Source organism: Streptomyces sp. NPDC016469 (assembly GCF_040632905.1).
Lineage (GTDB): Bacteria > Actinomycetota > Actinomycetes > Streptomycetales > Streptomycetaceae > Streptomyces.
On the sequence record NZ_JBEYCQ010000009.1, the window covers coordinates 110,847 to 167,475 of the forward strand.

General features: G+C 72.0%; 51 protein-coding genes and 2 tRNA genes (2 of these 53 only partly in view). 21 read left to right on the top strand and 32 right to left on the bottom strand.

Going from position 1 to position 56,629, the window contains the following annotated elements:
• Window positions 1-36: the 3' end of an LLM class flavin-dependent oxidoreductase gene (locus ABZ565_RS12770; protein WP_361024397.1), read on the top strand. 1,077 nt of this gene lie to the left of the window's left edge; 36 of the gene's 1,113 nt are visible here — the last part of the coding sequence; its start codon lies beyond the left edge, outside the window; its stop codon occupies window positions 34-36.
• Between the two features lie 3 nt (window positions 37-39).
• Here the strand turns inward: ABZ565_RS12770 and ABZ565_RS12775 are convergent, their stop codons facing one another.
• Window positions 40-1,812 (bottom strand): EAL domain-containing protein, encoded by a 1,773-nt coding sequence (locus tag ABZ565_RS12775; RefSeq protein ID WP_361024400.1) that lies wholly within the window; start codon window positions 1,810-1,812, stop codon window positions 40-42.
• Between the two features lie 529 nt (window positions 1,813-2,341).
• Between ABZ565_RS12775 and ABZ565_RS12780 the strand changes: the two genes are divergently transcribed.
• On the top strand, window positions 2,342-3,556 hold the full coding sequence (locus ABZ565_RS12780) for a M6 family metalloprotease domain-containing protein (RefSeq protein ID WP_361024403.1): 1,215 nt from the start codon (window positions 2,342-2,344) through the stop codon (window positions 3,554-3,556).
• A gap of 60 nt (window positions 3,557-3,616) precedes the next feature.
• Here ABZ565_RS12780 and ABZ565_RS12785 read toward each other — a convergent pair.
• From ABZ565_RS12785 to ABZ565_RS12815, 7 genes are all read right to left on the bottom strand, one after another.
• A tRNA-Lys gene (locus tag ABZ565_RS12785) sits at window positions 3,617-3,690 on the bottom strand.
• Complete coding sequence (locus ABZ565_RS12790; protein WP_361024406.1) at window positions 3,681-4,376, bottom strand: bifunctional DNA primase/polymerase; 696 nt, start codon at window positions 4,374-4,376, stop codon at window positions 3,681-3,683. The genes ABZ565_RS12785 and ABZ565_RS12790 overlap by 10 nt, the downstream gene beginning before the upstream one ends.
• Before the next feature lie 125 nt (window positions 4,377-4,501).
• Window positions 4,502-4,840, bottom strand: coding sequence for a hypothetical protein (locus ABZ565_RS12795; protein WP_361024409.1), 339 nt, complete (start codon window positions 4,838-4,840; stop codon window positions 4,502-4,504).
• Between the two features lie 116 nt (window positions 4,841-4,956).
• Window positions 4,957-6,291: an AAA domain-containing protein gene (locus tag ABZ565_RS12800; RefSeq protein ID WP_361024412.1), complete on the bottom strand. Its 1,335-nt coding sequence runs from the start codon at window positions 6,289-6,291 to the stop codon at window positions 4,957-4,959.
• Entirely contained in the window at window positions 6,288-7,898 is a 1,611-nt protein-coding gene (locus ABZ565_RS12805; protein ID WP_361024415.1) for a hypothetical protein, read from the bottom strand. The genes ABZ565_RS12800 and ABZ565_RS12805 overlap by 4 nt, the downstream gene beginning before the upstream one ends.
• Window positions 7,889-9,031, bottom strand: a complete 1,143-nt coding sequence (locus ABZ565_RS12810; protein WP_361024753.1) for a hypothetical protein — start codon at window positions 9,029-9,031, stop codon at window positions 7,889-7,891. The genes ABZ565_RS12805 and ABZ565_RS12810 overlap by 10 nt, the downstream gene beginning before the upstream one ends.
• On the bottom strand, window positions 8,961-9,932 hold the full coding sequence (locus ABZ565_RS12815; RefSeq protein WP_361024756.1) for a phosphatase PAP2 family protein: 972 nt from the start codon (window positions 9,930-9,932) through the stop codon (window positions 8,961-8,963). The genes ABZ565_RS12810 and ABZ565_RS12815 overlap by 71 nt, the downstream gene beginning before the upstream one ends.
• A gap of 238 nt (window positions 9,933-10,170) precedes the next feature.
• On the opposite strand from ABZ565_RS12815, the gene ABZ565_RS12820 reads away from it, so the two are divergent.
• A complete protein-coding gene (locus ABZ565_RS12820) occupies window positions 10,171-10,767 on the top strand; it encodes a histidine phosphatase family protein (protein ID WP_361024418.1) in 597 nt (198 codons plus the stop codon).
• A gap of 94 nt (window positions 10,768-10,861) precedes the next feature.
• On the opposite strand, the gene ABZ565_RS12825 is transcribed toward ABZ565_RS12820, so the two are convergent.
• Window positions 10,862-12,241, bottom strand: a complete 1,380-nt coding sequence (locus ABZ565_RS12825) for a tetratricopeptide repeat protein (RefSeq protein ID WP_361024421.1) — start codon at window positions 12,239-12,241, stop codon at window positions 10,862-10,864.
• A 251-nt stretch (window positions 12,242-12,492) separates the two neighbouring features.
• Here ABZ565_RS12825 and ABZ565_RS12830 point away from each other — a divergent pair, with 251 nt between their 5' ends.
• Together ABZ565_RS12830 and ABZ565_RS12835 are read left to right on the top strand one after the other, a co-directional pair.
• The gene (locus ABZ565_RS12830) at window positions 12,493-12,882 is read left to right on the top strand and encodes a hypothetical protein (RefSeq protein WP_361024759.1); all 390 of its coding nucleotides are present in this window, start codon (window positions 12,493-12,495) and stop codon (window positions 12,880-12,882) included.
• A 78-nt stretch (window positions 12,883-12,960) separates the two neighbouring features.
• Window positions 12,961-13,869, top strand: a complete 909-nt coding sequence (locus tag ABZ565_RS12835; RefSeq protein ID WP_361024424.1) for a fused MFS/spermidine synthase — start codon at window positions 12,961-12,963, stop codon at window positions 13,867-13,869.
• A 17-nt stretch (window positions 13,870-13,886) separates the two neighbouring features.
• On the opposite strand, the gene ABZ565_RS12840 is transcribed toward ABZ565_RS12835, so the two are convergent.
• Complete coding sequence (locus tag ABZ565_RS12840) at window positions 13,887-14,426, bottom strand: hypothetical protein (RefSeq protein WP_361024427.1); 540 nt, start codon at window positions 14,424-14,426, stop codon at window positions 13,887-13,889.
• Window positions 14,427-14,494: 68 nt separating this feature from the next.
• Here ABZ565_RS12840 and ABZ565_RS12845 point away from each other — a divergent pair, with 68 nt between their 5' ends.
• From ABZ565_RS12845 to ABZ565_RS12855, 3 genes are all read left to right on the top strand, one after another.
• Window positions 14,495-15,199, top strand: a complete 705-nt coding sequence (locus ABZ565_RS12845; RefSeq protein ID WP_361024429.1) for a response regulator transcription factor — start codon at window positions 14,495-14,497, stop codon at window positions 15,197-15,199.
• Window positions 15,196-16,596 carry a HAMP domain-containing sensor histidine kinase gene (locus ABZ565_RS12850; protein WP_361024432.1) on the top strand — a complete coding sequence of 467 codons (1,401 nt, stop codon included), beginning with the start codon at window positions 15,196-15,198 and terminating at the stop codon, window positions 16,594-16,596. The genes ABZ565_RS12845 and ABZ565_RS12850 overlap by 4 nt, the downstream gene beginning before the upstream one ends.
• Before the next feature lie 128 nt (window positions 16,597-16,724).
• On the top strand, window positions 16,725-18,200 hold the full coding sequence (locus tag ABZ565_RS12855; protein WP_361024435.1) for a cellulose binding domain-containing protein: 1,476 nt from the start codon (window positions 16,725-16,727) through the stop codon (window positions 18,198-18,200).
• Window positions 18,201-18,333: 133 nt separating this feature from the next.
• Here the strand turns inward: ABZ565_RS12855 and ABZ565_RS12860 are convergent, their stop codons facing one another.
• Window positions 18,334-20,130 carry a 2-isopropylmalate synthase gene (locus ABZ565_RS12860; RefSeq protein WP_361024438.1) on the bottom strand — a complete coding sequence of 599 codons (1,797 nt, stop codon included), beginning with the start codon at window positions 20,128-20,130 and terminating at the stop codon, window positions 18,334-18,336.
• A 175-nt stretch (window positions 20,131-20,305) separates the two neighbouring features.
• Between ABZ565_RS12860 and ABZ565_RS12865 the strand changes: the two genes are divergently transcribed.
• The 8 genes from ABZ565_RS12865 to ABZ565_RS12900 all read left to right on the top strand — a co-directional run bounded on the left by ABZ565_RS12865 (window position 20,306) and on the right by ABZ565_RS12900 (window position 28,696).
• Entirely contained in the window at window positions 20,306-21,001 is a 696-nt protein-coding gene (locus ABZ565_RS12865) for an FCD domain-containing protein (protein WP_361024762.1), read from the top strand.
• A gap of 536 nt (window positions 21,002-21,537) precedes the next feature.
• Window positions 21,538-22,863 (top strand): extracellular solute-binding protein, encoded by a 1,326-nt coding sequence (locus tag ABZ565_RS12870; protein WP_361024441.1) that lies wholly within the window; start codon window positions 21,538-21,540, stop codon window positions 22,861-22,863.
• Between the two features lie 164 nt (window positions 22,864-23,027).
• Window positions 23,028-24,026, top strand: coding sequence for a sugar ABC transporter permease (locus ABZ565_RS12875; protein WP_361024444.1), 999 nt, complete (start codon window positions 23,028-23,030; stop codon window positions 24,024-24,026).
• Window positions 24,027-24,042: 16 nt separating this feature from the next.
• Window positions 24,043-24,963, top strand: a complete 921-nt coding sequence (locus ABZ565_RS12880) for a carbohydrate ABC transporter permease (protein ID WP_361024447.1) — start codon at window positions 24,043-24,045, stop codon at window positions 24,961-24,963.
• A 123-nt stretch (window positions 24,964-25,086) separates the two neighbouring features.
• Window positions 25,087-26,553: a GH1 family beta-glucosidase gene (locus ABZ565_RS12885; protein ID WP_361024450.1), complete on the top strand. Its 1,467-nt coding sequence runs from the start codon at window positions 25,087-25,089 to the stop codon at window positions 26,551-26,553.
• A 243-nt stretch (window positions 26,554-26,796) separates the two neighbouring features.
• Window positions 26,797-27,828: a LacI family DNA-binding transcriptional regulator gene (locus ABZ565_RS12890; RefSeq protein ID WP_361024453.1), complete on the top strand. Its 1,032-nt coding sequence runs from the start codon at window positions 26,797-26,799 to the stop codon at window positions 27,826-27,828.
• A 56-nt stretch (window positions 27,829-27,884) separates the two neighbouring features.
• The gene (locus ABZ565_RS12895; RefSeq protein ID WP_361024456.1) at window positions 27,885-28,463 is read left to right on the top strand and encodes a hypothetical protein; all 579 of its coding nucleotides are present in this window, start codon (window positions 27,885-27,887) and stop codon (window positions 28,461-28,463) included.
• A gap of 26 nt (window positions 28,464-28,489) precedes the next feature.
• The gene (locus ABZ565_RS12900) at window positions 28,490-28,696 is read left to right on the top strand and encodes a DUF397 domain-containing protein (protein WP_361024459.1); all 207 of its coding nucleotides are present in this window, start codon (window positions 28,490-28,492) and stop codon (window positions 28,694-28,696) included.
• Here ABZ565_RS12900 and ABZ565_RS12905 read toward each other — a convergent pair.
• Window positions 28,657-29,088 (bottom strand): MarR family transcriptional regulator, encoded by a 432-nt coding sequence (locus tag ABZ565_RS12905; RefSeq protein WP_361024462.1) that lies wholly within the window; start codon window positions 29,086-29,088, stop codon window positions 28,657-28,659. The two genes, ABZ565_RS12900 and ABZ565_RS12905, sit on opposite strands and share 40 nt — an antisense overlap.
• Before the next feature lie 136 nt (window positions 29,089-29,224).
• On the opposite strand from ABZ565_RS12905, the gene ABZ565_RS12910 reads away from it, so the two are divergent.
• Window positions 29,225-30,091 (top strand): MBL fold metallo-hydrolase, encoded by an 867-nt coding sequence (locus ABZ565_RS12910; protein WP_361024465.1) that lies wholly within the window; start codon window positions 29,225-29,227, stop codon window positions 30,089-30,091.
• A 55-nt stretch (window positions 30,092-30,146) separates the two neighbouring features.
• Here the strand turns inward: ABZ565_RS12910 and ABZ565_RS12915 are convergent.
• From ABZ565_RS12915 to ABZ565_RS12925, 3 genes are all read right to left on the bottom strand, one after another.
• Window positions 30,147-30,219: transfer RNA gene (locus tag ABZ565_RS12915), tRNA-His, on the bottom strand.
• A gap of 115 nt (window positions 30,220-30,334) precedes the next feature.
• Window positions 30,335-30,937, bottom strand: a complete 603-nt coding sequence (gene orn / locus ABZ565_RS12920; protein WP_143616102.1) for an oligoribonuclease — start codon at window positions 30,935-30,937, stop codon at window positions 30,335-30,337.
• 10 nt (window positions 30,938-30,947) lie between these two features.
• Window positions 30,948-32,150: a helix-turn-helix domain-containing protein gene (locus ABZ565_RS12925; RefSeq protein ID WP_361024469.1), complete on the bottom strand. Its 1,203-nt coding sequence runs from the start codon at window positions 32,148-32,150 to the stop codon at window positions 30,948-30,950.
• A 910-nt stretch (window positions 32,151-33,060) separates the two neighbouring features.
• Here ABZ565_RS12925 and ABZ565_RS12930 point away from each other — a divergent pair.
• Entirely contained in the window at window positions 33,061-33,582 is a 522-nt protein-coding gene (locus ABZ565_RS12930) for a universal stress protein (RefSeq protein WP_361024472.1), read from the top strand.
• A gap of 144 nt (window positions 33,583-33,726) precedes the next feature.
• Here the strand turns inward: ABZ565_RS12930 and glmS are convergent, their stop codons facing one another.
• Window positions 33,727-35,556: a glutamine--fructose-6-phosphate transaminase (isomerizing) gene (gene glmS / locus ABZ565_RS12935; protein ID WP_361024475.1), complete on the bottom strand. Its 1,830-nt coding sequence runs from the start codon at window positions 35,554-35,556 to the stop codon at window positions 33,727-33,729.
• A 58-nt stretch (window positions 35,557-35,614) separates the two neighbouring features.
• Window positions 35,615-35,890 carry a hypothetical protein gene (locus ABZ565_RS12940; protein ID WP_018105728.1) on the bottom strand — a complete coding sequence of 92 codons (276 nt, stop codon included), beginning with the start codon at window positions 35,888-35,890 and terminating at the stop codon, window positions 35,615-35,617.
• A 323-nt stretch (window positions 35,891-36,213) separates the two neighbouring features.
• Here ABZ565_RS12940 and ABZ565_RS12945 point away from each other — a divergent pair, with 323 nt between their 5' ends.
• Complete coding sequence (locus ABZ565_RS12945) at window positions 36,214-37,875, top strand: beta-N-acetylhexosaminidase (RefSeq protein WP_361024478.1); 1,662 nt, start codon at window positions 36,214-36,216, stop codon at window positions 37,873-37,875.
• 55 nt (window positions 37,876-37,930) lie between these two features.
• Here ABZ565_RS12945 and ABZ565_RS12950 read toward each other — a convergent pair whose 3' ends face one another.
• From ABZ565_RS12950 to ABZ565_RS12970, 5 genes are all read right to left on the bottom strand, one after another.
• Complete coding sequence (locus tag ABZ565_RS12950; RefSeq protein ID WP_361024481.1) at window positions 37,931-38,962, bottom strand: ABC transporter substrate-binding protein; 1,032 nt, start codon at window positions 38,960-38,962, stop codon at window positions 37,931-37,933.
• 120 nt (window positions 38,963-39,082) lie between these two features.
• A complete protein-coding gene (locus ABZ565_RS12955; RefSeq protein ID WP_361024484.1) occupies window positions 39,083-40,249 on the bottom strand; it encodes an acyl-CoA dehydrogenase family protein in 1,167 nt (388 codons plus the stop codon).
• A gap of 23 nt (window positions 40,250-40,272) precedes the next feature.
• Window positions 40,273-41,226: a hydroxymethylglutaryl-CoA lyase gene (locus ABZ565_RS12960; protein WP_361024487.1), complete on the bottom strand. Its 954-nt coding sequence runs from the start codon at window positions 41,224-41,226 to the stop codon at window positions 40,273-40,275.
• Window positions 41,223-43,319: an acetyl/propionyl/methylcrotonyl-CoA carboxylase subunit alpha gene (locus ABZ565_RS12965; protein WP_361024490.1), complete on the bottom strand. Its 2,097-nt coding sequence runs from the start codon at window positions 43,317-43,319 to the stop codon at window positions 41,223-41,225. The genes ABZ565_RS12960 and ABZ565_RS12965 overlap by 4 nt, the downstream gene beginning before the upstream one ends.
• A gap of 7 nt (window positions 43,320-43,326) precedes the next feature.
• Window positions 43,327-44,934: a carboxyl transferase domain-containing protein gene (locus ABZ565_RS12970; RefSeq protein WP_361024493.1), complete on the bottom strand. Its 1,608-nt coding sequence runs from the start codon at window positions 44,932-44,934 to the stop codon at window positions 43,327-43,329.
• Window positions 44,935-45,052: 118 nt separating this feature from the next.
• On the opposite strand from ABZ565_RS12970, the gene ABZ565_RS12975 reads away from it, so the two are divergent.
• Window positions 45,053-45,676 (top strand): TetR/AcrR family transcriptional regulator, encoded by a 624-nt coding sequence (locus ABZ565_RS12975; RefSeq protein ID WP_361024496.1) that lies wholly within the window; start codon window positions 45,053-45,055, stop codon window positions 45,674-45,676.
• Between the two features lie 63 nt (window positions 45,677-45,739).
• Window positions 45,740-46,519 (top strand): phosphatase, encoded by a 780-nt coding sequence (locus ABZ565_RS12980; protein ID WP_361024499.1) that lies wholly within the window; start codon window positions 45,740-45,742, stop codon window positions 46,517-46,519.
• Between the two features lie 4 nt (window positions 46,520-46,523).
• Here the strand turns inward: ABZ565_RS12980 and ABZ565_RS12985 are convergent, their stop codons facing one another.
• From ABZ565_RS12985 to eccCa, 10 genes are all read right to left on the bottom strand, one after another.
• Complete coding sequence (locus tag ABZ565_RS12985) at window positions 46,524-47,498, bottom strand: cation diffusion facilitator family transporter (protein WP_361024503.1); 975 nt, start codon at window positions 47,496-47,498, stop codon at window positions 46,524-46,526.
• Between the two features lie 57 nt (window positions 47,499-47,555).
• Window positions 47,556-48,467, bottom strand: a complete 912-nt coding sequence (locus ABZ565_RS12990; protein WP_361024506.1) for an acyl-CoA thioesterase II — start codon at window positions 48,465-48,467, stop codon at window positions 47,556-47,558.
• 19 nt (window positions 48,468-48,486) lie between these two features.
• Entirely contained in the window at window positions 48,487-49,644 is a 1,158-nt protein-coding gene (locus tag ABZ565_RS12995) for an acyl-CoA dehydrogenase family protein (RefSeq protein WP_361024509.1), read from the bottom strand.
• A 485-nt stretch (window positions 49,645-50,129) separates the two neighbouring features.
• Window positions 50,130-51,584: a hypothetical protein gene (locus ABZ565_RS13000; RefSeq protein WP_361024512.1), complete on the bottom strand. Its 1,455-nt coding sequence runs from the start codon at window positions 51,582-51,584 to the stop codon at window positions 50,130-50,132.
• Between the two features lie 41 nt (window positions 51,585-51,625).
• Window positions 51,626-52,372 carry an immunity 49 family protein gene (locus tag ABZ565_RS13005; RefSeq protein WP_361024515.1) on the bottom strand — a complete coding sequence of 249 codons (747 nt, stop codon included), beginning with the start codon at window positions 52,370-52,372 and terminating at the stop codon, window positions 51,626-51,628.
• Window positions 52,373-52,482: 110 nt separating this feature from the next.
• Window positions 52,483-55,068 carry a hypothetical protein gene (locus ABZ565_RS13010; protein WP_361024518.1) on the bottom strand — a complete coding sequence of 862 codons (2,586 nt, stop codon included), beginning with the start codon at window positions 55,066-55,068 and terminating at the stop codon, window positions 52,483-52,485.
• The gene (locus tag ABZ565_RS13015; RefSeq protein ID WP_361024521.1) at window positions 55,065-55,493 is read right to left on the bottom strand and encodes a DUF6507 family protein; all 429 of its coding nucleotides are present in this window, start codon (window positions 55,491-55,493) and stop codon (window positions 55,065-55,067) included. Before ABZ565_RS13015 ends, ABZ565_RS13010 begins: the two co-directional genes overlap by 4 nt.
• 28 nt (window positions 55,494-55,521) lie before the next feature.
• The gene (locus ABZ565_RS13020; RefSeq protein ID WP_361024524.1) at window positions 55,522-55,842 is read right to left on the bottom strand and encodes a pore-forming ESAT-6 family protein; all 321 of its coding nucleotides are present in this window, start codon (window positions 55,840-55,842) and stop codon (window positions 55,522-55,524) included.
• A 61-nt stretch (window positions 55,843-55,903) separates the two neighbouring features.
• Window positions 55,904-56,236: a hypothetical protein gene (locus tag ABZ565_RS13025; protein WP_073965103.1), complete on the bottom strand. Its 333-nt coding sequence runs from the start codon at window positions 56,234-56,236 to the stop codon at window positions 55,904-55,906.
• Window positions 56,237-56,398: 162 nt separating this feature from the next.
• On the bottom strand, window positions 56,399-56,629 hold the end of the coding sequence (gene eccCa / locus ABZ565_RS13030) for a type VII secretion protein EccCa (protein ID WP_361024528.1). Its footprint extends 3,780 nt past the window's final position; only the last 231 of its 4,011 coding nucleotides appear in the window; the start codon falls outside the window, past its right edge; the stop codon is at window positions 56,399-56,401.

Below are 56,629 nucleotides of genomic sequence, written 5' to 3' on the forward strand. Positions count from 1 at the left end.
CTGATCGCGGACGCGTACGGGATGCCCGAGGAGTAAGGGTCACGCCCCCGGGGCGCGGGTTCCGATCAGTTCGGCGATGCGCTCCGGGGCGACCGCCCGGGAGTAGAGCCAGCCCTGTCCGGTGTCGCAGCCGATCCGGCGCAGCCGCTCCGCCTGGCCCGCCGTCTCCACGCACTCCGCGGTGACGGTCAGGCCCAGCCGGTGCGCCAGCTCCACCATGGCCTCGACGATCGTCTCGTCGGCGGGGCTGGGATGCGTGCCGTCCTCGTACCGGAAGCCGCGCACGAACGCGCCGTCCAGCTTGAGCACGGACACCGGGAGGCGGCTCAGGTAGGCCAGGTTCGAGTAGCCGGTGCCGAAGTCGTCGATGGCGATGCGCACGCCCATGTCGCTGAGCGCCTGGAGGGCCCGCAGCGGGCGGCCCGCCGAGCCCATCACCGCGGACTCGGTCAGCTCCAGCTGGAGCAGCGCCGGGTCGAGCCCGGTCTCGGCCAGGATCTCGGCGACATCGGTGACCAGGTCGGAGTCCCAGACCTGGCGCACCGCGACATTGACGCTGATGAACAGCGGCGGCCGCTCCGGGTGGTCCAGTTGCCAGCGCCTGGCCTGCCGGCAGGCGGAGCGCAGCACCCAGCGGCCGAGCTGCACGATCGAGCCGTCCTCCTCGGCGATCGCGACGAACCGATTCGGCGAGAGCATGCCGAACTGCGGGTGGTTCCAGCGCACCAGCGCCTCGACCCCGCGCACGACCCCGTCGGCCAGCCCGACCAGCGGCTGGTACTCGATGGTGAACTCGCCGCGCTCCACGGCCGGGCGGAGCGTGGAGGACAGTGCCTGCCGGGTCATCCGGTGGGCGTTGCGCTCCGGGTCGAACAGGGTCCAGCGGGCCTTGCCGTCCGCCTTCGCCCAGTACAGCGTGGTGTCGGCGGCCTGCATGAGGCCGGTGGCGGAGGTGCCCGCGACGGGCCGCTCCACCACCCCGATCGACGCCGACACCGCGAGCCGCTGCCCGCCCAGGTCGAACGGCTGCTGGAGCGCGCCCAGCACCGTGCGCGCCAGGCCGGTCAGCTGCTCGGGGCCGGTGGACTCCTCGACCAGGACCGCGAACTCGTCGCCGCCGAGCCGGGCCACCAGCGGGGCGCCGGCCGGATACGCCCCCTCCTGCTCGGCGCAGTCCGTGAGCCGGGCGGCGACGGCCGCGAGGAGCCGGTCGCCGATGCGGTGCCCCAGGGTGTCGTTGACCGCCTTGAAGCCGTCCAGGTCCAGATAGCAGAGCCCGACCCGGGAGCCGGCGCCGTCCTCGTGGGGCGGGGTGCGGAGCGCCGCCGACAGCCGCTCGAAGAACAGCGCCCGGTTGGGCAGCCGGGTCACCGGGTCGTGCATCTGGAGGTGGCGCAGCCGGTTCTGGAGTTCGCGCCGGTCGCTGACGTCCGCGACGGAGAGCAGCACCTGACCGGGCGCGCCGTCGAGGTGCGCCTGCCGGCCGCCGGGCAGCGGTACGACGGTGATCTCGGCCCACAGCGAGCGCCCGTCGGGGTGCTTGAGGCGGCGGGTGCAGCGGAAGCGGGTGCGCCGGCCGTGCAGCACCTCGCGGTACGCCTGCCAGGCGCGGGCGTCCGCCGCGAGGTCGACCAGGTCGGCCGCCGACTGAGCGGTGAGCGCCGCCGCACCGGTGCCCGCCAGCGCGCCGAGCGCCTCGTTGGCGGTGACGATCAGGCCCTCGTGGTCGACCACGGCCATCGGCAGGGTCGCGGCGCGGAACGCGGCCCGGTAGTCGTGCGCCTCGGAGGCGGACGCGCCGGGCGGCCACACTTCGTGACTCTGTGTGATATCGGGTCGCTGTGCGAAGGGCGCCTCGGGGTCCGGCCCTCCGGAGGTTGCGCTCACCGTTCGCTCCGCCCTGCAGTTCTGTCCCGGACACCTCTGACCGGACTGGCCCGCCGCGTGGAGTGCCGTCGTCAGAGGCGGAAACCGCGCAGGAAAGCGAGGTGAAGCATAGAGGGCGGGCCCGGGGCCGATCCAGCGCCCCGGCCCTCGGGCGCCGCGCGTGCGACTCGCACGGCCCACGCGGACGCGGATCCGGTTTGTCCCCGAGTGATTGTTTCTGCGCACCTCTGTTCACTCCAGCTGCATGGGTGATCGATTGTGACTTTCTGTTAAGGGGGTGAGTGGAGGGGTGCCGACACGACTGGGGGAGTCCAACGTGACGAAACGGCCATAACCCCACAAGGTGGACGGGAGGGTTCCAGGGTCCGCGCCCCGTGCCGGAGTCGTCCGCGGCCCTAGGTGTCCGCTCGCCGAACCGGAGGTAGATGTGCCGCGTCAGCCCGGGCCCTCAGGGGTGGAGAGGCCGAGTCCGCGCGGGCTGGCCGCCGGGCTGGTCTCGCTGCTGGCGCTCGTCGCCACCTCCCTCGTCGCCGGGCCCGCAGGCGCCGCCACCGGCGACGCAGCCCCCTGCGCGCTCCCCCGCACCCCCGCGCACCACTCCCTCGGCGTCGACCGCTGGAACGGCGCCTACCCGCGCCCCGGCCACGCCCTGGACGCGGTGATGGTCTTCCTCTCGTTCCCGGACGCCAGGCCGGCCACCACCCCCGCCGAACTCACCTCGGACTACTTCCCGGCCACCACGCAGTTCTTCCAGCGGGCCTCGTACGGGAAGTTCACGCTGCGCCCGCACCCGCAGCGGGAGTGGATCCGGATGCCGAAGCCCTCGACCTGGTACGGCATACAGCGCGACTGGGCCGGCGACCGGCGCAGCGCCTATCTGCGCGACGCGATCCGGGTGGCCGACGAGCGGATCGACTTCTCGCGCTACGACATCGTCTACCTCGTCGCGGACCCGGACGCCCCCGGCGTCGACTCGGACGCCACCAAGGTCGTCAACTTCGACCGGCCGCTGCACGCCGACGGTACGGACATCAGGCGCGTCGTCACCGTCTTCGAGCAGCACCCGCCGGACCACAACGTCCTCGCCCACGAGACCGGACACGTCTTCGACCTGCCCGACCTCTACCACCGGCCCACCGACGGCAAGGGCGACTGGGACACCTACGTCGGCGACTGGGACGTCATGGGCAGCCAGTTCGGCCTGGCCCCGGACCTCTTCGGCTGGCACAAGTGGAAGCTCGGCTGGCTGGACGACCGCCAGGTGGTCTGCGTCCAGAGCGACCGCGTCGTCACCCTCGAACCGATGGCCGACGTGCCCGTGCCCGGCGCCTCGCTCGGCACCCGGCTCGCCGTGATCAGGACCGGCGAGGGCAGCGCGGTGGCCGTCGAGGCGCGCGGCTCCACCGGCAACGACCTCTCGACCTGCGCCGAGGGCGTCCTGCTCTACCGGGTGCGCAACGAGACCCCGTCCGGCGGCGGTCCGGTCGAGGTGCTCGACACGCATCCGGACAGCGACGCCTGCTGGGAGCGCTCGGTCTACCCACCGCTCGCGGACGCGCCGCTGCGCGTCGGCGAGACGTACTCCGTGCCCGACGCGCACGCCACGGTCGAGGTCGCCGACCGGACCCCCTCGGGCGCGTACGCGGTCCGCATCACCACGGGGGGCTGACCGGGCCGGCACGGGACAACGAAGAAGCCCCCCGCTTCCGCGAGGGGCTTCTTCCGTCTGTGCGCCGCCAGGGACTCGAACCCCGGACCCGCTGATTAAGAGTCAGCTGCTCTAACCAACTGAGCTAGCGGCGCCTGCTGACGTCGTAGACCTTAGCACCCGGATCGGTGAGAGGAAAAATCGAAATCCGGGGCGTCGGGGCGGGCGCCGACCGGGCCACCCGGACGCACGCCCACAGCAGTACGTCCGGCCCCGGCAGCCACGGGGTACGCGTGTCCGGGGCCACCAGCCAGCGGGGCCCCGCGTACTTCTCGTCGCAGGTCAGGGGCGGGACCGTCACCGCGTCCCCGGTGCCGTGGCAGAGCAGCGGGGGCACCTTCGTACCGCCGCCGTTCCGGCTCTGCGGGCCGCCGCCCCACTCCTCCCAGTCCAGCAGCGACGGCAGCCGCTGGGCCGTGCCCGGGGACGCGAAGAGCAGCATCCGGCCCCGGTGCGAGGCGACCGGACCCGAGCCCGGGCCGTCCGCCCACAGATGCTCCAGCATCCGGCGCCCGAACAGCGTGGGTACGTTCACCACGTCGAACGCCGTGCCGCACGGCAGGACCCCGGGCGCCGTCGGGCGCGACTCCCACTGGGCCAGGGCGCTGCGCGGGTACGCCGTCGCCCCGGCCAGCCACGCGGCGCCGGCCGCCGTGACCTGGGCCGTCTGGTTCCGCGCGGGCTCGCGCAGGGCCGAGAAGAGGTCGGCCTCGTGGTCGGCGGGGAGGCAGGGTCCGTCGCCGTGGTGCAGGGTCGTTTCGTCGGGCAGCCATGCGGTCATGTGCCCAGGTCTACCCGCAGTGATCAGCCGGATTCCGAGAGTTGCCGGAAACCGGGACAGGAGAACCGCGCGAGGAGTATGGTTCGCCCGGGCATATGCCGGTGGTGGTACCCGGGGGCCTGTACCTAAGGCTGCGGCGCGTTCAGCAGGGTGCGGCCGAACTCGACCATCTTCTTCGCGTAGTCCTCGGTCCACTCCGCGCGCCGCGCGATGTCCGCCGTCGTGAGCCGGTCGAACCGGCGCGGGTCGGCCAGCTGGGCCGCCGCTATCGCCTGGAACTCCACCGCGCGGTCGGTCGCGGCGCGGAAGGCCAGGGCCAGCTCCGTCGCCCGGCCCAGCAGCTCCTTCGGATCGTCCAGCGACTCCAGGTCGAAGAAGTGCTCCGGGTCCGCGACGGCCGCCGCCGGCTCGAAGAGCAGGGGTGCGGGGCGCAGCCGCCGCTGCTCTTGCTCGGGTTGTGCCATGTGGTCTTCCTCCTCGGACGGCCCGACGGCCACCCTTCATTGTCCCGTCCGCCGCAAGGGCGCAGAAGGTTTCGTCGCGAGGGCGTGCGCCGGCCCCGGCCGCGCCCCCGGCGCACTCAACAACTCCAGCGCACCCGGTGTTCCGCCAGATGCGCCAGCACCGCGTGGTTCGCCTCCCAGCCGTCCGGGAACTTCACCGTGACGCCCAGCTGGACCGGCTCCGTCGACGGATGTTCGTCCAGCAGGTCCGCGACGCCCTCCCGGCAGACCACGACGCACGCGTGCCGGTGCCGGGAAGCCAGGACGCACAGGCGGCCCGTCTCCAGGTGGAACGCGGTGGCGTCCGGCCGCCCCGACAGCGGGTGCAGCACCACCGTCACGTCGAACTCGCGGCCCTGGAGCCGGTTCGCCGTGTCCACCGCGACCCCCGTCACGCCCAGCTCCGCCAGCGCCGCCCGCACCGCCGCCGCCTGGTCCCGGTGGGCCGTGCCGACCGCCACCCGGTCCGCCGTCACCGGGGCCGGATCGGGCGACCGCTCACTCGTGGCCGCGCCGCCCCGGTCCAGCAGCCGGCGGACCACCAGGGCGACCGCCCGCACCGCTTCCGGGTCGGTGCGCGGGGTGTGCCGGGCCGGCAGTTCGAGGAGCCCCCAGCCGGACTCCGCCGCCTCGTCCAGCACCCGGTCCGCCGCCGAACCGTCCGACGCCACCCCGAAGGACAGCCGCCGGTCCCCGTGGTCCGTGCCGCTGCGGAACGGGGTGTACGGGTAGAACGCGTCCGACACCAGGGGCGCCGCCGACGCCGGGAGCCGCCAGGAGACCGGAAGCCGGTGTTGCGGCAGCTCCGGATTGTGCGCGAGCAGCGTGCTCACCGCGCTGGCCGAGGGGTCGTAGCTCAGCCCCGCCCACTGGTCCGCGCCGACGATCGAGAACGGGTCCAGTTGGCCCGGGTCGCCCACGAACAGCGCCCGCTCGAAGAGCCCCGCGACGGCGAGCAGTGCGTCCGAGCGCATCTGGTACGCCTCGTCGACGATCGCGTGCCCCCACGGCTCCACGTTCTTCACATGGGCCCACTTCGCCGCCGTCGAGATGACCACGTCGAGCCCGGCCAGATCCGCCGCCTTCGCCGACTTGCGCACATTCGCCAGGCCGTCGAGCACCTTGTCGTACGGATCGGAGTCGCTGCTGTGCAGCCGGCCCACCGGCAGCTCGGGGTCCTTCTCCGCGAGCCGCACCACCAGGTCGTCCACCTGGGCGTTCGTCTGGGCGACCACCATCAGAGGGCGCCCCGCCGCGGCCAACTCCAGCGCCGCGCGCACCACCAGCGTCGACTTGCCGGCGCCCGGCGGGGAGTCCACGACGACCCCCCGGGCCGTGCCGTTCAGCGTGTCGTCCAGGATCTTCGCGGTGGCCAGGCCCGCCGCCGCTCCCGGGTCGAATACGGCCGTCACAACAGGTCCTCCGGGGTCACGGGGTCGGGCAGCTCGGCCGCTTCGAGGCCGCCCGGCGGACCGCCGTGGGTCCACGGGGTCTCCTCCGCGTCCGGCAGCTGCGGCCCACCGCGCTGGTCGTGCTCGAACAAGGTCCAGGCGATCCGGTCGCCCGGCGCCGGGACCGACCCGGGGGCCGGCTCCTTGCCGCGCCCCATCCGGTCCGTGACCCGCAGCACCAGCGAGACAGCGCCGTCCTCCTCGTCCGCCGGGCCGTACCCCACGAACTCGGCGGTCTGCGGCTTGCCGTCCAGCGAGCGGTACACCTTCACGCCCGCGCCCAGCTGCGGCCGCTCATCGGTGCGGACCGTGACCAGCGGGCGCGGCGAGGGCCGCTTCGACTCGCTGTACGCCATCTCCACCGCGCTCACCTCACCGATGAACGCCTCCCCGGCGAGCCGCCGGCCCGCCAGGACGAGCGGGTCGTCCAGCGCCTCCTGCGCCTCCAGCTGCGCCTGGGCCGTCTCCCGGGCGGACAGCTTGCGGGCGGCCGTCACCGCGTCGTCCCGGCGCGGCTGGGGCGGCTCGCCGGAGCGCACCCGGTCGCGGTGGGCGGTGAACGACCAGCGGTCCCGGGTCCAGCGGTCCTCGGTCCTGGACCCCTCCGGCAGCTCCCGCACAAGGTCGAGGCCCCGCCACACCGCGTCCCAGGTCGGCAGCAGCACCCCGGCGAGCAGCGCCCGGATCTCGCGCTCGGCCCCGGACAGCCCGGCGAGCCGGGCGTCGGCCGCGAGCCCGTCCTCGGCCGCCGCGAGCGAGGCGCGCGCCCGGTCGTACTTCTCGATCGCGGGGGCCAGCAGCCGGTTGTCGAAATCGGGGTCGGTGGCCGGGCCGGCCGGCGGGCACAGCAGCTGCCCCGCCGCGTCCCGGGCCAGCTCGGCCCGGAGCGCGGCCTCCGCACCGGACTCGCCGGCCGGCGGGTCGATCCAGGCCAGCAGGGCCCCCAGATGCTGGTCCTCCGGATTCGACTGGCCGGTCGCCCAGTGCCGGTTCAGGAGATCGGTGCAGGCCAGCAGGAGCGAGGAGCCGGGGACCCGGGCCCGCTCCCCGTAATGCGTCAGCCAGCGGCCGAGCAGCGGGACCCGGGCGGGTGCCGGATACGGCGTGTCCGGGTCGTCCTCGGCGGTGCGCCGGAAGCGCATGGAGCGGCCGAGCAGCCGGACGAACTCGATGCCCGCCCGGCTCGGGACGACGATCTGCGCCGCGTCCACGCACAGCTCCGTCTCGACCTTGACCCGCTTCCCGGTCGCCGGATCCGTCTCGTTGCGCTCGGCGGGTTCGATGACGTCCGCGTACGCCTCGATGTGCGGCAGGACCGCCTCGGCCAGCTCGGCGAGGAACGCGAACCGCAGGTCCCGGTCGCGCGGCTGGGGGACGGCCAGCAGCCGGGGCGCCTCCCGGTCCGTGCCGACGAGCGCGCCGAGCGGGGCGCCCGCCTCGCCCGCCGTGGTCAGCGGCACCAGCACGAGCGGCCGGTCGGTCAGCCTGCGGTGGCGCACGGTGGCCGTCGGCGTGGCCCGGCCGCTCTCCACGGCCTCCAGCCGGGCCAGCGTGGTGATCAGCGACATACGGCCCGCCCCTCCAGTGCCTCGGCGCGCAGGGCCGCCGCGCGGCGCAGGGCGGCGACCGCCGGATCGGCCGGATCGCCCTCCTTGCCCGCGGCCGCCGCGAGCACCCCGGCGACCGTCGTCAGGCCGCCCAGCTCGCCCCGAACCCCGCGCCCCAGCGCCTCCACGGCACCTTCGGCGCGGGCCCGGGCCCGGCAGTGGAAGGCCAGCTCGCAGGCGGACAGGCACTCCGGCGCATAGGCCGCGGCGACCGACTCGACCGCCGACTCCAGGTCCTCGGGGGAGCGCTCCGGGTCGAACGAGGCGCCCTCGGGGAGGGCCGCCGCGATGTCCTCGACGCGGGTGAGCCGGGTCAGCTGGCGGTGGGTGACGGCGCGCTGCTTGCGTACGTCCACGACGGAGGCGGCCGGCAGGTTCGAGAAGTCCTTCGGGCACACCAGCAGCACCCGGTGCCCCACCCGGGCCCCGTCCGTGACGTCCGCGACCCGTTCGAGCGCCAGCACGTACACCGCGGACTGGCGGGCCGCCGCACCCACCTTCGCGGCGTCCGCCGAGCCGTCGATCATGGGGAACGACTTGATCTCGACCACCGTCCAGGTGCCGTCCGGATGCACCACGACCGCGTCCGGCTCCAGATAGGCGGGGGAGCCCGCCACCTCCAGGGCCAGCATCGGGTGGTCGAGCAGCGCCCAGCCGCCCGCCTCCGTCGCCTCCCGCAGCGCGAGCGCGGTCCTGGCCGCGCGGCCCTCGGGCCCGGCAGCCGTCAGATCGGGCGTCGCCACCTCGCGCGGCGGTTCACCGGAGCCGCCGAGCCGCTCGTGCAGCAGGCGCATCAGGTCCGTACCGCCGTCGGCCTTGACCCGGGCCTCGAAGGCGTTGCCCCGCATGAAGGCGAACTGGGACTGGCCGAACGGGGCCGGCGAGCCCAGCGCGGAGGCGAGCGCGCCCTTGTCGACCCCGGCCCCGTCGAGCAGGGCGCGGCGCTTGCAGCCCGGGTTGGCGGCGAGGGCCGCCAGCGCGCGGGCGTCCAGCGGGCGCGGGGCGACCGCCGGGCCTCTCAGCTCAGCGAGTCGCTGCCGCAGGGTCCCCGTCGGGGGTCCGTCCGGCCCGGTCGGCGCCGTCGGCCCGGGCAGGCGGGCCGGCCGCTGCTGCCGCGTCGGATGGTTCTGCGGAGGAGGTCCGCTGGCCGGGGATTCGCTCACCCGCCGAAGTCTCGCACCCGGCACTGACATCCGGGGACTCCGTCGTCGCGGAAGCCCGCGAGAAGCGGGGCAGGACCGCGGCCCCGACCCGGTCGGCGAGGCGCGTCACGGGCCGGGCCAGCAGCGCTCCGACGCCCATCACGGCGCAGCCGGCGACCGCGTCGAGCAGGTAGTGGTTGGCGGTGCCCATCACGACGAACGTGGTGATCAGCGGGTACGCGATGCCCGCGGCGCGCAGCGCCGGGTGCTTGGCGTGCCGCCACAGCAGGATGCCGCACCACAGCGCCCAGCCGACGTGCAGGCTGGGCATCGCCGCGTACTGGTTGGTCATCCCGCCCATGCCGCGCGGCGCGCTCGCCTCCGTACCCCACCAGCCGTACGAGCTGTACTGCGCCATCGTGTCCACGAACCCGTGCTTGGCGTCCAGCAGCCTCGGCGGGCACGTCGGCATCAGCGTGAAGCCGATCAGACCGAGCATCGTGGAGGTCATCAGCCAGGTGCGGGCCCTGCGGTACGCGGCCGAGTGGCGCCGGAACATCCAGATCAAGACGGCCGGGGTGACCACGTAGTGCAGGGAGGCGTACGCGAAGTCGGACGGGATGCCTATGGAGGGGTGCGCGGTGAAGAGGCGGTTGAGCGGATGCTCCGCGTTCAGGAACAGCGCCTTCTCCACGCGCAGGATGCTCAGGCCGTGGTCGACGGCCGTGGACACGTCACCGCGTACGAGGAGGCGGCCGCCGGAGTACGCCGCGTACACCAGGGCCAGGAGCGGCAGCTCGGTCCACCAGCGGGGCCGGTGACGCGGAGCGGGCGCGGTGGTGGCGTGCGGCATGCGGAACTTCTCCATCACGTGTTCATGCGGCCGACTGCGGGCGTTCAACCGTACGGTGCGCGTCGGGCGCGTGTCCCCCGGGGGTGTGGTCGCCACCCCTCAGCTGCGTTGATTCGTCTGTGCTCAGTGGGACGCCGTCGCGGCCCCCCGGGTTGCCTCATGGGCAGGTACGGGATGATGGGAACAAGGTCTCAGATTACGCATCCCAGGTCCCAGCTTTTTCAGGGAGAACCCTTTTATGGCACCGCGCATCCTGCTCGCCCGGCACGGGCAGACGGAATGGTCCCTCAACGGCAGGCACACCGGCAGGACGGACATCCCGCTGCTCGACGCCGGACGCGAGGGGGCCAAGCTGCTCGGCGAGCGGCTGCACCGGGGGCCGTGGACGGACCTCGACGGCCTGGAGGTGCGCACCAGCCCGCTCGTCCGGGCCGCCGAGACCTGCGAGCTCGCGGGCTTCGGCGACCGCGCGGAGCCGTGGGACGCGCTGATGGAGTGGGACTACGGGGCGTACGAGGGGATGACGCCGGCCGAGATCAAGGCGGGCCGTCCGGACTGGTTCATCTGGCGCGACGGGGTGCCGGAGGGCGAGAGCACCGCCGAGGTGTCGGCCCGGGCCGACGAGATCGTGGAGTGGGCGCGGTCCGCCGACCGGGACGTCCTGGTCTTCGCCCACGGCCACATCCTGCGGGCGCTCGGCGCGCGGTGGCTGGGCGAGGACATCGCCTTCGGCGCGCGCATCTGGCTGGCGCCGACGTCCCTGTCCGTCCTGGGCTGGGCGTACGGCGCCCCGGCGATCCAGAAATGGAACGACACGGGGCACCTGGAGCGGTGAGCGGTACCCCTGCGGGGTGCGGTGCGCGCTTGCGGCCCGTCCGGCGTTCGGGGACGGAAGCCCGCGCCCCGGTCCGGGGCGACCGGTTCCGTCCTCAGACGCCGGACGGGCTGGGTGTCACCGGGCGGGCGGGCACACTTTCGTAGCGGTCCAGGAAGTCGCGTACCGCGGGTGGCGCCCCCGTCCGGGGCCCCAGGGCCCCCACCGCGTCGGCCAGTATCGCCCGGATGCGGGAGGACTGGACGTGGTCCAGGAGGTCCAAGACCTCGTGGCCGGCCGACGCCGCCTCCTCGGGGCGGCCTCCGCGGGCCAGGTCCCAGGTGAGTTCGGCGCGGTACAGCGCGAGGTTGCGGGTGAAGTGGGGGTCCTGGAGCCGGACCGCCCGCTCCGCGTGGCCCGCGGCCCGGGACCAGTCGCCGAGCGCCGCCCAGCACTGGGCCTCCAGCATCTCCAGCTCCGCCTCGCGGAAGAAGCTCATCCACTCCGGGTCCGCCCCCGACGCCCCCCGCGCGAACGCGGAGTGCGCCCGGCCGAGCGCCCGCTCGCAGCCCGCGCGGTCCCCGAGCCCCGCCCGGCCCCCCGCCTCCCGCAGCGCGAGCAGCGCCCGCAGCCGGGGCGAGCCCAGCGGCTCGGCGGCCCGCTGCCCGGCCTCCGCCGCGCGCACCGCCTCACGCGGCCGCCCCGTGTCGCGGGCCAGGAACGACACATTGCAGAACGCGTGCGCCTCCAGCGCCGGGTCACCGGCGAGCCGCGCGGTGGCCAGCGCCTCCGCGTAGTGCGAGCGGGCGTCCTCGAAGCGGCCCGAGTCATGGGCCAGCCAGCCCACGGAGATGGCCAGCTCACCCGCGCCGGAGTGCAGCCGGTCCGCCGTGGAGCGCCGGTTCACGGTCCCCGCGTCGAGCAGCGCGTACGCCGTCCGCAGGGGCTGCGAGGCGCGCCGGTAGAGCCAGTCGCCGCCGTGCCGGTCGTCCAGCACCCGGATCTGCCGCACCGCCCGCTCGACGGCGCTCACCTCCGTATCGCCGACCCGGCGTTGCAGGGGCAGGGCGGCGGCCGGGCCGCCGAGGCCCAGCCCCAGGGAGACGGCCGCCACCGTGGTGGTGCCGCTCGTCATGAACACGCGACGCAGCACGTCGCTCTCCTCGTCGTCGCCGCCGGGCTCCGGCGGCGGGGCAGTCGGGGGCGGGGCGTCCACCGCGGACCCGGCCGCTCGCCCGCGTACGGAAGCGCGGGGCGAGAAGCCCAGGTCCTCCAGGGTCGTCCCGGGGAACATGTGCAGGAAGACCCGCTCGTACGCGTAGTTGGGACAGCGGATCTCGCCGGACTCCACGCGTCCGATGTACCGGGCGTCGCACGCGACCTGCTCGCCGATCTCGCGAGCGGACCTGCGTACCGCGGCAGCGAACTCCCCGGCGGAGCGCGGGCCGCGCAGCCGCCGGAAGGCGAGGTTGGGAACTGCCCGTGTCGACACCATGGCATGGCCCTCTCGGTGCGAGCCGGGCGTTGTTTCCGGTGTCCCGGCGGAGCAAGAACGTACCCGCTGTGACAGGTCGCACACGAAGCGTTTCCGGATGAACCGGGCATCTCGGCCGCGATCCGCCATGAACTGCCACCCTTTGCGGCGGTGTCGCACCGTAGCCCTTGACGCCTCCGGGGCGTTGGTCCTCACGGAGAGGGAGTACGGAGCGCGGCTCCGTCCCCGGCGATGAGAGGAGAGGTCCCTTGTTGCACACCGACCTGGCGAATGGCGGCACGGCGGCCGCCGACGAGCCCTGTGACCTGGTGACCGTGCCCGCCCGGCAGGGCCTGGAGGCCGTGGACATCCTGCGCCGGGGCGCGGCGCGGGACGTCGTGGGCCCGGTCATCCACGACGGCGCCTGCGACACCCTCGGGTTCCTGGTGCCGCCGGGCACCGCCCAGGGCTGGGACGTACCGGGCAGCGCCTGTACGCGGACCGACGGCCGGGGGCTGCGCATCCCCGCCGAGCCGCCGGTCTCCGGCAGTGGCTGGCTGCTGCCGCCCGCCGCGGACACCCCGGTCACCGACCCGGCGGCGCTGCGGGTCGCGCTCGACCAGGCGGCCCGGCTGATCGAGGCCGCCGACAACTGCCGCTGAGCCCATAATGGCCGGACGGCGGGTCGCACGACCGGCCCGTCAACCGGACGCGACGATCAGTGGGCAGGGCGAGAAGCAGTGGCACGTCGAGGAGCGGCCGGCGGCGGCGACCGCAAGGGGCGCGCGGAGCGCAGGACCGGCCGCGGGACCGCCCCGGAGGGCAACGTCTCCGAGCCCGTGGACGGCGGTCTCGCCGAGCTCGTGCCCGACCGGGAGCGCCGGCGTGCCTGGACGCTGACGATCGACGGGGCCCCGCAGTCGCATGTCGACCTGGACGACCCCACGTACCTCTCCTTCGAGTACCAGCGCCGCATCGGTCACATCGCGGACCTCGTCGCCCCCGCAGGGCAGCCGCTGCACGTGGTGCACCTGGGCGGCGGGGCCTTCACCCTCGCCCGGTACATCGCGGCCACCCGCCCCCGGTCCACCCAGCAGATCGTCGAGGTCGACGCGGCGCTCGTGCAGCTGGTCCGCCGCGAACTGCCGCTGGACCCGCAGGCCCGGATCCGGGTCAGGTCCACCGATGCCCGCGCCGGGCTCGGGAAGATCCAGGACGGCTGGGCCGACCTCGTCATCGCGGACGTCTTCAGCGGCGCCCGCACCCCGGCGCACCTGACCACCACCGAGTTCCTCGCCGAGGTGCGCCGGGTCCTGAAGCCCGGCGGGAGTTACGTCGCCAACCTCGCGGACGGGCCGCCGCTGGCCCATCTGCGCGGCCAGATCGCCACCGCCGCCACGGTCTTCCCCGCACTCGCGCTCGCCGCCGACCCCACGGTGTGGCGGGGCCGCCGCTTCGGCAACGCGGTCCTGCTCGCCTCCGACACCGCGCCGGAGATCGACCGGCTCACCCGCCGCGTCGCGACCGACCCGCATCCCGGGCGCGTCGAACACGGCCGTGCCCTCGCGGACTTCACCGGCGGCGCGGCCCCGGTGCACGACGCGGACGCCCGCCCGTCACCGCCGCCGCCCCCGGACGCGTTCCGCTGACGTCCTTCCCGTACGGGCTACGAGTTGACGATGTCCACCTGGGGCGCGTGGTCGTTCCACGTGCAGAAGACGGAGACCGTCGTGCCGTCGTCCCGGGTGAAGTCGACCCGTATCCATGTCGTGTTGGACCACACCCGCATCGACCAGCCCGGTTCCGGGGTCGCCGACACCAGCTCCGCCGAGTCGGCCCCGATCTCGAAGACGACCCGGCCGCCGTCGGTCGCGTAACTCCGCGCCTGCCCGGCCGCGGCGGTCGTCCCCGACGCAGGGCGCGGGGTGTTGGGCGCCGGGGTGCGTGACGGGGACGGCTTGCGGGAAGGGGGCGGGGGCGGCTTCGGGGTGGTGGCCCGGGGCTCGGGGGACGGCGAGGCCGAGGGGGCGGGGCGGTGCGTCGAGGACGTCAGGCTCTCCGTGGTCGGCGCCGCGACCGGGACCGCGCGCGGCGGGTCGTACACCGTGCCCGCGAGCACGGCGTGCACACCCCACCACGAGACCGTGACCGCCGCGCCGGTGGCGAGCGACCACGCCAGCGCGTGTACCAGACCTCGTTGCATCATCAACATCCTGCACCACGGACCAGGTGGACATGACACCCGGGCAGATCGGATGGCGTACGGTGCCGCCCATGCCCAGTGTGCTCGTGGTCGAGGACGACCAGTTCGTACGTTCCGCCCTCATCCGGCACCTGACGGAGGCCGGTCACACCGTACGGAGCGTCGGCACCGCGCTCGAAGCGCTGCGCGAAGTCGCCCATTTCCGCTTCGACGTGGTCATTCTCGATCTCGGGCTGCCTGATCTCGACGGCTCCGAGGCCCTGAAGATGCTGCGCGGCATCACCGACGTGCCCGTCATCATCGCGACCGCCCGGGACGACGAGAGCGAGATCGTCCGGCTGCTCAACGACGGCGCCGACGACTACCTCACCAAGCCGTTCTCCGTGGAGCACCTGTCGGCCCGGATGGCCGCCGTGCTCCGCCGGGCCCGGGCCGCCGGCGGCGGGGCGCCGCCCCCGCGCGTCATCCAGGTCGGCGGGCTCTGCGTCGACCCGCTGCGCCGGCAGGCCGAACTCGACGGCACCGCGCTCGATCTCACCCGCCGCGAGTTCGACCTGCTGGCCTTCCTGGCCGGGCGCCCCGGTGTCGTCGTCCCCCGCCGGGAACTCCTCGCCGAGGTCTGGCAGCAGTCCTACGGCGACGACCAGACCATCGACGTCCACCTCTCCTGGCTGCGCCGCAAGCTGGGCGAGACCGCGGCCCGGCCCCGCTACCTGCACACCCTGCGCGGCGTCGGCGTGAAGCTCCAGCCCCCCGCGCCGGAGCGGCCGGCATGAGATGGGCGCTGGTCAAGGTCTGCCTGGCCGTCACCGCCATGGTCGTCATCGCCTTCGCCGTGCCCCTGGGGCTCGTCGTCAAGGAGATGGCCCGCGACCGCGCGTTCTCCGACGCCGAACGGCAGGCCGCGACGATCGGCCCCACGCTGTCCATCACCACGGACCGCACCCAGCTGGAGAAGGCCGTCCTCACCACCGAACCGGGCGCCGCCGGCCGGATGGCCGTCCACATCCCGGCCTCCGGCGAGCCCGACGGCATCGCGGTCGACATCGGCAGGGGCCGCGCCACCCCCGAGGAGCTGGAGACCGTACGGGTCTCGGGCCGCGCCACGATCACCGGGGTCACCGGCGGCTCCGTACTGCTCCAGCCGACGGCGGTGGGGCCCAAGGACATCGCGGTGGTCGAGGTGTTCGTCCCCGAGGCCGCGGTGTCCCACGGGGTCACCACCGCCTGGCTGATGCTGGCGGGCGTCGCCGTCGCGCTCGTCGTCGGCTCGGTCGCCGTGGCCGACCGCCTCGGCATCCGCATGGTCGAGCCCGCCCGCCGCCTCGCGGGCGCCGCCCACGACCTGGGGGAGGGGCGGCTCGGCACCCGCGTCCCCGAGGAGGGCCCGGACGAACTGCGCTCCGCCGCCGTCGCGTTCAACTCCATGGCCGACCAGGTCGTCCAGCTCCTCGCCAACGAACGCGAACTGGCCGCCGACCTCTCGCACCGGCTGCGCACCCCGCTCACCGTCCTCCGGCTGAACGCCGCCTCGCTCGGCGAGGGCCCCGCGGCCGAGCAGACCCGGGCGGCCGTCGAACAGCTGGAGCGCGAGGTGGACACGATCATCCGGACCGCCCGCGAGCAGCGCCCCCAGACACAGCCGGGCGGGCCCGGCGCCGGCTGCGACGCCTCCGAGGTGATCCGCGAGCGGATGGCCTTCTGGTCCGCCCTGGCCGAGGACGAGGGCCGCGTGGTGCGCCTCGCCGGGGTGGACCGCACGGTACGCATCCCGGTCGCCCGGCCCGAACTGGCGGCCGCGCTCGACGCGTTGCTCGGCAACGTCTTCCGGCACACCCCCGAGGGCACGGCCTTCGCGGTCGACGTGCACCACAGCGGTGACGCGGTGATCGTGCTGGTCTCGGACGCGGGCGGCGGGATCGCCGACCCGAAGGCGGCCCTGGCGCGCGGCGGGGCCCGGGACGCGGTGGGCTCGACCGGGCTCGGGCTCGACATCGTGCGCCGGGTCGCCGAGTCCACCGGCGGCGACGTGCGCATCGGCCGCTCGGTGCTGGGCGGCACGGAGGTCCGGGTCTGGATCGGGCTCGACGGACAGCGCCCGCAGGGGGGCGGGCGGGGCCACCGGGTGGGCCGTCAGCGCCGCCGCCGGGGCGTGGGACGCGCCAACCTTTAGCGTGGCCGATGCGCTCCTTAAGGCAGTCCTAAGAACCTCGACCCCGGCCCGGCTCGCCCCATTTGCCCGTTCCGCAGCCGCTAGCGTGCTCCCGCATCCCCACTCCCGTACGACGAGGCAGGCACGCGATGGGCACCAGTACGCACCGGCGCACGATGGGCACCAGGACCAAGGTGATCGGCTCGGTCGTCGCGGCCGCGGTGATCGGAGGGACGGTGTTCGCCCTCACCGGCACGGCGCAGGCGTCGGCGGTCGGCGCCGCGTACACCCGTACCAGCGGCTGGACCGGCGGCTACACCGGGCAGTACGTCGTCACCAACGACACCGGCTCGGCGAAGACCGGCTGGACCCTGGAGTTCGACCTCCCGGCGGGCACGAAGATCGGCTCGCTGTGGAACGGCGACCACACCGTCAGCGGCAACCACGTCACCGTCCGCCCCGCGAGCTGGAACAAGCAGCTGGCCGCCGGGCAGTCCGTCACCGTCGGCTTCGTCGCCGCCTCCGACGGCACCGCGGCCGACCCCACCGGCTGCCTCATCGACGGCGCCAAGTGCTCCGTGGACCCCGGCGCCACCCCCGAACCCAGCGGCCGCCCCACCGGGTCCGCGACCCCGGCCCCCACGGCCACCCCCACCGGGAAGCCCACCGGAACGGCGACCCCGACGCCGACCCCCACCCCCACGAAGACCGACGACGGCGGAGGCACCGCGAGCGGCGCCCGCTTCGCCCCGTACGTGGACACCTCGCTCTACCCCGCGTACGACCTGGTCGACACCGCGAACAAGACCGGCGTCAAGCAGTTCAACCTCGCCTTCATCACCTCCGGCGGCAGCTGCGCCCCGCTCTGGGGCGGGGTCACCGGCCTCGGCGACGACCACGTGGCGTCCCAGATCGGCGCCCTGCGCGCGGCCGGCGGCGACGTCCGGGTCTCCTTCGGCGGGGCCGCGGGATCCGAACTGGCCCTGCGCTGCACCTCGGCGGCCGACCTCGCCGCCGCGTACGGCAAGGTCGTCGACACGTACAAGCTGACCAAGGTCGACTTCGACATCGAGGGCGGCGCGCTCCCCGACACCGCCGCCAACACCCGCCGCTCGCAGGCCATCGCGCAGCTCCAGAAGGCGCACCCCGGCCTGGACGTGTCCTTCACGCTGCCGGTGATGCCCGAGGGCCTGACCCAGCCCGGCGTCGACCTGATCGCGGACGCGAAGAAGAACGGCGTGGACGTCGGCGCCGTCAACATCATGGCGATGGACTACGGCGCCTCCTACAGCGGCGACATGGGCACGTACGCCGTCCAGGCCGCCACCGCCACGCAGGCCCAGATCAAGGGCGTGCTCGGGCTCTCCGACGCCGAGGCGTGGAAGGCCGTCGCCGTCACCCCGATGATCGGCGTGAACGACGTCAGCACCGAGGTCTTCAAGGTCGAGGACGCCACCCAGCTCGTCGCCTTCGCGAAGGAGAAGGGCCTCGCCTGGCTCGCGATGTGGTCCGGCACCCGGGACAAGGAGTGCGCGGGCGGTGCCAAGCCCACCGCGGACGCCTCGTGCAGCTCGATCGCCCAGGAACCGCTCGCCTTCACCAAGGCGTTCGGCGCGTACAAGTAGGACCACACCCCCCTCCGCGCACCCCGGCCCGGCCCCCTTCCCCCCACCCCCGGCCGGGGTGCGCGCCCCACTGCCCCGGCCGGGACGAGCCCCCCCTTCCTCCCGGCCGGGGCGCTCTCCTCTCCGCCGTCCGCTACCCTCGCGCCCGGTTCACCGCCGACAGCACCGCCGCCACGGACGCGGCCACGCCCGAGGCGTCCCGGCCCGCGCCCCAGCGCTCCTCGCGGCCGGCCCGGCAGCGCGCGTACGCCGTCGTCACCCGGGTACCGGGCGGGCCCGAGGGCTCCTGCTCCATCAGGTCCAGGACGTCCACCTCCACCCCGGCCGCCGCCAGCGCGTCCGCGAACGCCGTGACCGGGCCGGTGCCCGTCCCCTCGTAGTCGCCCTCCCGGTCGTCCACGCGCAGGGTGCAGACGAAGCGGTGCTCACCGGCCGGCCCGGTCTGCGCCGACCAGGAGGTGAGGGCGACCCCGCCGTCCCGACCGGGGACCAGGTACGCCGCCTCGAAGAGGTTCCACAGGTCCTTCGGGGTGGCCTCCGTACCGCTGTCGTCGGTCGACCGCTGCACCGTACGGGAGAACTCGGCCCGCATCCCGGCCGGCAGGTCCACGCCGTGGCCGGTGCGCAGCAGATGGGCGATGCCGCCCTTGCCGGACTGCGAGTTGACCCGGATGACGGCCTCGTACGTACGCCCGACGTCGGCCGGGTCGATCGGCAGGTAGGGCACCTCCCACAGCTCCGACGCACTGCTCGCGCGGTGGGCGAAGCCCTTGCTGATGGCGTCCTGGTGGGTGCCGGAGAACGCGGTGTACACCAGGTCCCCGCCGTACGGATGGCGCGGCGGCACCGGCAGCCGGTTGCAGTGCTCGACCGTGCGGCGGATCTCGTCGATGTCCGAGAAGTCGATCATCGGGTCGACGCCCTGCGCGTGCAGGTTGAGCGCCAGGTTGACCAGGTCGACGTTGCCGGTGCGCTCCCCGTTGCCGAACAGGCAGCCCTCCACCCGCTGGGCGCCCGCCAGCACCGCCAGCTCCGCGCAGGCCACGCCCGTGCCCCGGTCGTTGTGCGGGTGCACGGAGAGGATCACCGCGTCGCGCCGGGCCAGATGGCGGTGCATGTACTCGATCTGGTCGGCGTACACGTTGGGCGTGCCGATCTCCACGGTGGCAGGCAGGTTGTGGACGACCGGCCGGTCCGGCGAGGCGTCCCACAGCTCGGTGAGGCTGTCGCAGACCTCCAGGATGTAGTCCGGCTCGGTCAGGTTGAAGACCTCGGGCGAGAACTGGAACCGGATGTCCGCGCCGGGCCTGGCCCGGGCCAGCCGGTCCATCTGCCGGGCCGCGTCCAGCACCACGCCGTGCACGTCGGCCCGGTCGCGGCCCAGGACCACCTCGCGCCAGACGGGGGCGGTCGCGATGTAGAGGTGGACGACGACGCGGTCCAGGCCGGCCACGGACTCGAAGGTGCGGTCGATCAGGTCGGCCTTGGCGGGGGTGAAGACGACCACGGTGACGTCGTCGGGAACGGCCCCACTGGTCGCCAGGTGGCGTACGAAGTCGAAGTCGGTGCGGCTCGCGGACGGGTAGCCGACCTCGATCTCCTTGAAGCCCATCGCGACCAGCAGGTCGAACATCCGCCGCTTGCGCGGGGTGTCCATCGGCTCGGCCAGCGCCTGGTTGCCGTCCCGCAGGTCGACCGGCACCCACAGCGGTGCGCGCTCGATACGGGCGTGCGGCCAGCTCCGCCCGGTCAGCGGGACCGCGACCCGGTCGTACGCGGAGCGGTAGCGGTGCGAGGGCATGGAGCTGGAGCGTTGCGGGTTCCAGCGGGGTGCCGCCTGGGGGACCGGGCCGCGCGGCGTGCAGATGGTGGGGAAGCTGTGCATCGGGGACCGGGCGTCGGACGTGGCCGCGGACATGGGCTCGGGCATGAACGGTGTCTCTTCTCGCATCGCCGGATGCGACCGGCACAGCACGGCACCCCGCGGCGGGGTGCCGATCGCTTCAGGCCCCGCCGCGGCAGCCGAGAAGGAGGAGACCGCGGTACGTCATGGGCGGTACAGTAACCAGAACGCAACCCCTCAGACAACCTGACAGGTGAACGACGTGTCCCCGCTCGGCCCTCTCCGCCCCAGCCCCCTCGTGGAACAGGCGACCAGCCACCTGCGCTCGCAGATCACCGAGGGGCACTGGCCGGTCGGCACGAAGCTGCCGGGCGAGACCACCCTCGCCCGCGAGCTGGGCGTGGGCCGCTCCACGGTCCGCGAGGCGGTCCGTACGCTCGCGACGCTCGGCCTGCTCCAGTCGCGCCAGGGCGCCGGCGTCTTCGTCGTCGCCGATCACGTCACGGAGGACTGGCCGGTACGGCTGCGCAGGGCGTCGGTCACCGACGTCTACGAGGTCCGCATGCTCATCGAGGTCCAGGCCGCCCGCCTCGCCGCCCGCCGCCGCACCGACGAGGACCTGACCGCCCTCGACGCGGCGCTCACCGCCAGGTTGAGGGCGGGCGCCGGCCTCGACGACGCGGACTTCGTGGACGCGGACATCGCGGTGCACCGGGCGGTCGTGGCCGCCGCGCACAACCCGGTCCTCACCGATCTGTTCGCCGAGTTCGTCCCGGCCCTCCGCCAGGGCCTCATCGACCTCGTGGACCTTCTGGGCCTGCGCCGCCAGGACCCGCAGCACGGCCACGCGGGCCACCGCGCCCTCGTCGCGGCCGTCGTGTCGGGCGACCCGGAAGCCGCGGCGCGCGCGGCCCAGGAGGAGCTGGAGTCCACGCTGGTCCGGCTGCGGGGGACGTGACTCCGGGGCGGCGCTCCGGCCGGGCCCGAAGGCGCCGGGGACGCCCCCGAGTTCGGGCAAAGAACGCGTAGGTCCGCATCCGCGCCCCCTCCGTGCCGTACCCCGTTCACTTCCCGGCGGGGCCCCCGAAGCCCTGGCGGGCTGTTTCCGGCCCGTGCCGAAAAACCGGCACAGCAGCCGGTTTTCTGCGGGCCCTCGACCAAGATCCAACCTCAACCCGGCCCCCACCTGCGGGAATTCGGAAATCCGCTGTCCGCCGGAACGTGGCGGACCGCTTTGGCAAGCCTTCGGCCGGACACGGTCTCGTGACTTGCAGGACACGCTCGCGCAACGGAAGCGTCTTCAACTCTTGACACCCACCCCCCGAAGGCAGCAATCTTCCGACATCGACGCATGGGAGCGCTCCCACATCACACGGGAATTTCTCGCGTGAACGGCACTGCCCGTGTACTCCCCCCAAACCATCAGGCACCCGCACTCACCAGCGCGTATGCCACGCAGTGAGCCAGTCCCACCCTGGAACAAGGAGTAGTGGAATGCGTATCACCCGCACCGTCGCCGGCCGGAGCCGCAGAGTTGCGGTCCTGGCCACCACGGGCCTGACCGCTTCGGCGCTGCTGCTGACCGGCTGCAGCAGCGACGACTCCGACTCGAACGAGTCCTCCGGCGCGAACGGGAAGATCACGCTGACCGTCGCCGACTACGGCCAGTTCGGCTACAAGGAAGCCGGTCTCTTCGCCAAGTACCACGAGCTGCACCCGAACATCACGGTGAAGGAAGACACCACCGCCGATGAGAAGGTCTACTACCCGAAGCTGCTCCAGCAGCTGAACTCGGGCAGCGGTCTCGCCGACGTCCAGGGGCTTGAGGTCGGCCGCATCAAGGAGCTCGTCGACACCAAGGCGGACCAGTTCGCCGACCTGAGCAAGGTCATCGACGTCAAGGAGTTCGTGTCGTGGAAGGAGAAGCAGGCCACCACGTCTGACGGCAAGGTGATCGGCGCGGGCACCGACATCGGCCCGATGTCGCTCTGCTACAACGCCGAGCTGTTCAAGAAGGCCGGTCTGCCGACCGACCGCAAGGAGGTCGCGGCCAAGATCTCCGGCGGCTGGGAGGACTACCTCAAGCTCGGTGAGGAGTACAAGAAGAAGGCCCCCGCGGGCACGTACTTCATGGACTCCGCCAGCGCCATGTACAACGCCGTCGTCAGCTCCAACGCGAAGCAGTACTACGACGAGAGCGGCAAGGCGATCTACAAGGAGAGCCCCAGCGTCCAGCAGGGCTGGAACCTGGCGGCCGAGGCCGCGGACAAGAAGCTGTCCCAGGGCCTCGCCCAGTTCAGCGACCCGTGGAAGGCCGCGCTCCGCAAGAGCACCATGGCCACCGTGGTCTGCCCCGCCTGGATGGCCGGCCAGATCTCCGTGAACGCCGGTGACGCGAACAAGGGCAAGTGGGACATCACCACCGCCCCCGGCACCACCGCGGCCAACTGGGGCGGCTCCTTCCTCGGCGTCCCGAAGGCCGGCAAGAACGTCGACGAGGCCACCAAGCTCGTCAAGTGGCTGACCGCCCCCGAGCAGCAGGCCGCCGTCTTCAAGGCGATCGGTTCCTTCCCGTCCAACACGGGCGCGTACGAGCTGGCGGACGTGAAGAACGCGACCCTGCCGTACTTCAACAACGCCCCGATCGGCCAGCTCTACGCCGACGAGGCCAAGTCCATCCCCGAGACGATCCTCGGCCCGAAGGACGCTGCGATCAAGGACACCATCTCCACCCAGATCAACAACATGGAGCAGCGCGGCACCAAGCCGGACGACGCGTGGGAGGCCGCTACCAAGGCCATCGACAAGGTGATCGGCTGACGTTCGCCAGGGCGTGTCCGGCCTGATCCGCCGGACCCGCCCGGGCGCGGGCGGCCCCTCCCCGGGCCGCCCGCGCCCGCGTGTTCCTGAGGGGTGCGGCGTAACGGCCCAGCCATCCCCGTGCCCGGGTAACTCAAGCAAATCCAGGGAAGGACATCCCGCTCGTGGCCACCTCGACTCCCACCCGGGACGCATACGCGCCGCCACCCCGCGGCTCCCAGCACAAACCGGTGGACTCCCGCCGGCAGACCTGGCGCAGCCGGATCTGGCGGTTCGACGACAAGGCGTCGCCGTACGCCTACATAGCCCCGTTCTTCCTCGTCTTCGGCGCCTTCGGGCTCTACCCGCTGATCTACACCGGCTGGATCGCCCTGCACCGGGTCGAGATGACCGGCATGAACCAGATGGACTGGGTCGGCTGGGACAACTTCGACAGGATCCTGCACGACTCCGAGTTCTGGACGGCCGTCAGCAACACCTTCCTGATCGGTGTGATGTCGACGGTCCCGCAGCTGCTCGTCGCGCTCGGCCTGGCCCACCTGCTCAACTACAAGCTGCGGGCCAGCACCTTCTGGCGCACGGTCATCCTGACCCCGTACGCCACCTCGGTGGCCTCCGCCGCCCTCGTCTTCGCCCTGGTCTTCCGGGCCGACGGCGGCCTGCTCAACTGGGTGCTGCACTTCGTCGGCCTCGGCGACACCAACTGGGCCAACGGCCACTGGACGTCCAAGATCGCCATCTCGGTCATCGTGATCTGGCGCTGGACCGGCTACAACACCCTGATCTACCTGGCCGCGATGCAGGCCGTGCCGTCCGACCTGTACGAGGCGGCCTCGCTCGACGGCGCCTCGCGCTGGCAGCAGTTCCGCAAGGTGACCATCCCCTCGCTGCGGCCCACCATCCTCTTCACGATCGTCATCTCGACCATCGGCTCCATGCAGCTGTTCGGTGAGCCCATGCTGCTGGAGGGCGGCACGCTCGGCGCCACCGGCGGCAACGAGAATCAGTACGAGACCCTCAGCGTCTACCTCTACAACTACGGCTGGAATCTCGGGCACCTCGGTCCGGCCGCCGCAGTGGCCTGGGCGATGCTCGCCCTCCTGCTGATCATCGCCGCGGTCAACTGGCTCATCGGCCGCTTCGTAAGCAAATCCGCGGTCTGACCGGGAGCGAAATCCAATGACCATCACCAGCCCCACCAAAGTCTCGGAGCCCGGCCTCCCGGCGCGTTCCGTCCACCGCGCACCGAAGCGCGCGAGCCGCTTCAAGCCCGGTGCCGGAAAGCAGCTGAACGGCGGCCCGTTCGCCTACATCGCCCTGGCCGTCGTCGGCCTCGGCTCGCTGCTGCCGCTGTACTGGACCCTCGTGGCCGCATCCCACACCCAGGACGAAGTGCTGGCCAGCACCCCGCCGTTCCTGCCGGGCGGCCGCCTCTTCCACAACCTCGACGCCGCGTGGAACCAGGCCCACCTGGGCAAGGCGATCGTCAACACCGTCATCGTGGCCGGCTGCATCACCGTGGCGACGCTCTTCTTCTGCACCCTGGCCGGCTACGCCTTCGCCAAGATGCGCTTCCGCGGCCGGAACGTCCTGATGACCGGCGTCATCCTGACCCTGACGATCCCGCCGCAGCTCAGCGTCGTCCCGCTGTTCATGATGATGGCCGACATCGGCTGGGGCGGGAACCTGGAAGCGGTCATCTTCCCGACCCTGGTCAGCGCTTTCGGTGTGTTCTTCATGCGCCAGTACCTGAGCGAGGCGCTGCCGTACGAGCTGATCGAGGCCGCCAAGATCGACGGCGCGAACAACTTCCGCATCGTGCTGAGCGTGGTGCTGCCGGTGGCGCGCCCCGCGATGATGGTGCTCGGCATGCTCACCTTCGTCCAGGCGTGGAACGACTTCTTCTGGCCCTACCTCGCCCTGAACCAGCAGAACCCGACCCTGCAGGTGGCCCTCGGCCAGCTCAGTGCCTCGTACACCCCCGACACGAGCATCGTGATGGCCGGCGCGCTGATCAGCACCCTGCCGCTGCTCGTGGTGTTCGTGATCTTCGGCAAGCAGATCGTCGGCGGCATCATGTCCGGCGCCGTCAAGGGCTGACCACCCGCTCGCCGCTTCTCCGTCACGGAGCCGTACGGTCCCCGCCCGCCCCGCGGACCGTACGGCCCCTGAGCCCCACCCCGTCAACGCCCCTGCCCTTCACACCCCTGGGAGCGCTCCCGCATGACTGCCGTACGACCTGACATCGCCCCGAAGCCGGTGCCCGAGGCCACCACCACGTTCCCGACGGGCTTCGTCTGGGGAGCGGCCACCGCCGCCTACCAGGTCGAGGGTGCCGCCGCCGAGGACGGGCGCACGCCCTCCATCTGGGACACCTTCAGCCGCACTCCCGGCAAGGTTCGCAACGGCGACACCGGCGACATCGCCGCCGACCACTACCACCGCTACCGCGACGACGTGGCGCTGATGAAGCAGCTGGGGCTGAAGGCGTACCGCTTCTCCATCTCCTGGTCCCGGGTCCAGCCCACCGGCCGCGGTCCCGCCGTCGAGCGCGGGCTCGACTTCTACCGCAAGCTGGTCGACGAGCTGCTGGAGGCCGGCATCACGCCCGTCGCCACCCTCTACCACTGGGACCTGCCCCAGGAGCTGGAGGACGCGGGCGGCTGGCCGGAGCGCGCGACCGCCGAGCGGTTCGCGGACTACGCCGCGATCATGGCCGGCGCGCTCGGCGACCGGGTCGGTATGTGGACCACCCTCAACGAGCCGTGGTGCTCCGCCTTCCTCGGCTACGGCTCCGGGGTGCACGCCCCCGGCCGCACCGAGCCGGCGTCCGCCCTGCGGGCGGCCCACCACCTCAACCTCGCCCATGGCCGGGCGATCGAGGTTCTGCGCGGTCAACTCCCCGCTACCGCGCAGACCTCGGTCACCCTCAATCTCCACCAGGTCCGCCCGCTGACCCCGAGCCCCGAGGACGCGGACGCCGCCCGCCGCATCGACGCGGTCGGCAACCGGGTCTTCACCGGCCCGATGCTGCACGGCGCCTACCCGGAGGACCTGCTCGCGGACACCGCGCACGTGGTGGACTGGTCGAAGCTGGTCCAGGACGGCGACCTCGAGGCCATCGCGCGCCCGGTCGACGTCCTCGGCATCAACTACTACACGCCGACCCTGGTCTCCACGCCCGAGCAGGGCGGAAGCGGTTCCGGCAACGATGTCCACGGCGCCAGCAGCTTCTCCCCGTGGCCCGGCTCCGAGCACGTCGCCTTCCACCTCGCCGAGGGCAAGGCGACCACCGCCATGAACTGGTCGATCGACCCCAACGGGCTCTACAACCTGCTCATGGACGTCAGCCGCGAGCACCCCGGCATCCCGCTCATGGTCACCGAGAACGGCGCCGCGTTCGACGACTACGTCTCGCCCGAGGGCCGGGTGCAGGACCCCGAGCGCATCGCCTACCTGCACGGCCACCTCGACGCCCTGCAGCGCGCGGTCGCCGACGGCGCGGACGTGCGCGGCTACTTCCTCTGGTCGCTGCTGGACAACTTCGAGTGGGCGTACGGCTATGCGAAGCGGTTCGGTGCGGTGTACGTGGACTACGCCACCCAGCGCCGTACCCCGAAGGCCAGCGCCCACTGGTACGCCGACGTGATCCGCCGTCACGCCCTCCCGCCACTGGAGGACCTCGCCTGATCCACTCCGGTACGTCCTGTCCGTACCGCTGCCTTCCCCCGAGACCCGGCACCCGTGCCGGGTCTCGGCCCATTCGCCCGCCCGGCCTGTGCGATCCGCTTGACCACGCGCGTAGAGTGGGAGCGCTCCCATAAGAGGAGTGGGGGAGCGGCCGACCGGTCCCGCAGAGTGTCAAGGGAACCAACACCAGGACTTGGTTTGGTTATCCGACTGTGAGAAATTGACCGCGAACGGGAGGCAGCCATGACGGCAGCGCGAGTACGGAGCGGGGGCCGGCCCACGCTCGAAGAGGTCGCGGCGCGGGCGGGGGTCGGGCGGGGTACGGCCTCGCGCGTCATCAACGGATCGCCCCGGGTCAGCGCCCACACCAGGGAGGCGGTCGAAGCCGCCGTCGCCGAGCTGGGTTACGTGCCCAACCGCGCGGCCCGCGCGCTGGCCGGCAACCGCACGGACGCCATCGCGCTCGTCGTGCCCGAGTCGGAGAGCCGCTTCTTCGCGGAGCCGTACTTCTCCGACATCGTGCGCGGGGTCGGTGCCGCCCTCGCCGATACGGAGATGCAGCTGCTGCTCACCCTCGTCGGCAGCGACCGCGAACGCCGCCGGCTCGCTCAGTACCTCACCGCACACCGCGTGGACGGCGTGCTGCTGGTCTCCGTGCACGCCGACGACCCGCTGCCCGACCTGCTGGAACAACTCGGCATGCCCGCCGTGATGAACGGCCGCAGATCCGCCGCCGAGTCCCTGTCCTCCGTCGACTCGGACAACTTCGAGGGCGCCCGCGGGGCCGTGGAACACCTCGCCTCGCGCGGCCGCCGCTCCATCGCCACGATCACCGGCCGGCTCGACGTCTACGCCTCCCAGAGCCGCCTGGACGGCTACCGCCAGGCCGTGCGCGACGCGGGCCTGGAGCCCGACGAGCGGCTGATCGCCCCCGCCGACTTCTCCGAGGAGGGCGGCGCCCAGGCCATGCGCGACCTGCTCGCCCGCCGCCCCGACGTGGACGCGGTCTTCGCCGCCTCCGACGTGATGGCCGCCGGTGCCCGCCAGGTCCTGCGCGAGGCCGGCCGCCGCATCCCGGACGACGTCGCCCTCATCGGCTTCGACGACTCGGCCGTGGCCCGTCACATGGACCCGGCCCTCACCAGCGTGCGCCAGCCGATCGAGGAGATGGGCCGCACCATGACCCGGGTCCTGCTCGACATGATCGCCGGCGAGAACGCGGACCGGGCGCAGATCGTGCTGCCGACCGAGCTGGTGGTCCGCGACTCGTCGTGAGGCCGGGTCGCCTCAACTCGGTCTGTCTGGCGCGCACTTCGAGTAGTTTCTGAGGGGTGGACCCTTCTCTGACCGCTCTGGTCGTCGCCGTGGTGGGAGTGGCCGGCACCCTCATGTCCGGCGTGATGGCGCACCGCGGCGCCCTGCGGGCCAAGACGGTGGAGCTCGACCGTGCGGAGCGGCTGCGGCGGGAGGAGCTGCTGGCGGACGAACGCCGCGAGAACCTTGCCGTACGGCGCGCCTCCTACGCGGTGTTCAACCAGCGCCTGCGCCAGTTCCACTCCGTGCTGTCGCAGGACTACTTCGCTCTGGCCGCCGGGGAGGCGCGCCCCGGACAGGGCCGGGAGCGGGAGGAGCCCCGCCGCGTCCTGCGCGACGTCTACGCCGAGGCGCAGATGGTGGTCAGCGACGACGTGCTGGCCGTCGCGGGCGGTGTCGTGCACCAACTGCACCGCATCCACGCCCTGCTCGGCCGGCACGAGCAGGGGGAGGCGGCCGACGAGTCCCTGGAGGACATCAGGGAACGGCTGGAACGGGCCTCGGAGGGCCTGTACGAGGTGCGGCAGACGATGCGCCGGGAGCTGGGAGTCTCGGCGCTCCCGGTCGCCCGGCCCGACGGCTACGGTGCCCCGTGAGGGGGCGCCGTGCGGAGGAGCGAATCATGACCCAGCGCTGGACCAGGTCCACCTACTGCGACTCGGCAGGCCCCGACTGCGTCGAGGTGGCACTGCCCCCCGGCCCCGCGGCAGCGGTCCGCCTGCGCGACTCCAAGACCCCGTCCCGCCCCGCGCTCGCCTTCGCACCGGACGCGTGGACGGAGTTCGTCGGTCACGTCGGCCGGGCGACCGTCTTCTCCAGCAGCTCCTGAAGGGCCCGCTGCCCTCCCGGGCCGAGCCCGGCCAGCGGTGAGTCCTCGGTGAGGAGTTCCAGGAGCCGTGTGCGTACGCCGGTGCCCTCGGGCGTCAGTACGAGGTGCCGGGCGCGCCGGTCGGTGGGGTGGGGGCGGCGTTCGACGAGCCCCCGCTTCTCCAGCTTGTCGACGACGAAGGTGGCGTTGGACGGCTCGCAGCTCATGCGTTCGGCCAGCTCGCGCATGGTCATCGGCCCGGTCATCTCGCGCAGCGCCGTCGCCTGGGCGGCGGTGAGGCCGAGGGGGACGGCGCGCTTGCGTACGTGATCGGCGATCCGGGCGGCCAGCCCGTTCACCAGCCCGCACAGCTCCCGCTCCGCGGCGGCCTGTGCTTCGGGGGGTGTCGTCATGGACTCATTCTAGCAAGTTCATCAAGCAAGAATAATTACAACTTGAATGTTTCTAGTTCGATGCTTACGGTGGGCGCAGTCGCCGCGGCACGGCCCGGCGGCGCCCGGCACGCAGCGACGAACGAGGAGCGACACCATGACGACTTCCACGGCCGGCCCGGACGAACGGCTGCGGCGCCCGGCGGGCCCGAGCACCCTGCGGCTGGGCGACCTCACGGTCTCCTTCGTGCCGGACGGGGCGATCCAGGGCCGGCCGACCGCCTGGCTGCCGGAGAGCACCGACGCGTTCTGGGCGGCCCACCCGGAGTACCTGGACGCCACCGGCCACCTGGTCGCGAGCGTCGGCGGTCTCCTGGTGGAGCACGGCGACCGCGCGCTGCTGATCGACGCGGGCCTCGGGCCGCACACGCTCCCGGCCGACCCGGCCACCCCCAACGGGGCCATGCGCGGCGGCGACCTCCCGGCCGGCCTGGCCGCGCTCGGCCGGGCTCCGGACCGGATCGAGGCCGTCGCCTTCAGTCACCTCCACCCCGACCACACGGGCTGGGCCACCCATGGACGCCTCTTCGCCCGCGCCGAGTACCTGGTGGCGGAACCGGAATGGGCCGCCCGGGAGCCCGGCGACGGCCCGGACACCCTCGCGCCCCACGTCCGTACGGTGGCGGACGGCCAGGAGATCTTCCCCGGCGTCCGGGTCCGGGTCACCGCCGGACACACCGCGGGCCACGCGGAGTTCGTCATCACCGGAGGCGGGAAGCGGCTGATCGCCTTCGGGGACTCCCTGCACTCACCGGTCCAGATGGACCGCCCCGAGTGGTCCTGCGTCTACGACCACGACCCGGCCGGCTCCGCCGAGCACCGCCGCCGCCTCGTCGCCGAGCTGGCGGAGCCGGGCACCATCGCCTTCGGCGTCCACTTCGCGGACGCGGTCTTCGGCCGGGTCGTACCGGACGGGGCCGGACCGGTCTGGCGTCCACTGGAGACCGCGGACGGCCTCGCGTAGGGCCGGGAAACGCATCAGCCCGACCTGTGTCTCACAGGTCGGGCTGATCCTTCAGGGTGAGTAACGGGACTCGAACCCGCGACATCCTGGACCACAACCAGGTGCTCTACCATCTGAGCTATACCCACCGCGTCCGGGCGTTTCCGACCGGCCGAGAAAAAGTGTACAGGGTCCGGGAGGGTGCTCGCGCACTCATTTCCCGGCGGGGGGCCGCGGCCCCCGGGAGGGCCGTGACCAGCGCCTTCAGGGGCGAGGCCGGGAGACCCGCGCGGCGGCCGCCCTCGCCTGCTCGGAGTCCGGGCCGGGCTGCGGGACGAAGACCGCCTCGCGGTAGTACCGCAGCTCCGTGATCGAGTCGCGGATGTCGGCGAGCGCCCGGTGGTTGCCGTTCTTCTCCGGGCTGTTGAAGTACGCCCTCGGGTACCAGCGGCGGGACAGCTCCTTGATGGAGGAGACGTCCACGATCCGGTAGTGGAGGTAGCCCTCCAGGAGGGGCATGTCCCGGGACAGGAAGCCGCGGTCGGTGCCGACCGAGTTCCCGCACAGGGGCGCCTTGCCGGGCTCCTTCACGTGCTCGCGCACGTAGGCGAGGACCTGCTCCTCGGCGTCGGCCAGCGTCGTGCCGCCGGCCAGCTCGTCGAGGAGGCCCGAGGCGGTGTGCATCTGCCGCACCACCTCGGGCATGGTCTCCAGCGCCGCGTCCGGCGGGCGGATCACGATGTCCACCCCTTCGCCGAGCACGTTCAGCTCCGAGTCGGTGACCAGCGCGGCCACCTCGATGAGTGCGTCTTCCGTCAACGAGAGCCCGGTCATCTCGCAGTCGATCCACACCATGCGGTCGTTCATGGGCTCCACCCTACGGGGCGCTCCGCTGCCCGGGCAGGGCCGGGCGCCCCGAGGCGAACACGTCGGTGCCCGCCTTCGCGTCCAGCGCCGCGGGTGCGGCGCCGGACGGACCGGGGACGGCGGTACGGCGGCTCTGGGAGGTGCCCTGGGCGGGCACCGCCACCTCCGTCACCATGACCGGCTCCGGCACCCCGCCCTGCGGACGGCGGGCCCGGTAGGCGGCCCGGTACGCGGCGGGGGAGGAGCCGAGCTGGCGGCGGAAGTGCCCGCGCAGCGCGACCGGCGAGCGGAAGCCGCAGCGGCCCGCGACCTCGTCCACCGAGTAGTCGGACGTCTCGAGGAGACGCTGTGCCTGGAGCACCCGCTGGGTGATCAGCCACTGGAGCGGCGCGCTGCCCGTCAGCGAGCGGAACCTCCGGTCGAAGGTCCGCCGGCTCATGTAGGCACGCGCGGCCAGCGTCTCCACGTCGAACTGCTCGTGCAGATGCTCCAGCGCCCAGGCGACGACCTCGGCGAGCGGGTCGGAGCCGATCTCTTCAGGTAAAGACCTGTCGAGGTAGCGCTCCTGACCGCCACTGCGCCGGGGCGGCACGACGAGCCGGCGGGCCAGCGCCCCGGCGGCCTCCGTGCCGTGGTCCGAGCGGACTATGTGCAGACACAGGTCGATGCCGGCCGCCGTCCCGGCGGAGGTCAGCACGTCCCCGTCGTCCACGAACAGTTCGCGTGGGTCGACGTGCACCGACGGATAGCGCTTGGCCAGCGTCGGTGCGTACATCCAGTGGGTGGTGGCCGGGCGGCCGTCCAGCAGCCCGGCGGCGGCGAGCACGAAGGCCCCCGTGCACAGGCCGACGATGCGGGCGCCCTCCTCATGGGCGCGGCGCAGCGCGTCCAGCGCCTCCACGGGCGGCGGAGAGGTGATCGAGCGCCAGGCGGGCACCACGACGGTGCCGGCCCTGCTGATCGCCTCCAGCCCGTAGGGCGCGGTCAGTTCGAGTCCGCCGGTGGTGCGCAGCGGTCCCTCTTCACCGCTGCACACCAGCAACCGGTAGCGCGGAACTCCCGCGTCCTGGCGGTCGATTCCGAACACCGACAGCGGGATGGAGCTCTCGAAGATGGGGCCACCGCTGAAGAGCAGGACGGCGACGACTTCCCGGCGTCGTCTTCCGCCCAGCTTCCGTACAGCCTCCGTTGCGGTGGCGGAGTCCTGGCTCATGACGCTAAGCCCCCCTCGGTGTTCGCGTCTTCCTGGTCCTTACGGGCCTGTCGCACCTGCACATGTCCCCTCGGTCGTGCACGAGTCCCCGGCCTTCGACGCCCAAGATCGAATCTACTGCGTCCCGTGGTGCCGTCGTGACAAGTTCACCAACCGGCTCATTGTCGACAAGGCCACCTGGCGGGAAGCGTTCGATCACGAAGCGTTTCACTCGCGGCTCGTGCAGGGAAGTGCGTCCGGCGTTCATGGCCCGTCCCCATTGGGCGGAAGCGTACCGCCCGGTCTCTTCCTGCCTGGTGGCAAGGGGGTTGATCGGCCATTTCGACAAGGAATCGACCGGTCCCTGAAGTTGGCTGAAAATGTACGGTCGCGTGTGCGGAAATCAGTCGTTCTACCGGCGCACAACCCGGGGCGCCCGCCCGCTCCCGCACGCCCCCTCGCAGGCGTCGGCGGCCCCGGCGGCGGGGCCGGCGCGCCCGGCCGGGGGGTGCCCCGGCCGGGCAGCCGAATACCGCTCTCCCGGCCGTCCCGGGAGCAGACCGCCCGGTGGGTTCCGGACGGAGCCCCCGAGCCGGCCGAGTCCCCCGGAAGGGTGGGTTCCGCTCCTTGCGGGCGACGCCCCGGACCGTCCGCACGAGCCCGTCCGGGCCCCTTCCGCCGGGCGCCGCAAGGGGCCGGGGCGGGGGCCGGTACGTCTGTGTAGAGGGCAACCGGCATTGCCATCGGGGCCCGGTCTCGGGCATGCTCCGGAAAACGCCGCACGCGCCGTGCGCGGGGCGGGCAATGGAGGAGTGGCGCCGTACCCTTGGGGGTAAGGGGTTGGGAAGATGATTCCCGGACACCACGACACCGCCCGCTGACGCACTTCCACGCCGCTCTCCTCACGAGGACTCTCTTCGCCGAGACACCGATGGCCGGTCACGAAATCCCCGAACCCGCGGACCGCAAGCAGGTAGCCGACCCTCTGTCGGAACCGCTGGCGGCCGAACAAGCGCGCCGTCCGTGCGACCCCGCCTTCCGGCATGGGGTCGTCGTCGGCTTCGACGGCTCGACGTCCAGCGAGCGGGCCCTCGCCTATGCGATCGGCATGTCCCGCAGGACGGGCTCCGGTCTGATCATCGTCCATGTCGCCAACCGGCTGCCGACCACGGTCTGGGCGGGCTGCGAGCCCCCCGTCTTCGTCGACGTGCCGGACCACCGCACCGAGGTCCTCGGCCTGGAGCTCGCCTGCGCGGACTACCTCGCCGAGGTGCCCTGGGTGCTCGTGGAGCGCGGCGGGGACATCTGCCACGAGCTGGAGGAGGTCGGCCGGGAGTACTCGGCGGACGCCATCGTGGTGGGCTCCACGCACGGCCTGGTGGGCAAGATCTTCGGCTCGGTGGCCGGCCGCCTGGCCCGCCGCGCCCAGCGGCCGGTCGTGGTCATCCCGTAGCCCGGAGGCCGTTCCGGGCGCCGTGGCGCCAACTCGCCTGTGGAAAAGGCCGCATGGGCCCTTCCCGGCCGCTCCGGGGCCGGTTCCGGCCCGTACGCGGAAGGCCCCGCGGTCACCGACCGCGGGGCCCCCTGCGTCACGTGACTATTCGACGGTGACCGACTTCGCCAGGTTGCGGGGCTTGTCGATGTCCCGGCCCATGGCCAGTGCCGTGTGGTACGCGAAGAGCTGGAGCGGGATGCCCATGAGGATCGGGTCCAGCTCGTTCTCGTTCTTCGGCACGACGATGGTGTGGTCGGCCTTCTCCTGCACCTGGTGGGCCACGGCGAGGATGCGGCCGCTGCGGGCCTTGATCTCCTCCATCGCGGCGCGGTTCTTCTCCAGCAGGTCGTCGTCCGGCACGATCGCCACGGTCGGCATCGCGGGCTCGATCAGGGCCAGGGGGCCGTGCTTCAGCTCGGAGGCCGGGTACGCCTCGGCGTGGATGTACGAGACCTCCTTGAGCTTCAGCGACGCCTCACGGGCCACGGGGTAGCCGCGCACCCGGCCGATGAACATCATCGACTTCGCGTCCGCGTACTCGGCGGCCAGCCGCTTGATCTCGTCCTCGCCCGCCAGGATCTCGCTGATCTGGGCGGGCAGCTTGCGCAGGCCCTCGATGATCCGCTTGCCGTCGGCGACCGACAGGTCCCGGATGCGGCCCAGGTGCAGCGCCAGCAGCGCGAAGGCGACCACGGTGTTGGTGAAGCACTTGGTGGAGACCACGCACACCTCGGGGCCCGCGTGCACGTACGTGCCGCCGTCCGCCTCGCGGGCGATCGCCGAGCCGACCACGTTGACCACACCGAGGACCCGGGCGCCCTTGCGCTTCAGCTCCTGGACGGCGGCCAGCACGTCGTACGTCTCACCGGACTGCGAGACCGCGACGTACAGCGTGTCGGGGTCCACGACCGGGTTGCGGTAGCGGAACTCGGAGGCGGGCTCGGCGTCCGCGGGGATGCGGGCCAGCTCCTCGATCAGCTGGGCGCCGATCTGGCCCGCGTGGTACGAGGTGCCGCAGCCGAGGATCTTGATCCGGCGGACCCCGCGCGCCTCGCGGGCGTCCAGGTTGAGGCCGCCCAGGTGCACCGTGGAGAACCGGTCGTCGATCCGGCCGCGCAGCACCCGGTCGACGGCGTCCGCCTGCTCCGAGATCTCCTTGTGCATGTACGTGTCGTGGCCGCCCATGTCGTACGACTCGGCCTCCCACTCCACGGTGGTCGGCGTGGCCGTCGTGGTCGAGCCCTCCGTGGTGTAGGTACGGAAGTCATCGGCCTTCAGGGTGGCCATCTCGCCGTCGTCCAGGGTGACCACCTGGCGGGTGTGGGCGACCAGGGCGGCGACGTCGGAGGCGACGAACATCTCCTTCTCGCCGATGCCGAGGACGACCGGGGAGCCGTTGCGGGCGACCACGATGCGGTCGTTGAAGTCGGCGTGCAGGACGGCGATACCGTAGGTGCCCTCGACGGAGCGCAGGGCCTCGCGGACCTTCTCCTCCAGGGTCCCGGCGCCCGAGCGGGCGATCAGGTGGACCAGCACCTCGGTGTCGGTCTCGGAGAGGAAGACGACGCCCTCGGCGGTCAGCCGGGTCCGCAGCTCGGCGGCGTTGTCGATGATCCCGTTGTGGACGACGGCGACCTTGCCCTCGGCGTCCAGGTGCGGGTGGGCGTTCTCGTCGCTGGGGGCGCCGTGGGTCGCCCAGCGGGTGTGGGCGATGCCGGTCGTGCCGGCGAAGCGCTTGGGGACCCGGGACTCCAGCTCGCGGACCCGGCCCTTGGCCTTGACCGACTTCAGCGCGGCGGGCTTCCCGGCCGCGGGCTTCCCGGTGATCACGATCCCGGCGGAGTCGTAACCCCGGTATTCCAGCCGCTGCAAACCCTCCAGCAGCAGAGGGGCCACGTCACGCTTTCCGATGTAACCGACGATTCCGCACATAGAGCTGTCTGTCCTCCGACGACGAACAAGTAAAGGGGTACCCGGCCGCGAGGCGGCCTCAGCCGTAGACGATCCGGCGCAGCTGACGGAGCGAGAGCTCCGGCGGCGCGACCGCGCGGTGCGGCAGTTCGGCCGCGATCCGCTCGAAGATCTCCGTGTTCACCAGGCCGCCGGCCTGCAGTTCGCGGTGGCGGCGGCGGACGAAGACCTCGGTCGTCTCGTCGAAGTACGCCAGCACGTCGAGGATCACCCGGGCGGCTTCGCCGCGGGGCAGCGTGGTGCTGCGCACCACGTGGTCAATGAGGTCGTCGTACGACGAGAGGCGTTCGAGCACCTGTCGATACTGCGGCGGAAGGGGCCCGAGCGCAACAATCCTGCCCGATATCGGGCAGGGAACCGCGATACTGGCCCCGTTTTTCTGGCTTGGGTGGATTTCGCTCGGGCGGCACGGCGGTGCGGGGGAGGGCGTGGGGCGGCAGTGGTCGGAGCCGAAGGGGTGAATGTCCACATAAGACGCAAAAGCTCATCAGGGTGCCTGGGTGACCAACGGCGAGTAGTGGTCTACACCTTGACCACCCGTGAGGCGCGCGGTACGCATGGCGACGGAGAAAGGTCAGGAGACCCAGCAGAGTGACCCCCCAGAAAGGGACCCGGCTTGTGAGACTGCACACGGTACGCCGCAGTGCTCTTCCCCGTACTCTTCCCCGGCTCCTCGGTTCGCTGCTTCTCGTCGCGGCGGCCGGTGTCTCCAGCGCGTGCGCCGCCCCACAGGCGTCCGCCGCGAGTGCGACCGCGGTGGCGTGGGCGCCCAGGCCGCTCGGCCAGGTGGTGCCCGCCCCCGCCTCGGTCAGACCCGGCGGCGACCCCTACATGCTCAACGGCTCCACCAGGATCCGGGCCCTCGGCGCCTCCGGTGAGGCCCGCAGGATCGGCGACTACCTGGCGGGCCTGCTGCGCCCCTCCACCGGGTTCGCCCTGCCCGTCACCACCAAGGACGGCGGCGACGGCATCCGGCTCCGGCTCGACCCCCGCGCCGGCAAGCTGGGCGCGGAGGGCTACACGCTCACCTCCCGCCGCGGCAACGTCACCATCACCGCCAGGCAGCCCGCGGGGCTCTTCCACGGCGTCCAGACGCTGCGCCAGCTGCTTCCGGCCCAAGTGGAGCGCGACACCCGCCAGAAGGGCCCCTGGCGCGTCGCCGGCGGCTCCATCACCGACACCCCGCGCTACGCCTACCGGGGTGCGATGCTCGACGTCGCGCGCCACTTCTTCTCGGTGGACGAGGTCAAGCGCTACATCGACCAGGTCGCCCAGTACAAGTACAACACCTTCCACATCCACCTCTCCGACGACCAGGGCTGGCGCATCGCCGTCGACTCCTGGCCGAGGCTGGCCACGTACGGCGGCTCCACCGAGGTCGGCGGCGGGCCCGGCGGGTACTACACCAAGGAGCAGTACCAGGAGATCGTGCGGTACGCGGCCTCCCGCTACCTGGAGGTGGTCCCGGAGATCGACATGCCGAGCCACACCAACGCCGCTCTCGCCTCGTACGCCGAGCTGAACTGCGACGGTGTCGCGCCGCCGCTCTACACCGGCATCAAGGTCGGTTTCAGCACGCTGTGCGCCGGCAAGGACGTCACGTACGACTTCATCGACGACGTCGTCGGCGAGGTGGCCGCGCTCACGCCCGGCCGGTACTTCCACATCGGCGGCGACGAGGCGCACTCCACCACCCACGAGGACTACGTGGCGATCATGGACCGGGCCCAGGCGATCGTCGGGAAGTACGGCAAGACCGTGATGGGCTGGCACCAGCTGACCGGCGCTCACCCGGTGAAGGGCGCCGTCGCGCAGTACTGGGGCTACGACAAGACCAGCGCCGCCGACCGGCAGCAGGTGGTGGACGCGGCGAAGAACGGCACGAAGCTGGTGCTGTCGCCGGCGGACCGGGTGTACCTCGACATGAAGTACAACGACCAGACCGTACTGGGCCTGAAGTGGGCCGGCACCGTCGAGGTCCAGCGCAGTTACGACTGGGACCCGGGGACGTATCTCACCGGCGCCCCGGAGGACTCCGTGCTCGGCGTCGAGGCGCCGATCTGGTCCGAGACCCTGACCGACAGCGACGACATCGACGTGATGGCCTTCCCGCGGCTGCCCGGCGCCGCCGAGCTGGCCTGGTCGCCGGCGTCGACGCACGACTGGGACACGTACAAGCTGCGGCTGGCGGCGCTCGGGGAGCGGTTCACCGCCCAGGGCATCGACTACTACCGCTCGCCCCAGGTCCCGTGGCCCGCGTCGGAGACCGGCGGGAGCTGACACGGCACCGCCCCGGCGGCCGGGTTTCCGGCCGCCGGGGCGGTGAACGGTCGCGTCAGGCGACCTTCTTGGCGTTCTCGATGGCCTTCGCCAGGTCCTCCAGGATCGGCGCGCACTTGTCGTAGCTGTAGATCGGCTCGGTGGTACGCGGGATGACCTGGCCCGCCTTGACCGCGGGCAGCTGCGCCCAGGTCGGCTTGGAGGTCAGCGCCTCGGGCTGGAGGGCCGAGGAGCGGTTGTCCATCATGATCACGTCGGCGCCGTACTTGTCGACGTTCTCCCAGCTCAGCTCCTCGAAGAAGCCCGCCGAGTTCACCTTCGGCTCGACGAACTTCACGCCCAGCTCCTGGAAGTACAGGGTGTCGGCGGACATCTTGGCGAGCGAGACGTAGAACAGGTCCTGGCTGGCCGAGCCGACCATGACCTTGATCTCCGGCTTCGACTTCGCGGCCGCGCGCAGCCGGGCCGCCGCCTTCTCGAACCGGGTCTTCGCCGCGACGACCTTCGCGGACTTCACGTCGGCGCCCAGCGAGGCCGCCAGGTCCTCGTGGCGCCGGATCGCCTTCGGGATGGTGGTCTCGGCGGCCCACAGTGCGACGCTCGGGGCCAGCTTCAGGATCTTGTCCTTGGACTGGTCCGGCACGTACCAGAGGGCGTCCTTCTCCCACATCGCCGTGACCAGCAGCTCCGGGCCGAGCGCGGCGTACTTCTCGACGTTGAACTCGCCCCAGACGTTGCCCAGGATCTCGACCTTGCTGATGTCGAGGTCGCCGGCCTGCACGTCCGGCTTGCCGTCCTTGGTCTTCGTCGGGCCGAAGACCGCCTTGACCTCGATGCCGTAGTCGTGGAGGGCGGCGGCGACGCCGGTGAAGGCGACGATGTTCTTCGGTACGGACGCGGCCTCGGCGACCTGGCCCCGGTCGTCCTTGAACTTCCACGGCCCGGCGTCGGTGCTCTTGGAGCCCGAGCCGGCGGAGTCCTTCGCGTCGCTGCCGCCGCAGGCCGCCAGTACGGCGCCGAGACCGACGGCGCCGCCCATGGCCAGCAGGCCGCGACGGGTGGGACGGGACGCTCGTGTTGTGCTCATGACGGAGTCCGCTTTCGTACGAGCCGGGGACCGGCCGGTGACACGTTCGAGGGAAGGTTAGCCTAACCTCAGGCTGTGTCCACCAGGGGCCCCGGCCCGTACGGAGCGCGGTGCCACGGATCAGGCTTGCAGCCCCAGCTCGCGGGCGATCAGCATGCGCTGCACCTCGCTGGTGCCCTCGCCGATCTCCAGGATCTTGGAGTCGCGCCACATCCGGGCCACCGGGTACTCGTTCATGAAGCCGTAGCCGCCGTGGATCTGGGTCGCCTCGCGGGCGTTGTCCACGGCCACCGTCGAGGAGTACAGCTTGGCGATGGCCGCCTCCTTCTTGAACGGCTCCTCCGCCAGCAGCCGGGACGCCGCGTCCCGCCAGCCGATGCGGGCCATGTGCGCCCGCATCTCCATGTCCGCGATCTTGAACTGGATGGCCTGGTTGGCACCGATCGGCTTCCCGAAGGCGTGCCGCTCGGCCGCGTACTTCACCGACTCGTCCACACAGCCCTGCGCCAGGCCCGTCGAGAGCGCCGCGATGGCGATCCGGCCCTCGTCCAGGATGCGCAGGAACTGCGCGTAGCCCCGGCCCTCCTCGCCGAGCAGGTTCTCCAGCGGGACGCGCACGTCGGCGAAGGACAGCTCACGGGTGTCCGAGGCGTTCCAGCCGACCTTGGAGTAGGGGGCGGCCACCGTGAAGCCGGGGGTGCCGGAGGGGACGATGATCGAGGAGATCAGCGGGGCGCCGTTCTCCTTGCGGCCGGTCACCGCCGTGACCGTCACCAACTCGGTGATGTCCGTACCGGAGTTGGTGATGAAGCACTTGGAGCCGTTGATCACCCACTCGCCCGTCGCCTCGTCGCGCACGGCGGTCGTCCGGGTGCCGCCCGCGTCCGAGCCGCCGTCCGGCTCGGTGAGCCCGAACGCCCCCAGCGCCTCGCCCGAGCAGAGCCTCGGCAGCCACCGCCGCTTCTGCTCCTCGGTGCCGAAGCGGTAGACCGGCATCGCGCCCAGCGAGACGCCCGCCTCCAGCGTGATCGCGACCGAGGAGTCGACCCGGGCCAGCTCCTCCAGGGCGATGCCGAGCGCGAGGTAGTCGCCGCCCATCCCGCCGTACTCCTCCGGGAACGGCAGCCCGAACAGGCCCATCCGCCCCATCTCGCGCACGATCTCGTACGGGAACTCGTGCCGCTCGTAGAAGTCGCCGATCTTCGGGGCGACGACGTCGTGCGCGAACTCCTCGACGGTCCGGCGCAGTTCCTCGTGCTCGGCGGTCAGCCGGTGGTCCAGGGACATGGGGACGTTCTCCTTGTGGGCGTTCACTGCGCCGCGAGTGCGCGGACGGTACGGGAAGGGCTGGGTCGGCCCAGGTGGCCGGCGAGCCACACGCTGGTGGCGGTGAGCTCGCCGAGGTCGACCCCGGTTTCGATGCCGAGGCCGTCGAGCATCCACACGAGATCCTCGGTGGCGAGGTTTCCGGTCGCGCTCTTCGCGTACGGGCAGCCGCCGAGGCCGCCCGCCGACGCGTCCACCGTGGACACGCCGTGCCGCAGCGCGGCGAGGGTGTTGGACAGGGCCTGCCCGTACGTGTCGTGGAAGTGCACCCCGATCACGTCGGTGGCCACCCCGGCCTCGTTCAGCCCGGTCAGCAGCGCGGTCACGTGGCCGGGGGTGGCGACGCCGATGGTGTCGCCGAGGGACAGCTCGTCGCAGCCGAGGTCCATCAGCGCCTTGGCGACCCGGACGACCTGCGGGACGGGCACGGCGCCCTCCCACGGGTCGCCGAAGCACATCGACAGATAGCCGCGCACCCGCACCGCCTCCGCCTTGGCCCGGGCCACCACCGGCGCGAACATCGCCAGCGACTCGTCCACCGTGCGGTTGAGGTTGCGCGCGGCGAACGTCTCCGTCGCGGAGCCGAACACCGCGATCCCGCGGGCCCCGAGCGCCAGGGCCCGGTCGAGCCCGCGTTCATTCGGCACGAGGACCGGCAGCGCCACGTCACCGACGTCCGCGATGTCCCCGAGCATCGGGAACAACTGCTCCGCGTCGGCGAGTTGGGGCACCCACTTGGGGTGCACGAAGCTGGTGGCCTCGATCGTGGTCAGCCCGGCCACCGCGAGCCGACGGATGAACTCCGCCTTCACCTCGGTCGGGACGACCTCCTTCTCGTTCTGCAGGCCGTCACGGGCGCCGACCTCGTGGATGCGGACCCGGGCGGGCAGCCCCTCGGCGGGCACGGTCATCGGCAGGGCACGGGCGGTGGTGGTCATGCGTCCTCCCCGGCACCGGCGGCCGGCACGACCACGGCGAGCACCTGGTCCATGGCGACCGTGGTCCCGGCGGTCACGTCGAGTTCGGTCACGGTGCCGGCGTGCGGCGCGGAGATGACGTGCTCCATCTTCATCGCCTCCACCACCAGCAGGCTCTGCCCGGCGGCGACCTCGTCCCCGACGGCCACCTTCACCACGGTCACCGTCCCGGGCATGGGCGCGGCGAGCGTGTCCGCGCCGGAGCGGGCGGCGCCGGTCAGCGACGCCTCGACCGGGTCGTGGTCCCGGACGTGCCAGCTGTCGCCGTCCCGGCCGAGCCAGTGCCCCTCCGGGGAGACCGCGTACGCGAACACATGGGTGACCCCGGCGAGTTCGAACGCGATCCGGCCGTCACCGGCCGACAGCGTCCTGGCCTTCTCCGCCGTACCGGGCAGCGGCCCCAGCGGTCCGCAGGAGCCCGATTCCGGGGCGGGCGGGCTCGCGCCCTCGCCGACATGGCCGAACGTCAGCTCCGTGTCCCCGCCGCCGCACGGCCGCAGGCCCACCTGGACCGGGTCGTGGCCCGGGATGTGGAAGTCGAGCACCGTACGGGCCGGGGCGCCGCCGAGCCGCCAGCCGTTCCCGGCCGAGAACGGGTCGGCCCAGGCACCGGCGGCGGGACGGGCGGCGATGGACGCGGTGTGCTGCCGCAGCAGCGCGGCCGCCGCGTACACCTCCTCCGGCACGCCCTCCGGGACCAGCGCGGCCACCTCGCGCTCCACCAGGCCCGTGTCCAGCTCACCCGCCACCACGGCCGGGTGGGCCAGCAGCCGGCGCAGGAAGCCCGCGTTGACCGGGACGCCGAGGACGACGGTGTCCGCCAGGGCCACCCGCAGCCGGCGCAGGGCGGTCGCCCGGTCGGGGCCGTACGCGATGACCTTGGACAGCATCGGGTCGTACAGGCTGCCGACCTCGCCGCCCTCGGCGAGCCCCGAGTCGGTGCGCACCCCGCCGCCCTGCGGCTCGTGGAGCGCCAGCACGGTGCCGCCCGAGGGCAGGAAGCCGCGCGCCGGGTCCTCGGCGCAGACCCGGGCCTCCACGGCGTGCCCGGTGAGCGTGATGTCGTCCTGCCCGTACGGCAGCGGCTCACCGGCGGCGACGCGCAGCTGCCACTCCACCAGGTCGAGTCCGGTGATCAGCTCGGTCACCGGGTGCTCGACCTGGAGGCGGGTGTTCATCTCCATGAAGTAGTACGAGGACGGGTCACTGCCCGGGACGATGAACTCCACCGTGCCCGCGCCGACGTACCCGCAGGAGCGGGCCGCCTGGACGGCCGCCTCGCCCATCGAGGCCCGGGTCGCCTCGTCGAGCAGGACGGACGGGGCCTCCTCGATGATCTTCTGGTGGCGGCGCTGGAGCGAGCACTCGCGCTCGCCCAGGTGCACCACGTTGCCGTGGGAGTCGGCCAGGACCTGGATCTCGATGTGGCGCGGCCGGTCGATCCACCGCTCCACCAGCAGCGTGTCGTCGCCGAAGGAGGCGCGGGCCTCGCGCCGGGCCGCCGCGATCTCGTCCGCGAGCAGCGCCGCGTCCCGGACCAGCCGCATGCCCTTGCCGCCGCCGCCCGCCGAGGGCTTCAGCAGCACGGGCATGCCGATCCCGGCCGCCGCCTCCGCCAGCTCGGCGTCGCTCAGGCCGCTCCCGGAGGAGCCGGGGACGACGGGAACGCCCGCCGCGGCGACCGTCTCCTTGGCCCGGATCTTGTCGCCCATCAGCGAGATCGCGGTGGCGGGCGGCCCGATGAAGACGAGCCCCGCCTCCGTGCATGCCCGGGCGAACGCCGCGTTCTCCGCGAGGAAGCCGTAGCCGGGGTGGACCGCCTGAGCGCCGGTGCGGCGGGCGGCCTCCAGAAGGCGGTCGGCGCTCAGATAGCTCTCCGAGGCGGGCGCGGGGCCGATCCGTACCGCCGTGTCGGCCTCCCGCACGTGCCGCGCGTCCGCGTCCGCGTCGCTGAAGACGGCGACCGAGCGCACGCCCAGCTCGCGCAGGGTCCGGATCACCCGGACCGCGATCTCGCCGCGGTTGGCGACGAGGACCGTGTCGAACATCGTCATCTCTTCCTCACATCCGGAAGACGCCGAAGCCGGCGTCGCCCAAGGGCGCGTTGGCGCACGCGGTCAGGGCGAGGCCCAGCACCTGCCGGGTCTCCAGCGGGTCGATCACCCCGTCGTCCCAGAGCCGGGCGGTGGCGTAGTACGCGTTGCCCTGGGTCTCGTACTGCTCGCGGATCGGGGCCTTGAAGGCTTCCTCGTCCTCGGCGCTCCAGTCGTCGCCCAGCTGGTCGCGCTTGACCGTGGCGAGGACGGACGCGGCCTGCTCGCCGCCCATGACGGAGATCTTCGCGTTGGGCCACATCCACAGGAACCGGGGGCTGTAGGCCCGGCCGCACATGGAGTAGTTGCCCGCGCCGTAGGAGCCGCCGACGACCACGGTCAGCTTCGGCACGCGGGTGCAGGCGACGGCGGTGACCATCTTCGCGCCGTGCTTGGCGATGCCGCCGGCCTCGTAGTCCCGGCCGACCATGAAGCCCGAGATGTTCTGGAGGAAGACCAGCGGGATGCCGCGCTGGTCGCACAGCTCGATGAAGTGCGCGCCCTTCTGGGCGGACTCGGAGAACAGGATGCCGTTGTTGGCGACGATCCCGACCGGGTGGCCGTGGATGTGCGCGAAGCCGGTGATCAGTGTCTGGCCGTACTCCGCCTTGAACTCGGCGAACCGCGAGCCGTCGACCACCCGGGCGATCACCTCGCGCACGTCGTACGGCGTACGCGAGTCGACCGGGACCGCTCCGTAGAGCCCGGCCGGGTCCACCTTCGGCTCCTCGACCGGCCGCACCGACCAGGGCAGCGCGCCCCGGTCCGGCAGCGTGGCCACGATGTTCCGCACGATCCGCAGGGCGTGCGCGTCGTCCTCCGCGAGGTGGTCGGTGACGCCCGACGTACGGGAGTGCACCTCACCGCCGCCCAGCTCCTCGGCCGTGACCACCTCGCCGGTGGCGGCCTTCACCAGCGGCGGGCCGCCGAGGAAGATCGTGCCCTGGTTCCGCACGATGACGGCCTCGTCGCTCATCGCCGGGACGTACGCCCCGCCCGCCGTGCAGGAGCCGAGGACCGCCGCGATCTGCGGGATGCCGGCGCCCGACATCCGGGCCTGGTTGTAGAAGATCCGGCCGAAGTGCTCGCGGTCCGGGAAGACCTCGTCCTGCATCGGCAGGAAGGCGCCGCCCGAGTCCACCAGATACAGGCAGGGGAGACGATTCTCCAGCGCCACCTCCTGGGCCCGCAGGTGCTTCTTCACGGTCATCGGGTAGTACGTGCCGCCCTTGACCGTCGCGTCGTTGGCGACGACCACGCACTCCCGGCCGCTGACCCGGCCGATCCCGGCGATCACCCCGGCGGCCGGTGCGGCGCCCCCGTAGAGCCCCTCGGCCGCCAGCGGGGCCAGCTCCAGGAAGGGCGAGCCCGGGTCGAGCAGGGTGTCCACCCGCTCCCTGGGCAGCAACTTGCCGCGCGCCACGTGCCGCGCGCGGGCCCTCTCACCTCCGCCGAGCCTGGCCGTGGCGAGCCGCTTGCGCAGCTCGTCGGCGAGCGCGTGGTGCGCCGCCTCGTTGGCCTGCCAGGCCGCCGAGGCGGGATCCGCCGCGCTCGTCAGCACCGGTGCCTGCTGCATCGTGTCGAGCCCCCTTGCCCGTACCGCGCCGTTCCGATCGCCAACGCCACCGTGTTAATGAGCGTTAACGTGGCTACAGGTTAACGATCGCTAACCCGCCTGTCTAGAATGGCTGCTCATGAGCACCCATGCCGCCGCCCGCGTCGCGGCCCCCACCCGCCGCGAGCAGATCCTCCGGGAGGCCGCCCGGCTCTTCGCCGAGCGCGGCTTCCACGGTGTCGGCGTAGACGAGATAGGGGCCGCCGTCGGCATCAGCGGCCCCGGCCTCTACCGCCACTTCCCCGGCAAGGACGCGATGCTCGCCGAGCTCCTCGTCGGCATCAGCGAACGGCTGCTGGCCGGCGGAGAACTCCGGGTCTCCGAGGACGCCGCCTCCGGCGACGGATCGCCCGAGGCCCTGCTGGACGCGCTCATCGAGGGCCACATCGACTTCGCCCTCGACGACCGCCCCCTGATCACCCTGCACGACCGGGAGCTGGACCGCCTGCGGGACACCGACCGCAAGCGGGTGCGCCGCCTCCAGCGGCAGTACGTCGAGGTCTGGGTCGCCGTCGTCCGCGACCTCTACCCGGACCTGCCCGAACACGAGGCCCGCGCCACCGTCCACGCCGTCTTCGGCCTGCTCAACTCCACCCCCCACCTGGGCCGCCCCGGCGCCCTGCCCGGCCGCACCGAGACGGCGGCCCTGCTGCACCGGCTGGCCCGGGGCGCGTTCGCCGCGGCGGGGGCGCGCGCGGACTGACCTGCCGCGTATCCAGGGGCGGACGCCCGGGACGCCGGGCACGCGTCACGGCACAATGGGCCCATGCCGATACCCAGCCGCGCCGCCCTCGTCGAACACCTCGTCCGTACGCGCATCGCGGGGGACGTCGCCACCCCGCGCGACAACAACCTGGCCCACTACCGCAGCCTGGCCAACGGGGACCGGCACTACTGGCTGGGCCTGGAGCTGGGCGACCGGTGGCGCGACGAGCAGGACGTGCTGGCCGTGATGGCCGAGCGGTGCGGGGTCAGCGACGACCCGGAGCACCGGTTCGGGCAGGACACCATCGACCCCGAGCTGACCGTCGACGCCCTGGAGCGGGCCGCCGCCCGGCTCCGCAAGGCCGTCGAGGGCGCCGAGCGGGTCCTCTTCGCCACCGGCCACCCCGGCGGCCTGCTCGACGTCCACCGCCAGACCGCGCAGGCACTGCGGACGGCCGGCTGCGAGATCGTACGGATCCCGGGCGGCCTGATGGCCGACGAGGGCATGGTCTTCCAGTTCGCGGACGTCGCCGTCCAGGAGCGCGGCGCGACGCTCTGGCACACCCACTCCCCGGCCCCCATGGCCGCCATCCTCGACGGCCTGGAGCGCGAGGGCCGCCCGCTGCCCGACCTCGTCGTCGCCGACCACGGCTGGGCCGGATGCGCGGCGCAGCGCGGCCTGGACGCCATCGGGTACGCGGACTGCAACGACCCCGCGCTGTTCCTCGGCGAGTCCGAGGGCACCCTCCAGGTGGCGGTCCCGCTGGACGACCACGTCCTGGACCCGCGCTTCTACGACCCGATGACGGACTACCTGCTCGACGCGGCGGGGCTGCTCTGAGGCTTCAGAGCCCCTCCTCCTCGGCCGCGCGGGCCCGGCGGCGCGCCTCGCGCCCCGACGTGGGGTCCAGGTACACCCGTTTGATGGACGCGTACCGCTGCCGCAGCCGGCGCTCGGCCTCCTCGCACGCCGTCTCGACCTGCTCGGCGGTGACGGTGTCCCGGAAGTCGACCTTCGCGGCGACCAGGATCTCGTCCGGCCCCTGGATGAGCGTGGTCAGCTCCAGTACGGAGATGAGGTGGTCGATGCCGAGCAGCTCCTCCCGGATGCCGTCCCGCATCGGCCGCGACACCGGCCGCCCGATCAGCAGCTGGATGTTGGACCGGCCGAGCACCCACGCCACGTACACCAGCAGCGCCCCGATCAGCAGCGAGGCGATGCCGTCCCACACCCCGGACCCGGTCAGCTGGCCGCCGAGCAGCCCGCCCGCCGCGAGCAGCAGCCCGAGCAGAGCCGCCGAGTCCTCCATCACGACCGCCTTGACGGCGGTGTCCGGGGTGCGCCGGAAGTAGTGCCGGGCGGGCGCGCCCAGCTCCTTGGCCTCCTCGCGGACCTGCTTGAGCCCGGTCCGCAGCGAGAAGCCCTCAAGCAGGAAGGCGACGAGGAGCACGAGGTACGAGAGCAGCGGACTGCCCAGGTCCTCGCCCGCGAGCAGCGTGTGCACCCCGTCGTAGACCGAGAAGACCGCGCCGCCGACGAAGGTCGCGACGGAGGCCAGCAGCGCCCAGATGTACCGCTCGGGGCCGTACCCCAGCGGGTGGTCCTCGTCTGCCGGTTTCTCGCTGCGCTTGAGCGCGGTGAGCAGCAGGACCTCGGTGACGGTGTCGGCGACGGAGTGGGCCGCCTCGGAGAGCATCGCGCTCGACCCGCTGATCAGCCCGGCGACCGCCTTCGCCACGGCGATGCCGAGATTGGCCAGCGCCGCGACGACGACGGTGAACGTGGACCCCCCGCCACTGCTGCTTTTCTCGTCAGTCATGCCGGTGAGTATGTCCGCGCACGGCCCGCTCATGTCCGATGCGCGGCCGGGGGCCGGTCACCGGGGGACCCTGACCACACCCTCCTGGATGACGGTGATCGCCAGGCGGCCGTCCTGGGTGTAGATGCGGGCCTGGCCGAGGCCGCGCCCGCCGGACGCGGACGGCGACTCCTGGTCGTACAGCAGCCACTCGTCGGCCCGGAACGGCCGGTGGAACCACATCGCGTGGTCCAGGCTGGCCCCGACGACGTCCCCGACCGCCCAGCCGCCGCGCCCGTGGGCGAGCAGCACGGAGTCGAGCAGCGTCATGTCGGAGACGTACGTCGCCATGCAGACGTGCAGCAGCGGGTCGTCGGCCAGCTTGCCGTTCGTACGGAACCACACCTGCGACCTGGGCTCGCGGGGCTCGCCGACCGTGCCGAACGGCGGCGCGTCCACGTACCGCAGATCGACCGCGGCCCGCGCCTCGACCAGCCGGTCGACCATGCCCGGGTCGCTGAACCGGTCGGCGTAGCGGGGCAGCATCTCGGCGGCGGTGGGCAGCGTCTCGGGGTCGGGCGCGGGCGGCATGTCCGCCTGGTGCTCCAACCCGTCCTCGTACGTCTGGAAGGACGCGGAGAGATGGAAGATCGGCTGCCCGTGCTGGACGGCGACGACCCGCCGGGTGGTGAAGGAGCGGCCGTCGCGGATGCGGTCGACGGTGTAGACGATCGGCGCGCCCGGGTCGCCCATGCGCAGGAAGTACGCGTGCAGCGAGTGGGCGAGTGGGGCCTCCCCTGCTCGAGCGGAGCCGAGAGCTTGGGGAAGGTCGGCGGGGACGGTGCGGCCCGCGGCGACGAGCGCCTGGGCCGCGACCTGTCCGCCGAAGACCCGGGGCACGACCGCCGAGCGGCTGGTGCCCCGGAAGATGTCCTGCTCGATCCGCTCCAGGTCGAGCAGATCGAGCAGGGAATCGAGTGCGGTGCTCATGAGTGTGTGGACGCGGTCCCTACAGGCCCATGGACTTGGCGATGATCGACTTCATGACCTCGCTGGTGCCGCCGTAGATGCGGTTGACGCGGTTGTCCGCGTACAGGCGGGCGATCGGGTACTCGTTCATGAAGCCGTAGCCGCCGTGCAGCTGGAGGCAGCGGTCGATCACGCGGTGGGCGACCTCGGTGCAGAACAGCTTCGCGGAGGCGGCCTCGGCGGCGGTCAGCTCACCGGCGTCCAGCGCCTCCAGCGCGCGGTCGGCGACGGCCTGGGCCGCGTCCACCTCGGCCTGGCAGGCGGCCAGCTCGAACTTGGTGTTCTGGAACGAGGCGACGGTCTTGCCGAAGACGGTGCGCTCCTGGACGTACTCCTTGGCGAACCGCACGGCGGCGGCGGCCTGGGCGTACGCGCCGAAGGCGATGCCCCAGCGCTCGGAGGCCAGGTTGGTGCCGAGGTAGCCGAAGCCCTTGTTCTCCTCGCCGAGCAGGTCCTCGGCGGGCACCTTGACGTCCACGAACGCCAGCTCGGCGGTGTCGGAGACCTTGAGGCCCAGCTTGTCGAGCTTGCGGCCGATGGAGTAGCCCTCGGACTTGGTGTCCACGGCGAACAGCGAGATGCCGAAGCGGCGGTCGTCCTCGCGCGGGGCGGAGGTGCGGGCGCAGACGATGACGCGGTCGGCGTGGACGCCACCGGTGATGAACGTCTTGGCGCCGTTGAGGACGTAGTGCGTGCCGTCCTCGGAGAGCTTGGCGGTGGTCTTCATGCCCGCCACGTCCGACCCGGTGCCCGGCTCGGTCATCGCGAGGGCCCACATCTCCTCGCCGGTGACGAACTTCGGCAGCCAGCGCTTCTTCTGCTCGTCGGTGGCGAGCATCTTGATGTACGGCAGCCCGAGCAGCGTGTGCACGCCGGACCCGCCGAAGGAGACGCCGGCCCGGGCGGTCTCCTCGTAGATGATCGCCTCGTACTTGTGCGAGTCGATGCCCGCGCCATCGTACTCCTCGTCCACGTTGATCCCGAAGACGCCCAGCTCACCGAGCTGCTTGTAGAACTCCCGAGGCGCCTGCCCGGCGGCGAACCACTCCTCGTACACCGGCACGACCTCGGCCGCGATGAAGGCCCGGATGGTCTCCCGGAACGCCTCGTGGTCCTCGTTGAATACCGTACGGCGCACGGGGTGCCTCCCTGGTCGGCTGCGACTGCTACGTCTTCTACGTCTTCTGGGGCATGGCTAAGCGCTTGCTCAGCCATGGTTAAAAGTTACCCGGCGGTCACGGGGCTGTCCAGGGTGATGCGGAGCACGCGGGACGCGGGGTGGTGGCGACGCCGATCGATGGGGATGCGCGATCCGCGCCCGGCCGGATGTGAGTCAGGTGGGGAATTCTCCGACCCAGTACCCAGTGGTAGAGGTATTCGTCGTGCTGTGCGCCTGAGTCGCGCAGCACGGCCATGGGTACCCGTTCGACGGTCGACCCGATGTGCTCAGGCATCGAAACCTGGGGCGGGCGCTGACACACGTCCGCACTGAGTTCCACAGGGCGTCGAGCATGTGCGGCGCCTGCTCGACCGAGGAGATCTCACCGATGGTCTCCTCGGTCAGGGCTCGCGCGAAACCTTCGTCGTCGGGCCCAGGCGAGCCATGGCGAGGGATGGTCACGGTCACGAAGGCTCCCTGATGCCGAACTGCCGAGGGCCGGGTGAGGGCATCAGGTGCAGCACTGCTTCGGCGTTTGCGATCATTCGTCCGATCTCGATGGGGAGATGCTCGAATTCCTCCATGGCGACGTCGTACGGCTCTACGCGATAGCGGTTTCCGTCCAGGCCGGTCGCCTCGATGAGCCACCGGTGCCCGGTGGGAGACGTGGAGTCCTCCGCGTCCACCCAGGTCGCCTCGTGGCGCAGGACCATGAGGTCTCCCAGGTAGGCGGTCAGGTCCGTGTGCAGGGTGATCCAGTCCGACTGCTCGAACTCCGCCAGCGGAAGGCGATCCACGTAGTTCTGGAGACCTGGCAGGAGGTTCAGAGGGTCTTCCGTGTACCGCTGCTCGCTCAGGCCCAGCATCTCGGCGAGGCCCACGGCGTGACGGTGCATGCCGGCGGCCCACTCGGAGGCGTGCGAACCGGGTTCCGGCGCATCGGTGCCCAGGCCGGCGGCCAGTTCCCGGAGGACGGCGAGGCGCATGCGGCCGGGGGTGTGGTCCCCCTCCGGAAGGCGGGAGGTGAGTTGCAGCAGGGCGTCGGACGGCGCGAGGCCCTGGTCGTGGGCGGCGTGCAGACGGTCCAGCCAGCGGAGTCCGGCGTGGTACGTCTCGTCGTCACCGACGTCCCTCGGCTCGAAGCCGGCTGCGTTCTCGGCGTCGGAGGCCCAGAGGTACCCGAGCATTCCGTGTCCACCGAGCACGGGTACGTACTGGACCTCGCCATCGGCGGAGCGCTTGTAGCCGATGCGGCCGAAGCCGGGGGCGTGCGTGAACACGTCGTACCGGCGGGGGACTTCGAAGGCGGACCACACGTCGGATGCGGTGCCGTCCTCCTCGTAGAAGTTGTCGGCGCCGGTAGTGGTCGCCCTGGCGAGCGGGCTCCGGTCGCCCGGGTCGGTCTCGGAGCCGAGAGCGTCGGCGAGCGCGGGCAGGGCGGCGGCCAGGCGTGCGGAGTTCGTCGGGTAGCCGTTGTCCTGGGGGCGCCCCTTGAGGTCGTACGGCATCCAGGCGTCGTGGAGGGTCACTAGTTCCACGGCCACGAAGCCGGCGTACGCCGAGGCGCCGAGCTCGAACAGGCCGCACTGGAGCGCGTCCCCATCGGCCGATGCGAGCAGCCCGTCGCACCGCACGTCGGCGTGCACGGGGCCGGGCGGAGAGTCGCCCAGGCATGCTCTGACTGTCTCGGCAAAGTGCCCTGGGTCGTCGGCCGTTCTCAGGGCGCCCCGGAACAGGGAGTTCTTCGGCCTTCCCAGCTCGGCGACGGACAGTCGTACGTCTGCGTCGGTGGTAGCGAACCCATGCGCGGCGAGGACGGAGTGCGCGGTCAGCACATCGCGCAAGCACAGCTCCAGGTCGTCGCCGCTGTCGTCGCTACGTCCCCAGGTCCAGCGGGCGACGGGCTTACTGGCGATCACGGGTACTCCTCCCGGAGCGGTGTCACGGTGCTCGCAGAGCCTCAGGTGGGGAATTCGCCCACCCAGGTGCGATTCAGCAGGTGGGCGGGAAGATAGTCGGATTCGACCTCGATCGGGAATCCGGCGTCGTAGGCGAGGCAGGTGATGGCCAAGGGGCCGAGCGCCAGATAGCCCTCGACGCTGGCCTCTCTCTCCGGGGTTTCCGTCCAGTACGACTTGTGCAGTTCCAACGCTTCGAAGAGGGCCTGGTTGAAACCCGCCCGGTCTTTGCGTACGAAGAGATGGAAGAGGTTGACCGGCTGGTACAGGATCTTGTCGATGAATTCCTTCTCCGCCACTCGCGCGACGTCGGGGTGGGATCCTTCGATGGTGGCGATGAGTTTCCCGCCGAGGCCGGGACGCTCGTCCCAGTAGGACTGGAGTGTGTCGACCCAATCGAACATGAAATCGTCGTACCGCGCTCGTGACGCCCTCAGCAGCTCCAGCGGTACGCTGCACAGTTGGGTCATCCGTGCTTGGTCGCGGCAGACGATGGCCAGCCAGAAGGCGTTGATCCAGTGGCCGGGGTTAGCGGAACCGATCGGTCCGGTCGCCGGGATGGATCGCGTCACCTCCGCGATGCGGCACAGGACGTGCCCCTGCGATCGATCGGCGGCCGCGAACAGCGCGGAATGCAGCTGCAGCGCCGTCACCACGGCCTCCCAGGTGCGCAGCTCCGATGCGTCCGGGTCGGTGGCCAGATGGGCCCGGACAGTCAACAGGGATTTTCCGAGGCCACTGTCGAACATCCCGGGCGAGCGTTCCAGAGCTCCGATGGTCCTCAGGAGCCCCGCGCTCAGGTTTCGTGCGTACGTCTCGTCGTCAGGCCCCGCACTTCCGTGCCGGGCCACATGCCGTGTCACAAGGTGCTCCCGTTACCCAGGTCGTCCAACTTGCGGATGTCGAACTTCTCCATCGTGTAACCACCGTACAAGCCGCCATCCGCCCTGCCCTTGACCAGGATGTAGTCGAGCTTGCCGTGATCCAGTGCGAACTCAAGTTCCTCCGCAAGAGCCAATTCGCTGGGATGGGCTCGGCCTCTCTCCTGCATTTTTCGGAGAATGTCGAAGAAATATTCTCTCGAGCCTTGCATGGCGCTACCTCCCTCGGGGAGTTGGCGCGAATTATGAGGGGTCTTGACATTCGACTTGGCTTCTACGACTACAAACTTTCCATCCTTGCGCCGGTAGACCTGGTCGAACTGGTCGTTTCCGTTCGCTGGGCCGTAAAGTTTTTCCTTCTTGATGACGTCGTCATAGAGTTCCGGGATGGCCTGGTGTTCTGCCACCAGTTCTCCGTACGTCTCCGCAGCCTTGGTCTGTGTGCCCAAGGCGGAGCTGTACTCGTTGGCCGTATCGATCCGTTCGGGGGTTCCGTCGGGAAGTCCGGAGTGCATTCCCCTGTGTCGTTCGGCCGCTTGCGCGTAGTCGATGGAGCTTCTTCGGTGAGCGGCTGCTTCATCCAGTATCCGTAGCGAATTCTGGTCGGTCGCGTCTCCGCGAACGCGGCTTGCTCCTTCGCCGTCGAAGTATCGCTCCGGAATGGGTGGCGGGGCATCGCTTGCGGCGATCCACTCCCCATCCTTCTTGATGAGGTGCGGTGGGGCGTAGCCGCTCTCGTCTACGACCTTGACCCGTATGCGGCGGCCGTCGATTGAGTAATACCTCTGGAAATATCCTTCCTCGTGATTCGCCCGATAGACCTGGATTTCTTGCACCTGTTCACGAGTGAGTGAATGGCGAGGGCCATGGGGATCGGCGCCCTGGTGCATGGAGCTGGGGGGCTCATGGCCACCACCAGAGCCGACTCGCGCGGAGTGCCCTCCCGCTCCCGTCGGTCGGACACGTCCAGCGCTGCCGTTCGCCCCGACCAGCGCCTCCTCCGGCGAGGCCGAAGCCCGTACCCCCGCTCCCTCCCGCCGGGCCGCCGAGTTGTGTTGGAGGAGGGTGCCGTCCTCCCCGAGGACGTTGCCCGGGCGGTCCAGGTAGACCGTGTTGCCGTGTTCGTCCGTGCCCTTGAGGACGTTCTCCGGCAGGGCCGTCGTACCCTCCGGGAGTTTGAGGGTGCCCTCCGGGATGCGGAGGGAGCCCGCTGGGGGCTGTACTCCCTCCGGGAGGCGGACCACGCCGTCGCCCAGGGCTATGGCGCCCGGGGGGATCTCCGCGCCCGCCGGGAGTGTGAAGGAGTTGGCCGGGACCTCGAACGCGCCCTCCGGGACCGCCGCGCCCTCCGGCAGGTGCAGGGTGCCGTCGGGGAGTTTGAACGCGCCCTCCGGGAGGGTGATCGCGCCCTCGGGAAGGGCGGGTATCTCGAACTTCCCCAGGCCCTTGAGCACTGCCAGGCCGTCGCCGATCTTCGTCAGGCCCATGCCCGCGCCCGTGAAGACGTACGTCATCGGGTCGACGAACCGGCCCACCTTGCCCGCCGTGGACAGGGCCTTCGCCGCGAGGGCCGCCTTTCCGGCGCCGGAGGCCGCGCCGCCCGTGCCACCGGTGAACACCGTCGTGACGACGTTGAACGACACCGCGCCCAGAGCCCGGGACGGGTTCTCGCTCCACTGGTCCCAGGCCAGCAGTGCCTTGCCGGTCTGCTTCATCGCCGTGCGGGACTCACGCAGGGAGGAGGGGAGCTTGTCGTCCGGCAGGCCCCAGTACAGGCCGGCCAGTGGCGTGCCGGAGACCGCCAGGCCGGTGGCGAGCTTGCCCAGGCCCGACCACGCCTGCTTGGCGGAGTCCCAGCCGTCGGTGCCGACCAGGGTGCCCAGGCCCTTGACCGTGCCCCAGACGCCGTCGACGAAGAACCCCTTGGCGAAGTCCCAGGCGTGTTCGTGGAGCTGCCACCAGGGCACCGACTCCTCGACCGGGTCGCCCCAGGGCAGGCCCTCCGCGTGCTTCAGCGCCTCGGCGTCGTAGCCGTACGTGTGGGCCTTGCCCGAGCCCTCGTCGGCCCTCAGGGGCGCGCCGTCCACCAGTGCGACGATCTTGTTGTAGCAGGCCCGTTCCACCGCCTGGAAGGCCGCCCAGGTCTCCGCGATCTCCTCGCGGCGCCGGTTGTTCTCGCCGACGAGGTCGCCGTCCTCGCGCCACTTGTCGTCGGCGGCGGCCTTCACCCGGAACGCCCCGGCGTCCCGCTTGAGCTGCTTCAGCTTCTCGATCAGCGGTTCGGCGTCCTGAGAGTACGTGCTCAGCGCGGAGGTGATCGTGGCCAGGTCCGACTTGAGGGAGATCCCGCGGTCCGCCACCGGCCGGGTCGTGGCGAACAGCTGGTCCGCCTCGGGCGCCCGGTAGAACGCCTGGAGGCCGCCGAAGCTGCTGTGCACGTCGCCGGCGGACGTCTCGATGGCCTCGCCGCCCTTGGTCAGCGCGGACACCTGGACGTCGAGCAGGGCCAGGTCGCCGGTGAAGACCGGGATGCCTTCGAGGGTGATCGGCTCGTCGTCGCTCACCTGCCCTCCCCGATGTCCTTCAGCACGTCGAGGCGGAGGGCCCTGGCCGCGTCCTGGGCCCGCTTGGCGTTGTCCAGGTCACCTTCGACGTACTCGTTCGTCGCCGTGACCGCGCCCAGGACAGCCGCCTCGATGCGCTCCGCCATCGCGGCCAGCTGCGGCTGCCGGCCGCGCAGGTACTCGCCCAGGGCGGCGGCGACCGGACCCAGCGTCGGTGCCGTGAGGTGCGGCTGCCCCGGAGCCACCGGGCCTTGCAGCGGCGTCTCGCGGGCCATCGTGCCGGGCACCGCCGTGCCCGCCGCCCGGGCCGCCTTCTCCAGGGCGGCCAGCATCGCGTCCTGCGCCTTCGCCAGCTCGCCGGCGTGACCGCCCACGAGCCGCAACTGCCCCTGTACGCCCTGCGGTGTGATGTCCCAAGCCGTCACGGGCCGCCCCCCCCCGGAGTCGTAAAGGTCAGCCGATGTTGTCGACGGCCGCCTTCGCGCGGGCCAGTGTCTGGTGGGCCGTGCCGTCGTTCTTCTCCAGCGTGGAACGGAGCAGGTGGATGATGTTCTTGACCTCCTGCGATGTCGCCTGCCAGCGGAGTTCCTTGCCGTGGTACTCGTCGGCCACGCCATCCGCCGCGAAGTCGCTCATCGCGGCCTTGACCTGGCCGTCCCGGGCCGTGATGACCAGTTCGAGCTGGGCGATCACCGTCTGGAGGTTGCCCTGCACCTCGGTCGATGCGCCGGTGTCGTACGAGCGCCGGTCCGTGTTGCCGCCGTGTCCCGCCATAACTCTTTGTCTCCCCGTCAGAAATATGTACGGATACGTCGAAAGTGCCGGTCGCGCCGGATCAGCGGCCGCCGAAGCGGGCCGCGTCGAAGTTGGCCGAAGCCATCTGCGTACGCGCGTTCTCGCCCTGCTCCTGCTCGCCCGAGCCGAACGCCGCGTCCATGCCCTGCTGGCCGCCCAGAATGCCGGAGAGCGAGGCGTTCAGCGCCGCGGTGATCTCGTCGGAGCGGTTCTTGAAGTCGTCGAACGCGATCTTGCCCGCGCCGTTGAACTTGCCTTCCAGCGGCTCCGCCGCGGCGATCAACTGCCGGATCAGCGTGCCCAGATCGGTGCTGGAGCCCTGCGAGTGCTTGAGCAGCGTCGACAGGACCGTGGACCCCATGTCGAACTTCATCGGCTTCCCCCTATGCGTCGAAACCCCGAACGGATGTATCCGTCCCAGCATCATGTCTATCAATCCGCGCGTCGCTACTGCAATCTGCAATCGGCCATATCGCCACGGCGGCCGGGAGAGCGGACCGGCGCCCCCGGCGTCCGCGCTTTGCGAAGTGGTACGTCAGTGCGGTACGTACACCGTCTGCGTCAGCCGGTTCGGGCGCCCCCGCTGGATGAACACCCCCCGGCCAGGAGGCTGTTGGGCGGCGTACACGCCGGGGAAGAGCTGGCCCTCGCTGCGGTCGCCGGACATCACCAGCGCCGAGGCCCCCGACTCCCGCAGGCTCTGCACCACCGGCTCGTACATCCCGCGCGCAGCACCCGCCACGCGCCGCGACAGGACGAAGTGCAG

Bases quoted from the DNA above. Each gene is read 5' to 3' on its own strand.
- ABZ565_RS12990 (WP_361024506.1), bottom strand. From the start codon at position 48,467: ATGAGCACCGCACTCGATTCCCTGCTCGATCTGCTCGACCTGGAGCGG.
- ABZ565_RS12840 (WP_361024427.1), bottom strand. From the start codon at position 14,426: ATGATGCAACGAGGTCTGGTACACGCGCTGGCGTGGTCGCTCGCCACC.
- ABZ565_RS13005 (WP_361024515.1), bottom strand. From the start codon at position 52,372: ATGTTCGACAGTGGCCTCGGAAAATCCCTGTTGACTGTCCGGGCCCAT.
- ABZ565_RS12880 (WP_361024447.1), top strand. From the start codon at position 24,043: ATGACCATCACCAGCCCCACCAAAGTCTCGGAGCCCGGCCTCCCGGCG.
- ABZ565_RS12820 (WP_361024418.1), top strand. From the start codon at position 10,171: ATGGCACCGCGCATCCTGCTCGCCCGGCACGGGCAGACGGAATGGTCC.
- ABZ565_RS12965 (WP_361024490.1), bottom strand. From the start codon at position 43,319: ATGACGATGTTCGACACGGTCCTCGTCGCCAACCGCGGCGAGATCGCG.
- ABZ565_RS12930 (WP_361024472.1), top strand. From the start codon at position 33,061: ATGGCCGGTCACGAAATCCCCGAACCCGCGGACCGCAAGCAGGTAGCC.
- ABZ565_RS12955 (WP_361024484.1), bottom strand. From the start codon at position 40,249: ATGTCCCTGGACCACCGGCTGACCGCCGAGCACGAGGAACTGCGCCGG.
- ABZ565_RS12795 (WP_361024409.1), bottom strand. From the start codon at position 4,840: ATGGCACAACCCGAGCAAGAGCAGCGGCGGCTGCGCCCCGCACCCCTG.
- ABZ565_RS12980 (WP_361024499.1), top strand. From the start codon at position 45,740: ATGCCGATACCCAGCCGCGCCGCCCTCGTCGAACACCTCGTCCGTACG.
- ABZ565_RS13025 (WP_073965103.1), bottom strand. From the start codon at position 56,236: ATGAAGTTCGACATGGGGTCCACGGTCCTGTCGACGCTGCTCAAGCAC.
- ABZ565_RS12790 (WP_361024406.1), bottom strand. From the start codon at position 4,376: ATGACCGCATGGCTGCCCGACGAAACGACCCTGCACCACGGCGACGGA.
- ABZ565_RS12960 (WP_361024487.1), bottom strand. From the start codon at position 41,226: ATGACCACCACCGCCCGTGCCCTGCCGATGACCGTGCCCGCCGAGGGG.
- ABZ565_RS12970 (WP_361024493.1), bottom strand. From the start codon at position 44,934: ATGCAGCAGGCACCGGTGCTGACGAGCGCGGCGGATCCCGCCTCGGCG.
- ABZ565_RS12815 (WP_361024756.1), bottom strand. From the start codon at position 9,932: ATGCCGCACGCCACCACCGCGCCCGCTCCGCGTCACCGGCCCCGCTGG.
- ABZ565_RS12860 (WP_361024438.1), bottom strand. From the start codon at position 20,130: ATGCCCGAGCCCATGTCCGCGGCCACGTCCGACGCCCGGTCCCCGATG.
- ABZ565_RS12900 (WP_361024459.1), top strand. From the start codon at position 28,490: ATGACCCAGCGCTGGACCAGGTCCACCTACTGCGACTCGGCAGGCCCC.
- ABZ565_RS12845 (WP_361024429.1), top strand. From the start codon at position 14,495: ATGCCCAGTGTGCTCGTGGTCGAGGACGACCAGTTCGTACGTTCCGCC.
- ABZ565_RS12855 (WP_361024435.1), top strand. From the start codon at position 16,725: ATGGGCACCAGTACGCACCGGCGCACGATGGGCACCAGGACCAAGGTG.
- glmS (WP_361024475.1), bottom strand. From the start codon at position 35,556: ATGTGCGGAATCGTCGGTTACATCGGAAAGCGTGACGTGGCCCCTCTG.
- ABZ565_RS12825 (WP_361024421.1), bottom strand. From the start codon at position 12,241: ATGGTGTCGACACGGGCAGTTCCCAACCTCGCCTTCCGGCGGCTGCGC.
- ABZ565_RS12805 (WP_361024415.1), bottom strand. From the start codon at position 7,898: ATGTCGCTGATCACCACGCTGGCCCGGCTGGAGGCCGTGGAGAGCGGC.
- ABZ565_RS12950 (WP_361024481.1), bottom strand. From the start codon at position 38,962: ATGAGCACAACACGAGCGTCCCGTCCCACCCGTCGCGGCCTGCTGGCC.
- ABZ565_RS13020 (WP_361024524.1), bottom strand. From the start codon at position 55,842: ATGGCGGGACACGGCGGCAACACGGACCGGCGCTCGTACGACACCGGC.
- ABZ565_RS12910 (WP_361024465.1), top strand. From the start codon at position 29,225: ATGACGACTTCCACGGCCGGCCCGGACGAACGGCTGCGGCGCCCGGCG.
- ABZ565_RS12890 (WP_361024453.1), top strand. From the start codon at position 26,797: ATGACGGCAGCGCGAGTACGGAGCGGGGGCCGGCCCACGCTCGAAGAG.
- ABZ565_RS12925 (WP_361024469.1), bottom strand. From the start codon at position 32,150: ATGAGCCAGGACTCCGCCACCGCAACGGAGGCTGTACGGAAGCTGGGC.
- ABZ565_RS12870 (WP_361024441.1), top strand. From the start codon at position 21,538: ATGCGTATCACCCGCACCGTCGCCGGCCGGAGCCGCAGAGTTGCGGTC.
- ABZ565_RS12985 (WP_361024503.1), bottom strand. From the start codon at position 47,498: ATGACTGACGAGAAAAGCAGCAGTGGCGGGGGGTCCACGTTCACCGTC.
- orn (WP_143616102.1), bottom strand. From the start codon at position 30,937: ATGAACGACCGCATGGTGTGGATCGACTGCGAGATGACCGGGCTCTCG.
- ABZ565_RS12850 (WP_361024432.1), top strand. From the start codon at position 15,196: ATGAGATGGGCGCTGGTCAAGGTCTGCCTGGCCGTCACCGCCATGGTC.
- ABZ565_RS12905 (WP_361024462.1), bottom strand. From the start codon at position 29,088: ATGACGACACCCCCCGAAGCACAGGCCGCCGCGGAGCGGGAGCTGTGC.
- ABZ565_RS12885 (WP_361024450.1), top strand. From the start codon at position 25,087: ATGACTGCCGTACGACCTGACATCGCCCCGAAGCCGGTGCCCGAGGCC.
- ABZ565_RS12975 (WP_361024496.1), top strand. From the start codon at position 45,053: ATGAGCACCCATGCCGCCGCCCGCGTCGCGGCCCCCACCCGCCGCGAG.